Here is a 55,478-nt window from a genome sequence, read left to right as displayed (position 1 = left end):
CTGGATGCTGGTCATCGCGGCGCTGTTCACCTCGTTCTACTCGTGGCGTCTGATCTTCCTGACCTTCTATGGCGAGGCACGTGGCAACAAGCACACGCATGACCACGCGCATGAAAGCCCCAAGGTTATGCTGATCCCGCTGGGTGTTCTTGCCCTGGGGGCGGTGTTCTCGGGTATGCTGTGGTACTCGTCCTTCTTTGGCGACAACGTGAACAAGTTCTTTGGCATCCCCGGTGGCGATCACCATGCCGAAGCCTCGGAGCACGGTGATGATCACGCCAAGGCAGACGATCATGGCGACGACCACGCCAAGGCGGATGATCACGCACATGATGACCACGCGGCCAAGCATGACGATCCGGCGTACAAGCCGGTCATGGCCGCGCATCACGGTGAAGCTCCGCAGGGCGCGATCTTCATGCACCCCGACAACCATGTTCTGCATGACGCGCACTATGTCCCGAAATGGGTCAAGCTGAGCCCGTTCTTTGCGATGATCATCGGTTTCGTGGTGGCCTTCTGGTTCTACATCGTGAACCCGGCACTGCCGAAGCGTCTGGCCGAAGAGCAACGTCCTCTCTACCTGTTCCTGCTGAACAAATGGTACTTTGACGAGATCTATGACGCGATCTTCGTGCGTCCGGCGATGGCCCTTGGCCGCTTCTTCTGGAAGCGCGGCGACGGCAACGTCATTGACGGCTTCCTGAATGGCGTGGCGATGGGCATCGTGCCCTTCTTCACCCGCCTCGCTGGCCGAGCCCAATCCGGTTACATCTTTACCTATGCCTTTGCCATGGTGATCGGCATTGTTGTCCTGATCGCCCTGATGACGCTCAGCGGAGGAGCGCACTAATGAACGACAGCCTGCTCTCCCTTGTGACCTTTATTCCCGCGCTGGCGGCTGTGATCCTCGCAGTCTTCCTTCGTGGGGAAGAGGCAGCGGCGCAGCGCAACGCGAAATGGGTTGCGCTGGTGGCGACGGTGATCACCTTCCTGGTGTCGCTGTTCATCCTGGCAGAATTCGACGCCTCGAATACCGGCTTCCAGTTCGTCGAAGAACGCGAATGGCTTCTGGGCCTGAAGTACAAACTGGGTGTTGACGGCATCTCGGTTCTCTTCGTGATGCTGACAACCTTCATGATGCCGCTGGTGATCTGGGCATCCTGGGGCGTTGAAAAGCGCGTGAAGGAATACATGATTGCCTTCCTGCTGCTTGAAACCCTGATGCTCGGCGTGTTCATGGCGCTGGACCTGGTGCTGTTCTACCTGTTCTTCGAAGCAGGCCTGATCCCGATGTTCCTGATCATCGGCATCTGGGGCGGCGCCAACCGTATCTATGCGTCGTTCAAGTTCTTCCTCTACACCTTCCTCGGCTCGGTTCTGATGCTGGTGGCGATGGTGGCGATGTTCGCGGACGCGGGCACCACCGACATCCCGACCCTGATGAACCACCAGTTCGGCTCGGAAAGCTTCTCGGTGCTGGGTATCCACATCGTCGGCGGTATGCAGACGCTGCTGTTCCTGGCGTTCTTCGCATCCTTCGCGGTGAAAATGCCGATGTGGCCGGTGCACACCTGGCTGCCTGACGCACACGTTCAGGCGCCGACGGCTGGCTCGGTTGTTCTGGCGGCGATCCTGCTGAAGATGGGCGGCTATGGCTTCCTGCGCTTCAGCCTGCCGATGTTCCCGGTCGGCTCGGCCGTGATGACCGATCTGGTGCTGTGGATGTCGGCCATTGCTATCGTCTACACCTCGCTGGTGGCGATGGTTCAGGAAGACATGAAAAAGCTGATCGCCTATTCGTCGGTTGCGCATATGGGCTATGTGACCATGGGTATCTTCGCGGCGAACCAGCAGGGGATCGACGGTGCGATCTTCCAGATGCTGAGCCACGGTTTCATCTCTGGCGCGCTCTTCCTTTGCGTGGGCGTGATCTATGACCGTATGCACACCCGTGACATCGACGCCTATGGCGGTCTGGTGAACCGGATGCCGGCCTATGCGCTGATCTTCATGTTCTTCACCATGGCCAACGTCGGTCTTCCCGGCACCTCGGGCTTTGTGGGCGAATTCCTGACCCTGATGGGGATCTTCCAGGTCAACACTTGGGTGGCTCTGGTGGCAACCTCTGGCGTGATCTTCTCGGCGGCCTATGCCCTGTGGCTTTATCGCCGCGTGGTCTTTGGCGACCTGATCAAGGAAAGCCTGAAGGCGATTTCGGACATGACCGCCCGTGAGAAGTGGATCTTTGCGCCGCTGGTGGCGATGACCCTGATCCTCGGTGTCTACCCGTCGCTTGTTACCGACATCATTGGCCCCTCGGTCGAGGCGCTGATTTCCAACTACGAAACCGCTCTGGCAGGTGCCCCGATTTCGGGCACCCAGATGGCATCGCACTAAGGAGAGCTTGAGAAAATGATCCAGGCTGATCTGAATATTATCCTGCCGGAAATCATTCTGTCGATCTACGCGATGATTGCGCTGATTGCGGCGGTGTATACCGGCAAGGACAAGCTGGCGGGTATGCTGGTCTGGTTGACAGCGGGTGTCTTTGTCCTGGTTGCCGCATGGATCGGCATGTCGGGCGAGGGTGCCAACAGCGCCTTTGGCGGCATGTTCCAGGACGACGGCTTCTCGCGGTTTGCCAAGGTGACCATGCTTCTGGCCGGTGCCGCGGTGCTGGTGATGGGCCAAGACTACATGGCGCGTCGCGGCATGCTGCGCTTTGAGTATCCGCTGCTCGTGACCCTGTCGATCGTCGGCATGATGGTCATGGTCTCGGCGGGCGACCTGATGGCGCTTTACATGGGCCTCGAACTGCAATCCCTGGCCCTTTACGTCGTTGCGTCGATCCGTCGTGACAGCGTGAAATCGACCGAAGCCGGTATGAAGTACTTTGTTCTGGGCGCGCTTAGCTCGGGTCTGTTGCTGTTCGGCTCGTCGCTGGTCTACGGTTTTGCTGGCACCACGACTTTCGCGGGTATCATCAATGCGGCGGGAACCGGTCATGTTTCGCTTGGTCTGCTGATCGGTCTGACCTTTGTTGTGTCCGGTCTGGCATTCAAAGTGTCGGCGGTTCCATTCCACATGTGGACGCCGGACGTTTACGAAGGTGCGCCGACCCCGGTGACCGCGTTCTTCTCGACCGCGCCCAAAGTGGCGGCGATGGGTCTTTTTGCCCGCGTGCTGCATGACGCCTTTGGTGGTGTTGTCGGCGACTGGCAGCAAATCATTGCCCTGCTGTCGCTCCTGTCGATGTTCCTTGGTGCGGTGGCCGCGATCGGCCAGACCAACATCAAACGCCTGATGGCTTATTCGTCGATTGCGCATATGGGCTATGCCCTGATGGGTCTTGCGGCCGGTACGGCCTTTGGTGTGCAGGCGCTGCTGATCTACATGGCGATCTACGTGACCATGAACGTCGGCACCTTTGCCTTTATCCTGAGCATGGAAAAAGACGGCCAGCCGGTGACCGATATCAACGCTCTGAACATGTATTCGAAGCGCGAGCCGGGCAAGGCGCTGGCGGTTCTGGTTCTGATGTTCTCGCTGGCCGGTGTTCCGCCGCTGGTCGGGTTCTTCGGCAAGTTCTATGTGTTGCGCGCAGCCTATGACGCGGGCCTTGCATGGCTGGCGATCCTTGGTGTTGTCGCCTCGGTGATCGGTGCCTTCTATTACCTGCGTATCGTCTTCTACATGTACTTTGGTGAAGAGGGGGACAGCCTCGACAAGAACAAGTCGCCGGTGCTGTGGGCTCTGCTGATGGGCTCGGCAGCTGTGATCGGTCTGGCCTGGCTGCCGGGTCTGAACCTGCTTGGTCTTGAAACCATGGCACAGTCGGCGGCAACTGCGCTGCTGAACTAAGCATCCAACATCACCTGAAATTCGGAGCGCGCCCTTTCGGGCGCGTTTCTTTTTGGGTATGTGCCTTTGAACACGAGATTTCCAAGAGGTGCGGGCATGAGCGATTGGCCCACGGGATACAGCAAGCGGATACTGGACGAGGTGGATAGCACCAACGCCGAGGCCGGACGCATTGCGCCAACATTGACCCAGCCGGAATGGATTCTCGGACTGCGCCAGACCGCCGGACGTGGGCGGCGGGGACGTGCGTGGCGCGACCCACAGGGCAACTTTGCGGGGACACTCGTGATGCGGCCCGCCGAGCCACCAGACCGGATGGCCTTGCGGTCTTTCGTGGCCTCTCTGGCGCTTTACGATGCCTTTGTTGCCGCAACTGGGCGGACGGATGCCTTTACGCTCAAGTGGCCGAACGACGTTCTTTTGAACGGGCGCAAGGTGGCGGGTATTCTTCTTGAAAGCGCCGGGTTTGCCGGTGGCATGGTCAGCCACATCGCCATTGGCATTGGGATCAACCTCGCGCAGGCACCGGACGCCGAAACCCTTGAAAGCGGTTCGGTCGCGCCGGTCTCGCTGTTTTCGGAAACCGGCGTCAAGATCACGCCCGAAGCCTTTCTTGACCTCTTGGCACCGGCCTATGCGCGCTATGAAGAGCAGTTCCGCACCTACGGGTTCGAGCCGATCCGCACCGCATGGTTGGCCAAGGCGGCCAGGCTGGGAGAGGTGATCACCGCAAGGACGCAGCGTGATGAAACCGTTGGGACATTTGAAACAGTGGACACTGACGGCAATCTGGTGTTGAAGACCCCGAAAGGGTCTGTCGCCATTGCTGCGGCGGATGTATTTTTCTGACAGCCCAAAGGGGACACGTATGCTCCTGGCCATCGACTGCGGCAACACGAACACGGTTTTTTCGATCTGGGACGGTGAGAAGTTCCTGTGCACATTGCGGACCTCGACGCATCATGCGCGGACGGCGGACGCATACTTCACCTGGTTCTCGACCCTGATCAAACACTATGAAATTGATCTCGACATCACCGATGTGATCATTTCGTCGACCGTGCCGCGTGTGGTTTGGAACCTGCGGGTGTTTTCGGATCGGTTTTTCAACTGCCGTCCCCTTGTTGTCGGCAAGCCGGAGTGCTTGTTGCCCTGTGAGGCCCGCGTAGATGAAGGCACGATTGTTGGCCCGGACCGCCTTGTGAACACCGCCGGTGCATTTGATCGGTATGGTGGCGATTTGATCGTGGTCGACTTTGGCACGGCGACAACGTTTGACGTTGTTTCCGCGGATGGCGCCTATATCGGCGGGGTGATTGCGCCGGGTGTGAACCTGAGCCTCGAGGCACTGCACAATGCCGCAGCCGCCCTGCCGCACGTCGACATTGCCAAGCCGCAGGCCGTGATCGGCACCAATACCGTGGCCTGCATCCAATCCGGGGTGTTCTGGGGCTATGTCGGTCTCGTGCGCGAGATCTGTGAACGTATCAAGGCCGAACGCGAACGGCCCATGAAAATCATCGCGACAGGTGGCCTTGCGCCGCTCTTTCAACAGTCGGTCGACCTTTTCGACAGCTTCGAAGAAGACCTGACCATGCACGGCCTGACCGTGATCCACAATTACAACAAGGAACACACCGCGTGAGCAGCGAACGATTGATCTACCTGCCCCTTGGCGGGGCGGGTGAAATTGGCATGAATGCCTATGTCTATGGCTACGGAAAACCGGGCGAAGAGCGTCTGATCCTCGTCGATTTGGGGGTGACCTTTTCCGACATGGACACCAGCCCCGGCGTTGACCTGATCTTTCCGGACATGTCCTGGCTGATTGCCAACAAGGACCGTCTTGAGGCGATCTTCATCACCCACGGTCACGAAGACCACGTGGGTGCCGTTGGCCATTTCTGGGAGCAGCTTGGTGCGCCTGTCTATGCGCGGGCCTTTACCGCGGCGCTTGCCCGGCACAAGATGTCGGACCGCGGTGCGCCAGAGGCCGAGGTGCTGACGGTGTCGGCCTGGCCCGAAGTCACCAAGGTCGGCCCGTTCTCCGTCGGGTTCCTGCCCGTAAGCCATTCGATCCCCGAAAGTGCGGCGCTGGTTATCGACAGCCCCGCAGGGCGGGTGATCCATTCTGGCGACTTCAAGCTGGACACCAACCCGATTGTGGGCGAGCCGTTTGATGCTGAGTTGTGGACCGAGGTCAGCAAGGATGGCGTCAAGGCGCTGATCTGTGACTCGACCAACGTTTTCTCGCCGAATGCGGGCCGTTCGGAAAGCGAGCTGGGCCGTGAGATCGAAGCGCTTATCTCGGCGGCGCCCAATACGGTTGTGGCCACGACATTCGCGTCAAACGTGGCGCGGGTGAAAACGCTTGCCGAAGCCGGTGAGCGGGCGGGGCGTTCGATCTGCCTCATGGGGCGCGCGATGCGCCGCATGATCGAGACGGCGATTGAGACCGGTGTTCTGGACAGCTTTCCCAAGGTGGTCAGTCCTGAAGATGCGCGTGCGATCCCGCGTGAGAACCTGATGCTTCTGGTGACGGGGTCACAAGGCGAACGCCGTGCCGCTGCGGCGCAGCTGGCACGGGGCAAATACAACGGTATCCAGCTGAAGGACGGGGATACGTTCCTGTTCTCGTCGAAAACCATCCCGGGCAATGAACGCGGCGTGATCCGCATCATGAACCAGTTCTCGGAAATGGGGGTCGACGTGGTGGATGACTCGTCCGGCCGCTACCATGTGTCCGGCCACGCCAACCGCCCCGATCTTGAGGCACTGCAGGACATCGTGAACCCGCAGATGGTGATCCCGAACCATGGTGAACACCGCCACTTGCGCGAACATGTCAAACTGTCGAACAACCGTGGTCGTGCGTCCATCGTCGCGGTGAACGGTACGATGCTGGACCTCTCCGGCGATGAACCGCGCGTCGTCGACTATGTCGAGACAGGCCGGACCTATCTGGATGGCGCGGTGAAGATCGGCGCTCTGGACGGGATCGTCCGCGATCGTATCCGCATGGCGTTGAACGGGCACCTTGTTGTGAACGTGATCCTTGACGAAGACGATGAGCCGCTGGGTGAAGCATGGTGCGAAATCAAGGGCTTGCCAGAGCAGGGGCGCAGCTTTGCGCCGCTGATCGACGTTCTGGAAGAAGACCTGACCCAGTTCCTTGGCCGCGCCAGCGAAAAAACCCTGGCGAATGATGACAAGCTTGAGGAAGAGCTGCGTCGCATTGCTCGCAACACCTGTAACGATGAAATCGGACGCAAGCCCGAGGTCACCGTGATTGTCAGCCGTCTGAGCTGAACGCAGGTTCGCGACACGATTTCGTCGAAAACACGATAGATCGCGCAGGCGTCTGCGCGGTCGGATGGGGCATTGCAAGGGAGGAGATGCCGTGACCCATGTTGCAAGCGACTTGATTGATCTCGACCGCTATCCCATTGATCGGGACTGTGAGGCCCGCGATGCCCTGATCAAGAGCGTGCGGGCCGATCTGGCGCGGGACGGTTGCGCGGTGATCAAGGGGTTCCTGACCCCCGAAGGGGTCGAGGCCCTGCGCCGGGAGGCAGATCAGGTGGCCGACAAGGGCCATCGCAGTTTCAACCGCACCAACGCCTATTTCACGCAGGATGATTCCAGCCTGCCAGAGGATGATCCGAGACGGCAGTTCTTTGATCGCTCGAATACCTTCATTCCGGCGGACAATTTCCCGGCCGATGGGCCGCTCCGCTGTGTTCATGACAGCGCTGGGTTTGACGGGTTCATTCAGGATTGCCTGCAGGAAGAGAACTTCTTCCGCTATGCCGATCCGCTGGCGGATGTGATCGTGAATATGGCCGAAGAGGGTAATGGCTTTCCCTGGCATTTCGATACCAACAACTTCACCGTGACGCTGGCAATCCAGAATGCCGAGGAGGGCGGGGCCTTTGAATACGCGGCCGCGATACGGGAAGAAGGCGAGAACTTTGAGGAAGTGAGCCGTGTGCTGGCGGGGACGTCAGATCGGGTGACCGTGCTGGAACTGGAACCGGGTGATCTGCAGTTGTTTCGCGGCCGGTATTCGCTCCATCGGGTTGCCCCTCTCAAAGGGCCAACCCGCAGATATGTCGCGATTTTTTCCTATGTGGAAGAGCCGGACATGGTGGGCTCGCCGGAACGCACAAAGCAGCTTTATGGCCGTGTGTTGCCAATCCATCTTGAGCGCGCAGGGCTGCGCGCGGACAGCTATCTGGACTAAAAAAACGGACGCCCGAGGCGTCCGTTTTCAATTAGCTTGCGCGGCGTTCGTCGAAGCTCAGCGCGATGAAGCTGGGCATGTGATCGCCCATGCCGACCACGGGTTCGTCGCGGCCACGGCCACCACCGCGCGAGCGGTTGGAGCCGGAGCGCGACGACGATCTGTTCTCGTCCCGCTTGGTGCTCTTGGTTTCCTTGGCAGGTTTCGGTTCCTTGGGCGCTTCCGCCTTTTCCGCCCTTGGTTTGCGGGCAGGCGCCTCGACCTTGACCTCAACGCGGGTGATCTGCTTCTGGATCAGCGTTTCGACGGCATCGAAGGCCTTCTCGTCACGTGGCGAGCAGATGGTGAAGGCCTTGCCTTCGCGGCCCGCGCGACCGGTGCGGCCAATGCGGTGTACGTAGTCTTCGGCGTGGCCGGGAACATCAAAGTTGAACACGTGGCTCACGCTGGGAATGTCGAGGCCACGGGCCGCCACATCGGATGCCACGAGGAACTGCAATTCACCGCTGCGGAAGGAATCGAGGGTCTTCATGCGCTGCGACTGATCCAGATCACCGTGGATCGGGGCGGCGTTGAGGCCGTATTTCTTCATGGATTTCGCGCAGATATCCACGTCGGTCTTGCGGTTGCAGAAGATGATCGCGTTGGTGCAGGTTTCGCCCTCACGCTTGATCAACTCGCGCAGAACGCGGCGCTTTTCACTGCCTTCGCGATCGCGGCGCGAGGCTTTGAACATCACGACACCCTGTTCGATGGTTTCCGACGCTGTGGCCTGACGGGCCACTTCGATGCGGGCAGGCGCGGACAGGAAGGTGTTGGTGATGCGTTCGATCTCGGGGGCCATGGTGGCCGAGAAGAACAGGGTCTGACGGGTGAAAGGCGTCAGCGAGAAGATGCGCTCGATGTCGGGGATGAACCCCATGTCGAGCATACGGTCCGCTTCGTCCACCACCATGACCTGAACGCCGGTCAGCAGCAGCTTGCCGCGTTCGAAATGGTCGAGAAGGCGGCCGGGGGTGGCGATGAGCACGTCAACGCCACGGTCGATCAGCGCATCCTGTTCCTTGAAGGAGACACCGCCGATCAGCAGCGCCTTGGTCAGTTTCAGGTGCTTGGAATAGGTATCAAAGTTCTCGGCAACCTGTGCGGCCAGTTCCCGCGTCGGGCACAGAACGAGGCTGCGCGGCATACGGGCGCGGGCGCGGCCGCGGGCCAGAAGGGACAGCATGGGAAGCGTGAAGCTTGCGGTCTTGCCGGTGCCGGTCTGGGCGATACCCAGCACGTCCTTGCCCTCAAGCGCAGGAGGAATCGCTCCGGCCTGAATTGGGGTCGGGCTTTCGTATCCCGTTTCGCTGATCGCTTTCAGCACCTTCGGGTTGAGGTTCAGGTCAGAGAATTTTGTCATGCGTATCCGTGGTTTACGGACACGATTTGGCCCGTAGCGACTGATGTGGGTCGGACCCGGATGGTCCCGTGGTTGATCACATGTATGACCCACGCGCGCGTTGTAGCCCAAAGCCTGTCTCGGGTCAATCAGAGCGGGGGAAACGCTTTGTTTTCCGCCCGCTTAGCGCGTTTTCTGCCAGTCCGGGAAATGGGCCTCGCGCAGGGTATCGAGATCAAGCCGGAATTCCCGCAACAGGTTTCGCTCGCGCAGACCGGAAATCAGGGTGGGCCGCGCAAGGCAGATTTCGTCGAAAAAGGCGCGGATGGCCTCGTCCCCGCCAGTCTCGCGCAAAGTGGTAAACAACTGGTGGAGAGAGAGGCCGCCGAACTCTGACGGGCGCACGGGTTTGAGTTCGGCGCGGTAGGAGCCTTTCTCGTGGCGGTAGTCGAAGTGGCGCTGCCAGTCCTGCCAGCTTTTGACGTGGATGTGGCAGAGGTCGATCCCGTCGAGCGTGACGCGCGGGCCGACTTCGTCATTGCCGCGCATTCCGCGATGGATGCGGAATTGCAGGGGCTGCAGGCCGGTGCGCAGGAGGGTTTTGCCCAATGTGTGGCTGATGAAACCGCCGCGCACGTAGTGACCGAAATCGGGGTAGAGCGCGGCTTCCATCTTTTCGCGGGCGGCGGTGTCGGGCACCCAGGCCTTGGCATAGGTCGTTGACGGATCAAGATCGGCCATGCCCTCGCTGGCAAGTGCCTCGGCAGGCGCGACGCGAGCGGCTGCGATGCCGTTTTCGACGCGGCCAAGGAGCTGATCCAGAGGGTCGTCCGTCGGGCAGAGCAACTCGTCAACGTCAATGTGACCGAGCCAGTCCAGGCCGAATTCCGGTGCCATTTCATAGGCCTGTGTGGCGTTGTGGGTCTGACGGGGCTGGTGCTTTTCGGGTTTGCGCCCAACAGTCCCGCGCCAATATGCACCGTCGGTGCGGGTGACGGTGACCTGTGGATGGGCCTCAAGGGCGGCCTGCGCCTTGGGGTTCTGATTGTCGAGATAGATGAAGAGGTGATGCGCGCCCTGATCAAGGTGATAGGCGACAAAGTTCAGCACCTCCTTGGGGGGTGCCTTGATGGTCGAAACAAGGCCCCAGCGCGTCACGAGTTGTCCTTGAGCTTGAGATAGACTTCTTTCATGCGCTTGAGACGCCGGAAAATGCCGCCGTGATCGTGGTTGAGCTCTTCCATGAGATGGTTGGCGAGGGGCGCGATGCCGGGGTCGGTCATGGCCAGTTCCCAGACCGGCGCAAGGATATTGGCATCAAGCCCGCCCCAGCGCAGCGAGAACGGATCCATCAGGAGGGGCAGCTTGGCCTTGATCTTGCGGGCAAAACCATAGGGGGTCTGCGGGTCGAAACCGCTGTAGAGACGCTCGTATTCATAGAGCTTCATCATGCCGAACAACATGCGCATGGCCTGTCCGACCTGGCGCTGGACGTCGGTGTTGCCATGGTCGGCGAAGGTACTGACGGCCGAGACTTTCCAGCGGATATCAAGGGCTTCGATCAGGTGTTCATGCTCCTCGGCCCAGATGCGGAGGAACAGTGGCGCGGTCTGCTCGGGCGCGTCGGATTTGCGCAGGTTCGAGATCAGCAAGGCGTTGAGATAGGCGAGCTCGGTATTGCCGATGAACTCTTCGGCGATGGCGCGGCGCTTGGTGGCCCAGGACGAGCGTTTCTCGCCCTTTTGTTTCTTGGTGGCCGCCTCGGTAACGATTGTTGCCTTCAGCGGGGCCAGATCGACATCGAGGGGCGGCAGGGTTTCTGCGCCGAAATCAAAGGGCGCACGGCGGCTGTTGTGCCGCTCGGACAGCGTTGCCAAGCCGCCGGGATAGGTAACATTTTCACTGCTCATGCCGCATGATTGCACGGGGGGCGACCCCGTGCAATTGCGCTTTGACCTAGACCGCCATTTCCTTGGTCGCGGTCAGTTTGACATCGGGATAATCGCGCACGACGCGGTCGATGTCCCACTGGAGGCGGGTGAGGAACACCACGTCGCCATCATGGTCATAGCTGATGTGCTGTTTGTTCGAATTTACAAATTTATCAATGGCTTGCGTGTCTCCGCTTGCCCAGCGGGCCGAGGTGAACTGCGACTGTTCGAAGCGCACGGGCAGGCCGTATTCCATCTCGATCCGGCTGGCCAGAACCTCGAACTGAAGCGCGCCGACGACGCCGACGATAAAGCCGGAACCGATCATCGGTTTGAACACCTTGGCGGCGCCTTCCTCGGCGAATTGCATCAGCGCCTTTTCAAGGTGCTTGGCCTTCATCGGGTCGCCTGCGCGGATGCCTTGCAGGAGTTCCGGTGCGAAGGAGGGAATACCTGTAGCACGCAAAGCTTCGCCTTCGGTTAACGTATCGCCAATGCGCAGCTGGCCGTGGTTGGGAATGCCGATGATGTCGCCGGCCCAGGCCTCTTCGGCCAGTTCGCGATCGGAGGCGAGGAACAGCACGGGGCTCGAGATCGCCATCGGCTTCTTGGTCCGCACATGGGTCAGTTTCATGCCGCGTTTGAAGTGACCCGAGGCGAGACGGACAAAGGCAACGCGGTCGCGGTGCTTGGGGTCCATATTGGCCTGCACCTTGAAGACAAAGCCGGAAACCTTTGTTTCATCAGGAGAAATCTGGCGCGGTTCGGCGCTTTGCGGTTGCGGTTCGGGGCCGTAGTTGGCGATGCCATCCATCAGTTCCTTGACGCCGAACGAGTTGATGGCCGAGCCAAACCAGATTGGGGTCATGTGACCTTCGAGCACGGCTTGCGGATCGAGTTTCGGCAGGAGTTCGCGGGCCATCTCGACCTCTTCCTGCAATTGTTCAAGCAGGTGAGCGGGCACGTGTTCCGCCAGCTTGGGATCATCAAGCCCTTGAATTTGCACGGTTTCCGCGATGACGTTGCGGTCTGCGCGGTCCATCAGTTCAAGACGGTCGTTCAAAAGGTCGTAGCAGCCGACGAACTCGCGGCCGACGCCGATCGGCCAGGAGGCCGGGGTCACGTCGATGGCGAGGTTTTCCTGAATTTCATCAATGATCTCAAAGGTGTCGCGGCTCTCGCGGTCCATCTTGTTACAGAAGGTCAGGATCGGCAGGTCGCGCAGGCGGCAGACTTCGAACAGTTTCTGGGTCTGGCTTTCGACACCCTTCGCCCCGTCGATCACCATGACCGCAGCGTCAACCGCCGTGAGCGTGCGATAGGTGTCTTCCGAGAAGTCCGAGTGGCCGGGGGTGTCGACGAGGTTGAAACGGAACTCTTTGAAATCAAACGACATTGCCGATGCGGAGACCGAAATGCCGCGATCCTGTTCCATCTTCATGAAGTCCGAGCGCGTGCGGCGGGCTTCGCCCTTGGCGCGCACCTGGCCAGCCATCTGGATCGCGCCACCGTAGAGAAGGAACTTCTCGGTCAGCGTGGTTTTACCGGCATCCGGGTGCGAGATGATCGCAAAGGTGCGGCGGCGGCCAATTTCTGGCGGCAGATCGGGGCGGTTTGATGAAACGTCAAGCATGCGCACGCATATAGAAGGGCCGGGGCGGCGGCGCAATATGGCTGTCGGTGCCACGTCGGTATTACGTCGGTATTGCGGAGGTGCGCCTGTCGGCGCCCCGGCGTTCACCGGGATTGCCAAAAGGTTACTTGGTCGAGGCGCGGCGCAGCAGATCGACCGCGTCGGGGCGATCCAGCAGGTTTTCGTTCACTTCGAATTCCTGTTGCAGCACCGCGGGACGGTTGTCGCCGCGCGGCAGGTGCATCTGTCCCAGATCCTGCGGCAGCACCGGTTGCGTGCGTTTGTCGGCCTGCATGGTCTCGGCCGAGATGCCTTCGGCAAAGATGATCTGGTGACGGTCGAACAGAAGCTGGAAGTAATCGACGAAACCGCCCTCGTGGACGCGGACGGTTTCGCCGTTGACAAGGTGGCGCGCCCGGACGAGCAGTTCCGGGCGGCCTGCGCCGATGTGGTCATGGCGCTGATAGATGAAAAGACGGTGGTCGGGGCTGACCATCAGGTCGCCGGCATTGTTGAGGGTGCCGGCGGAAATCAGGATCGGCGCGAACTCACCGTGCGCACGCATGGTGTGAGTGCCAACCCAGCGTACCTCTTGCGGGCCGTCGTCGCGGGTGAGGACCTTGTCGCCGGGGCGGATGTCTTCGATCGGTTTCTGTTCGCCGGTGGCCATGGTGATGCGGGTGCCGCGGGTAAAGCTGACACAGGCCATCTGGGCCATGCGCTGGCGCGCGCCGGTGCGGTCGATGCCGACAAGGGAATACGGGGTCTTGGGCGACAGCGGGGCGAGAGGGGCCGCGTGGATCTGGGCCACGTTGCCGTCTTCGTCCACTTCGACCATGACGATGATCTCAATCGTCGCCCCGGTGGGGGGCATGACGGTCAGGACGCAATCGGCGTGCAGGGTCGCGCCGGGCGCGCCGCAGTTGCTTTCGCTGGCGATCTGGAAGCTGTTGTCGTCGGTCACGACAAAGGACAGGCTGCGCACGGGCGCGCCGGGGGTCAGCTCGTAAATGTCGTCGGGCACCAGTTCATCGGCAAAAGACAGCGCGTCGCCAAGGTTTGCCCCATTCGTGACGCAGAGGTCTTCTGCATCATGGACGGGCATTCTCTGGGCGGGCATGGCCGAGGTTTCACTGGGGCGAGACATTTGATTGTTTTCTCTTTTTGCTGCGCGACGTGCAAGTCATCGCGCAGAATTGTGGCGCTTTCGGGGATCAGGATCGGCAATTTGCTGGCGTCTTTTTGAAATTGCGGGTTACTTGGTGGGCAACAATGAGTTTGGGGAGAAGAATTCATGGATCTTGGAATCAGGGGAAAACGGGCGTTGGTCTGTGCATCGTCCAAGGGTCTTGGGCGCGGGTGTGCCGAGGCGCTGGCCGAAGCAGGCGTGGATCTGGTGATGAACGCGCGGGGAGCTGAGGCACTTGAGGCGACGGCCGCGGAGATTCGCGAGAAATACGGCGTGAATGTCGTGGCCGTGGCCGCGGACGTGACCTCGGCGGAAGGACAGGCAGCGGTTCTGGAGGCGGCGCAGGGCGTGGATATTCTTGTCAACAACGCCGGTGGCCCGCCGCCGGGCATGTGGACCGATTGGGAGCGTGAAGATTTCCTATCGGCGCTGGATGCCAACATGCTGACCCCGATTGCCTTTATGAAGGCGCTGGTGCCGGGCATGATCGAAAAGGGTTGGGGCCGCGTGGTGAACATCACTTCGCAGTCGGTCAAGGCACCGATTGCCGTGCTTGGCCTCTCGAATTCGGCGCGTGCGGGACTCACGGGTTATGTCGCGGGGACGTCGCGGCAGGTGGCGCAATACGGTGTGAACATCAACAACCTGCTGCCGGGCAGCCATGACACCGACCGGATTGCGGCGCTGGATGCGGGGGCTGCCAAGAACGCGGGCATTTCCGTGGAAGAGGCGCGGGCGACCCGGCAGTCGACCATTCCCGCCGGTCGGGATGGCACCATCAGTGAGTTCGGGGCCACCTGTGCCTTCATGTGTTCGCAACATGCGGGATTCATGGTGGGCCAGAACATCCTGTTGGATGGCGGTAACGTGAACGCCACGCTCTGATGGCGGAGGGGTTTTCTCTCAAGGACGAGCTGTTCAATGCGATGACATTGGGCGATCTGGCGGCAGAGTATTCTGCCGCCTTGTCTTTCTTTGACGGGGAGGCGTTTCACGCCGAGGTGGTTGCGGGCCTTGAGGGGCGCGAGCTGATGGAGCGGTTGGAGTGGATCGCGGATTGTGTCGAGGCGCGGTTGTCGTCCGCGTTTCCCGAGATGGCGGATCAGCTTGAGGCCGCGATGCCTGCGCCGCTGGATCCGGGTCTGCGAGACGACGATTTCGGGCGGTTCATTCACGCGGTGCCGGGAATCCTTGCGGTTCGCCATGGGCTTGAGGCGCATCGCGAGCGGGCGCTTGATCTGCTTTATGCCGCGACCCAGCGGTTTTCGATGGAGTTCTATATTCGTCCGTTCCTGAACCGCTGGCCGGAGGAGACGATGGCGCGGCTTGAGGCCTGGGCGGGGGATGCGAATTACCACGTGCGCCGCCTGGTGAGCGAGGGGACACGCCCCAAGCTGCCCTGGGCGAAGAAGATCGACCTGCAACCGGGAGAGGCGCTGCCGTTGCTGGACCGGCTGCACGGGGATGCGACGCGGTATGTCACGCGGTCGGTGGCGAACCACATGAACGACATCGCCAAGGTGGACGCGGAGGCCGTGTTGGCGCGGCTTGAAGCGTGGCGCGAGGCCGGGGGGCAGGACGGCAAGGAGCTAGACTGGATGACGCGCCATGCGCTGCGGACGCTGATCAAGGACGGGCATCCGGGGGCGCTGGCGCTGTTGGGGTATCGGCCGGATGCGGCGGTTGCGGTGGACCTGCGGCTGGCAGAGGGACCGGTGCGGATTGGCGAGGCGCTTGAATTCACCTGTACGGTCAATAGTGCAAAGTCCGAGCCCATTCTGGTGGATTACATCCTGCATTTTCACAGGCCAAACGGAAAGGCCGGGCGCAAGGTGTTCAAGCTCAAGCAGGGCAAGACACCGATGACGGTGACCAAGGTTCACAAGCTGAAGGGCAATGCCACGACGTTCCAGTTGCATGAAGGGCCGCACCGGATCGAGGTGCAGGTCAACGGGCGGGTTGTGACAGGGGCCGATTTCGACCTGATCTCCTGACGTTTCATCACGTTCGCGTGGGGGGTGGTAGGCGTGTGAATTTCCTGTTGTTAGAGCAGCTTGCAGGACAAAGGAACACGCACATGCAAGCCACCGCCATTATCGGGATATTTCTGTTCATCATCGTTGCCAGCCTCGTTGTGGCACCGCGCCGGGCGTCGGTTGCGGGGTTCTTTGGCGGCATGGGCGCGACGGGCGCGGCACCGGGGCTTTGGACATTGGTTCTGAGTCAGGTGACGACGTGGATTTTTGCCCGGTCGCTGATGAATTCGGCGATCCTTGGTTACTACTACGGGATTGCGGGCGTTCTGGCCTATGCGGCTTATTACGGATCGTTCCTGACCGGCGGCTATATCGTGGGCCGGATGCGCCAGCAGGGCGCGCGGTCGGTGCAGGACTGGCTGGTTGACCGGTTCGGCACGGTTGGCACCGGCTGTTATAACCTCGTGATCGCGCTGCGCCTGTTGTCCGAGGTCTTTGCCAACCTGATCGTCGTTGGTCTGATCTTTTCGGCGGCCCTGCCGGAAGTGGCATGGGCCAAGGATGGGGCGATCCTGATCGTGGGCGCGCTGGCGCTGGCCTATTCGGCGTGGGGCGGCTTGAGCGCGGCGCTGCGTACGGATGTGGTGCAGATGGTTCTGTTTCTCGGCGTCTTCGGTGTTGCGTTTCTTGCGCTGATCCTGAGCCCCGGCTTTGACATCGGTGCCGTTCTGACCGCCGAGGGGGTCTCAGGCGGGTACAACGGCTGGGTGCTGCTGCTGGTGGCGTTCCTGCAGGTGTTTTCCTATCCGGTGCATGATCCGGTGATGATGGATCGCGGGTTCCTTGCCGATGAGAAGACAACGAAGAAGAGCTTTCTGCACGCCTTCTGGATTTCGGCGCTGTGCATCATCGGGTTCGGGTTCTTCGGCATTCAGGCGGCGCTGGACAGTGCGGCCTATGAGGGGCAGTTGATCGGGACATGGGGGGCGACCCTGCCGGCGTGGGTCTTCGTGGCGCTGCTCGTGTCCCTGCTGGTGTCGGCCCTGTCGACGCTGGATTCGGCGCTGTCCTCTGCGGCGCGGCTGGTGGTGGAAGAGTTGCGCCTTGCGCCGCGCAGCCTGAATGGCGGGCGACTGGCGATGCTGGTCTTTGCGCTGGCGGGCGGTGTGCTGACGCTTTGGGGCAACCAGACCCTGTTTGACGCGGTCGCAGTCAGCGGCACGGCGTCGATGTTCCTGACGCCGGTTCTGGTCGCGGGGCTGATCGGCGCGCGCCATGTGGCGGTTTGGGCCTATGTGGTCAGCTTTGTTGCGGCGATGGCGGGCGCGGCGGCCTATTTCTTCCGTGGCACCGAGGCCATGGCGGCGATCCTGTATGACGGCCACAAGTACGAACAGCTTTTGCAGATCTGTATCGTGGTGCTTGCCGTGGGCTTTGCGGCGGTGCTGGCGGGTTCGCGCAGGGTTGCGAGCTAGGCGGGGGGCTGTTAAGGGTCAGAAAATTCCGATGGTTTTCATCGGGCATTGACCAAGAGGCAGACGTGACCGACCCGATCCAGAGCCCGCATCCCCGTCTGGAAATCCGCAACCTGAAGCGCCGGTTCGGTGATCGGCAGGTGGTGGATGGCGTGTCGTTGACCATTCAGCCGGGGCATGTGACCTGTCTTCTGGGGCCTTCGGGCTGTGGCAAGTCAACGACGCTTCGGATGATTGCCGGCGTCGACATGCAGGATTCCGGTGAGATCTATGTGGATGGTGAGTTGATCTGCGACACGGTTTTCCGGATTCCGCCGGAACGCCGCAAGATCGGGCTGATGTTTCAGGATTTCGCGCTTTTCCCGCACCTGAGCGTGGCGGACAACGTTGCTTTTGGTCTGAAGGGGCCGAAAGAGGAAAAGCGGGCGCGGGTTGAAGAGCTGCTGGCCAAGGTGAACCTTGGCTGGACCATCGACAAGTTTCCCCATGTGTTGTCTGGCGGCGAACAGCAGCGGATCGCCCTGGCGCGTGCCCTTGCGCCGCGTCCGCGTATCATGCTGATGGACGAGCCGTTTTCGGGGCTGGACAACCGTCTGCGCGATGGCATCCGTGACGAGACGCTGGCGGTTCTCAAGGAAGAGGATACCGCGGTTCTTCTGGTGACGCACGAGCCGGAAGAGGCGATGCGGATGGCGGATGAGATCGCGCTGATGCGGGATGGCAAGATCGTTCAGCAGGGTGCGCCCTATAACATCTACAACGCGCCGGTGGACAAGGCGGCAGTCGCTTTCTTCAGCGATGTCAACGTGATCCGTGGCGTGAGCAACGGTGCTCTGACCGAGACCCCCTTTGGCCAGTTCCTGACACCGGGGCTGGAAGATGGGGCGGCGGTCGAGATCGTGATCCGCCCACAGCATCTCAAGCTGGATTTCGACCGTCATGGCAAGGGGCCGATGCCCACCGCCACGGATGGGGTTGCGGCGCGGGGCGTGGTCAAGCGCGCGCGTTTCATGGGCAATGAGAGCCTTGTGGAATTCGTGATGGACCACGACGGATCGGAGTTGAAGGTGACGGTTCCGAACGTCTTCATGCCCAAGGCGGGCACGCCGCTTTGGCTGACCATTCGCCGTGACCGGTGTTTCGTCTTCCCGGCCTAGGCCGAGTAATCTTCCAGCCGTTTTCCGGGTTCGTCCACAAACAGGCCGGGCAGGACCGTGACCTGTTCGATCTGGTCGGCCCGCAGCGTGGCAAAGCCATCGGTGGTGTCGCACCAGACAAGGCAGGTCCAGACCCGCCCCCAGTAATCGAGTTTCAGGGGCCGCACGTCGCGCAGGCTCTGGTCCTGCATGGTGAGGCGCAGTTTCTGACGGTTCCGAATGGCGCTGCGCAGGGAGGTGAGGTGGCGGAAGCCATAGGCGGCATCGGCGAAGGGGTAGACGGCAAACCCGAAGGACGCCGGCGCGCCGTGGCGATCTTCGGGCAGCACGGCGTCGATCTTGGCCGAGAGGGTCTTGGCGGCCTCCTGTAACTCTCCATCCACGCCGTTGCCGACGGCGGCCAGACCAAGGTGCAGGGCCTCAAGCTCGGTCTCGGTAAGGTTCAGCGGGGGCAGGGTGATGGCGGCGCGGGCAGAATAGCCGATGCCGCGTTCGCCTTCGACCGGAACACCAGACGCGGCCAGCGTGTCCATATCGCGGTAGATGGTGCGGATCGACACCCCGAGATCGCGTGCCATGTCTTCGGCGCGGTGCAGTTTCCCGTCTTTCAGGATTTCGATCAGCGAATAGAGGCGGTCGGAGCGTTTCAAAGGAGTGATTCTCTGTCGGTTTTTTCCCATTACTGACAAAAATCTGACAACTGACAAGCTGTTGACAAAACTCGCGCCAGAATCCGCTCAAAAAGGGGGGATACGGGCGGATTTGGCGCTTTCCGTTCCCTTGGCGAAGTTTTATTTAGGGCAGGTAATTCCCGAGGCGGCGCGGGTCCGCCCCGATGTATAGGAGACATACCATGGGTATCGGAAATATCGGCCTTCCCGGCCTTCTCTTGATCGCAGTTGTTGTGCTGGTGCTTTTCGGGCGCGGCAAGATCTCGGGCCTGATGGGCGAAGTGGGCAAGGGTATCACCTCGTTCAAGAAGGGCATCAAGGAAGGTGAAGACCAGCTGGAGCAGGAAGCTGCTGATGCAGCCAAGGACGTGACCCCCGAAGAAGACAAAGACAAAGTCTGATAGGGGGGCTGAAGCGCCATGTTTGATCTCGGTATGGCCGAGCTCCTGGTGATCGGCGTTGTTGCGCTGATTGTTGTGGGGCCAAAGGATTTGCCGATCCTGTTCCGTCGTGTGGGCCAGTTTGTCGGCAAGGCCAAGGGCATGGCGCGCGAGTTTTCCAGCGCCATGAACCAGGCGGCTGACCAGGCGGGCGTGAAGGATGTGACTGACACGCTCAAGGGCGCGACACAGGGTATGAACAAGATCGCCAACCCGTTGCAGACGGCGGCGGATGCGGTCAAGGACACGGCCAAGTCGGCGGTCGACATCAATCCTGACAGCGAGACCGGAAAGCTTGCGGCCAAGCGGGCGGAAGACAACCGCAAGGTCAAGGAAGCGATGGAGAAGAAGGCGCAGGAGCGTCTTGAGACCGAGGCCAGGGAAGCCGAAGAGGCGGCCGCCAAGGCACGCGCCCGTGCCGAGGCCGCGCGCAAGAGCAGCGAAACGACAGAGGATGAGGCATGAGTAGCCAAGACGACATCGACGATACGTCCGCGCCGCTCATCGAGCACCTTGCGGAACTGCGTACGCGCCTGATCCGGTCGGTTCTGGCCCTGCTGGTCGGTGTCAGCATCTGCTTTATCCCGATCGGTGGCGATTTCATCGCCGTGCATATCCTGAACTTCCTCTTGGCCCCGATCGAGGCCTCGTTGCGGGCGCTGGGGGATCCTTCGCCGACGCTGCAATATACCTCGCCGCAGGAATACCTGTTCACTCTGTTCCGCATTTCGCTTGTCTTTGGCTTCGCGATGGCCTTTCCGGTCATTGCCTTCCAGATGTGGCGGTTCGTGGCACCGGGGCTTTATCGCAACGAGCGGGGGGCGTTCCTGCCCTTCATGATTGCCTCGCCTTTCATGTTCCTGCTGGGCGCGACCTTTGCGCATTTCGTCGTGACACCGCTGGCGATGGCCTTTTTTCTTGGCTTTGCCGATGTGAGTTCGATCTTTGCCAACCTGATGTCGGGGGCAACGCCGGAAGTGCCGGGCGAAGTGGTTGCCGTGCCTGAAACGCAGGAAGGTATCCGTGTCACCTTCTTTGGTAAGGTCAACGAAAGCCTTGATATCACGCTGAAATTCATCCTGGCCTTTGGCCTGTGTTTCCAGCTGCCGGTGCTTTTGACCCTGATGGGCAAGGCCGGTCTGGTGAGTGCGGATGGCCTGGGCAGCGTACGGAAATACGCGATGGTTGGCATCCTGGTGCTGGCCGCGCTGGTGACGCCGCCGGATGTGGTGACCCAGCTGATCCTGTTCACCGTGGTCTATGGTCTTTACGAGGTGTCGATCTTCCTCGTGCGTCGGGTCGAGAAGACCCGCAAGGCCAAGCTTCAGGCCGAGGGCGTGTGGTTCGAGGACGAGGAAGAAGAGTTCGACGATCCGCTGATGAAGGAATTCGACGAGGACGACAAGAAATAGGCCTTGTTGAGATGAGATGGAAAGACGCGCCGGAGACGGCGCGTTTTTTTCTGTGTGGAAGCGTTGGGGGCAGGAGCCTTGATGCTGTTTTCGGGGGAGGGGGCAGGTGCCTCCGGCGGGAGTATTTGGGGTGCATTGAAGCGAGGGGGCTTCGAGTGCGGAAGGGTGCGTCTCTGGCTTGCCGAGGCTGTCGGAACGTGGTTTGACAAGCGTCAGAGAACGATGGAGGCCAGAACATGGATGAGAGCGCGTTGACCCGCATTGCCGAGGCGTTGGAACGGATGTCGCCGGCACCGATGGCGGCCCCTGATTTTGCGGCTGCGGATGCCTTTGTCTGGCATGTTGCGCCGGACCGTCTTGAACCGGTGGCCAAGGTGAACCGCGTTGATCTGTCCCTGCTGGTCGGAGTGAACCGGTCGCGGGATACGCTTTTGGAGAATACCCTGCAATTCGCACGCGGTCTGCCGGCCAACAACGCCCTGTTGTGGGGCGCGCGCGGGATGGGGAAATCCTCGCTTGTGAAGGCGGTCCATGCCGAGGTGCTGCGCCAGGGGCTGGGGTTGAAGATCGTGGAATTGCAGCGGGAAGACCTGCCGAGTGTATCGCGCCTGTTGAACCTGTTGCGCGACAGTGGCGAGCGGTTCCTGTTGTTCTGTGACGACCTGTCGTTCAGCCATGACGACCAGCACTACAAGAGCCTCAAGGCGGTGCTGGATGGCGGGATCGAGGGACGGCCTGACAACGTGGTCTTTTATGCCACGTCGAACCGGCGCCACCTGATGCCGCGTGACATGATCGAGAACGAACGCTCTTCGGCGATCAACCCGTCGGAGGCCGTGGAAGAGAAGGTCTCGCTTTCGGACCGTTTCGGGCTGTGGCTGGGTTTCCATCCCTGTTCGCAGGATGAATATCTCGAGATGATCCGCGGCTATTGCGGGGAATATGGTGTCGAGATCGACGAGGAGACGCTCTGGGCGGAGGCCATCGAATGGCAGGCCACGCGCGGGTCGCGGTCGGGTCGGGTGGCCTGGCAGTATTTCATCGATCTTGCCGGTCGGCGTGGCGTGACGATCTGAGGCAGGTGTCCCGGACACTGTCCGGGACGGGCCGGGATCACTTGAGGTAGGGCATCGGATCGACCGAGTCGAAGCCTTTGCGAACCTCGAAATGCACGAAGTTGTCTTTCTTGGGCACGGCCGCGATGGTCTGGCCGCGTTTGACATTGGCGCCCTTGTCCACCTTCACGCCATCGACGTTGTAGTAGACCGTCATCAGGTTGCCATCGTGGCGCACGACGACGATGCGCACGTTGTCGGCATCCGTGGTGATGGCGGCGACCTTGCCGTCGCGGGCGGCCTTTACCGGGCTGCCGGCGGGGGCGGAGATGTCGATGCCGTTGTTCTTGCCCTTGGCGTAGGGGCGGATGATTTTGCCATCAACCGGATAGCCCATCTTGGAGGTCGATGTGTTCTGCGCCTTGCCGAGATCGGGGGCGGGCGGCGTCTTGACCGGGGCTTCGGCGGCCGGCAGGGGCTTGGTCGAACTGGGCGGGGTCGGTGTGGGCGTGCCCTGACCTGGGGCCGTGACCGTCGCCGCGGCGGCGGGCTTGGCAGCGGATTTCGCATTGGCGTCAACCGGCGGGATCAGCAGGATCTGACCTTCGCGGATGGTGAAATCGCTGTTGAGGCCGTTCCATTCTGCCAACGCGCGTGGCGTCACGTTGTAGAGGCGCGAGATGGTGAAGGCACTTTCGCCACGGCGGACCTTGTGTCGGATCGGCTCGAACCCGGTTTCACCCTTGGGCGCGTTCTTGGGGGCCGGTTGCAGCGGCTCGGTGCTGACCGGGGTGGACGGCGCGGTGCTGTCCAGCGCGTTACCGGCCAGCGCGGCGATGTCGACGCCCTCGGGGGCGGTAACCACACCGCGGCCACCGGTTTCGGGCGAGGGTTCGGCTACGCGGTAGGGCAGGGCCACGATCTCGCCCCGGCGCAATTCGTCTTCGGCGCGGATGCCGTTGTAGCGGGCCAGGTCCTCGACCGGCATATCGATGCGTTCGGCCACGTCGTTCAGGGTGTCGCCACGACGGGCCACGGCGACCTGGTAGTTCGGATAAGAGATGATGCCGCGGCGATCGGGGCGCGGGCGGTCGGCGGTGGCGGCCTTGGCGGCGGTCGTGGTGTCCAGCCCCGCACCGAGCCCGCCGCGCAGGTCGATGTCGAACCCGTCCTCGCAAGCGGCCACAAGGCCAAGCGCCAGACCGGCCATCATAAGCCGCGCGGGAATACGTTTCTGCGAAGGTGCCATCTCGATATCCTCAAATGCCGGCCACGTCTTGATTTCGCGGAAGGCGTTAATGCACTGGTACCAGGATCGGGCGTTTGCGCCTCTGTTATAGGTGCCTATGCCCCAGATCAGCTATCGGGGGCAAGGCCTTCGATCAGCGGAACAAAGCGCACGGGGCGCAGTTCTTCGTAATCAAAGCCGGTTTCGGTGCGATGCACACGAATGAGGCTCTGGACCGCGTCCGACTGACCGACGGGTACCACCATGATACCGCCGACCTTGAGCTGGGCCAAGAGGGGGCCGGGCGGGTCTTCGGCGGCGGCGGTGATGATGATGCGGTCAAAGGGGGCCTGATCGGGCAGGCCGAAGCTGCCGTCGCCGGACAGCGTGGTGATATTGGCGAGGTCCATCGCTTCGAACACCGCGCGGGCTTCGCGCACGAGGCGGCGGTGACGGTCGATGGTATAGACGCGGCGGGCAAGCTGGCTGAGGATGGCGGCCTGGTAGCCGGACCCGGTGCCCACTTCGAGCACCTTGTCGCGTGGCTGCACGTCAAGCGCCTGTGTCATCAGGCCAACCACCGAAGGTTGCGAGATGGTCTGGCCGCAGGCAATGGGCAGCGGTGTGTCGTCATAGGCGCGTTCGGAAAAGATGCCGCGCACGAAGGGGGCGCGGTCGATGGTTTCCATTGCCGTCAGAACACGCTGATCCGTGACGCCCTTGCTGCGTAGGGCGAACATGAATTGCATCTTGAGTTCTGCGGCGGCGTTGTCGGTCATTCGATGGCTTTCAGGGCGTCGAGCGCGTCATGGGCGGTGAGGTCGGCGCGCATCGGGGTGACCGAGATGTAGCCGTCGAGGTTGGCGGCGGCATCGGTTCCGGGTGCGGTCTGGATGCGCTGGTTGCCGCCCTTTGCCCAGAGGAAGCGGCGGCCGGTTGGCGAGGCCTGGGCTTCGACCGAGAAACAGGTGCCCTTGCGCAGGCCCTGGGTGGCGACGCGGGTGCCCTTGACGTTGGCGGCGAGGACCGGCGGGAAGTTCACGTTGTAGAACAGGCCATAGTCGCTTGGGTTGGGGGGCGTGGCGTCGAGGATCTTGCGGATCACCTCGGCACCGTATTTGGCAGAGGCTTCGAAGGGGTTTTCGATCTCGTAGTTTTCAGGCCCGAGGTATTGCGAGAGCGCCATCGCGGGCAGGCCCTGGAGGGCCGCTTCCATGGCGCCGCCGAGGGTGCCGGAATAGAGCGCGTTTTCCGCCGAGTTGTTGCCGCGGTTGACGCCCGAGAGGACAAGATCGGGCGGGTTGTCCTTCATCACGTCGTGAATGCCGGCCATGACGCAGTCGGCGGGGCTGCCTTCGGCGGCAAAGCGACGCTCGCCCATCTTGGCGATCATGGTCGGGTGGGTATAGCTGATGCAATGCGCCACGCCGGACTGTTCGAAGGCGGGGGCGACTGTCCAGACTTCGCCGTCGGGGCCGGCCAGTTCGGTGGCGATGTCGTGCATGACCTTGAGGCCCGGTGCGTTGATACCGTCGTCGTTGGTGATGAGAATGCGCATGGCTGCCCCCGGTGCTGACCTCAGTGGTTCGTTGCATTCTGTCTAGGGGGCCAGGCCGTGACGGGCAAGGGAAACGGCGCGTTTTGTGGCGGGTTTTAACCGGCGCTAAAGGCCGGTGCCGCATTGAGGGGGGAATGCGGGTGCGGCGGGCATGAAAAAGCCCCGGACCAGTTGCGCGATCCGGGGCCTGAATTGCGTCGTGTGACGGGCGATCAGAGGTCGAGGGTGGCCAGAAGGCGGGCGGCCTCGTCGCGCGGGTTGCTCAGGCTCTCGCGGTCTTCGCCGGGGAAGAAACGGGCGCGGGTGCCGGTGGGCATGCCGTTTGGCGACAGGATCGACACACGCGGGCCGGTGTTCACGGTTTCGGCCTGCCAGCTGCGGGCAAGCGCGATCTGCGCGGCCTTGGTGGCACCGTAGGAGCCGAAGAACTTTTGGCCGGCGCGGTCGTCTTCGAAAAAGACAGCGTGGCCGGTATCGCCAAGCAGCGGTGACAGGAAGGGGATCAGGCGTCCGGTGGCGGTCACGTTGATCGACACGGCCTTGTCGAGATCTTTCTGGTCGATGTGGTTGGTCGGGGTGAGCGGCGCACCGTGGACGGCGCTGTGGACCCAGAGGTCGACCTTGCCCCAGCGATCATGGATCGAGCGGCAGAGTTGGGCCATCGCATCGATATTGGTGATGTCCATCGGGGCCAGCGTGGCCTTGCCGCCCTTGGCCTGGATGTTGTCGTCCAGTTCCTCGAGCGCGCCGGTGGTGCGGGCCACGGCGACGATGTGGTATTCGGGGGCGAGGGCTTCGGCGAAGGCCGCGCCAAGGCCGCGGGAGGCGCCGGTGATCAGGGCTAGTTTCTCGGTCATGGGGAGGGTGTGCGCCCTTGTGCGGCAAAGGTCAAGGGGGCGAATTTGCCGATCTGCATCGCGTCGGTATCCCGTCGGTATTGCGGCGGTGGGAGCCTGCGGAGAGATGCGCCTCCGGCGGGAGTATTTGCGGTGCATTGAAGCCGGTCAGCCCGGCAGGTGCAGGCGCGTGGTCTTGTCGCCGCGCTGGAGGGTGACGCTGGTGCCATCGACGCCGACGAGGCGGCCCATCGGGGTCTTGTCGTCACGCCCTGCCGAGAGGGTGCGGCCCGAGGGCAGGAGGAACAGGGCGCGCAGGTTGGTTTCCGGGCCCATGATCCCGATCAGGGTCAGGCGGGCGCGGTTTTTCAGCACGCCTTTGTCGGTGGCCAGCGCGGCCACGTTGTCGGGGGTGTCGGTCATGTGAGTGGTGATCTGCCGTTGTTACTCTGGCCCCATATGGGGCAGGGGCGCGCAGTTAGAAGGCGTGCGTGCAAAGCGCAAGGGGCAGATGGCGGGAAATTGCCGCGATGCAGCAATTTTGGGCGGATTCGTGCTGAAATCCTAATGAAACAAGGGGGGCTGGCGCGTTGGAGCGTCAGTCGGCCATCAGGAACGGGCGAATATCGTCGCCGGAGGCGGCGTAGATGTCGAGCAGCTGATCAAAGGAGATGCCGTTTTCTTGGGCCTCGGCCAGGGGGCCGGAGAGGGCGATCAGCACGGGGCGCTGGCCAGCATCGCCTGGTTGCAGGGCGCAGGCGATCGGATCTTCGCTTTCGAAACCGGGCAGATCGTTCATCAGCCAGGCCTCTCCGCCTTCGAACCCGTCGGCGGCGCCGGTAGCCTCGTCGATATAGGCATAAAAGGTGTCGGGCGGAACGCTGGCCCAGGGGCCAAAGAAGAACACCTCGTCGCTGCCGCGGATCGGCAGGGGGAGGACGCATTTGAGGAAACGGTCCTCATCGATGCGGCAGAGATCGCTGGAGAGGCGATCTTCGCCGACCTGGAGGTCCGGGGCGCCCGCTTCGGCCAGATCGCCATGCGGCCAGCTGTCGGGGTGGTCGTAGCCGATGTCGAAGATGCCGTTGAACCGGCGTCCGCTTTGCGGGCAGACGCGGGTTTCATCGTGCAGACGCCGCCAGCGGGCGTCGAGGGCGAGAAGGTTCATCGCCCTGTTCCCCTAGCCGTGCGAGGCCGCGGCGGGCGCGTTCCAGGAAGCGCCGGGTTGCGGCATGTCCTTGATCTTCTTGCTGACGCGGCTGCTGCTTTCGAGGGCTTCGAGATAGTCGGGCGACACCGAGCCGGTGATGTAGTTGCCGTCGAAGCAGGAGCAGTCGAAGGTGTCGATCTCGGGGTTGCCTTCCTGTGCCGCCCAGATCAGATCGTCGAGGTTCTGGTAGAACAGGGCATCTGCGCCGAGTTCCTCGCGGATTTCCTCGATGGTCTGGCCGTTGGCGATCAGCTCGTGCTTGGTGGGCATGTCGATGCCGTAGACGTTGGGGTATTTCACCGGCGGCGAGGCGGAGGCGATATAGACCTTCTTGGCACCGGCTTCGCGGCACATCTGGACGATCTTCTTGATGGTGTTGCCGCGCACGATCGAGTCGTCGATCAGCAGGACATTGTGATCCTTGAACTCGAGCGGGATCGCGTTGAGCTTGCGGCGTACGGATTTCTGGCGCTCGGCCTGACCGGGCATGATGAAGGTGCGGCCGACATAGCGGTTTTTGACGAGGCCTTCACGGTAGGGGATGCCGGTGGCCTTGGCGACCTCGAGCGCAACCGGGCGGGCGCTGTCGGGAACCGGGATGATACGGTCGATCTGGAGGTCGGAGTCCTGGATCTGCTTGGCGAGGGCCTGACCCATGCGCATCTGGGTCTTGTAGACCGAGATCCCGTCGAGCAGCGAGTCGGGACGGGCGAGGTAGACATATTCGAAGATACAAGGCGTGAGCTTGCCTTCGACGGCCTGGAATTCGTGCTTGTTGCCGTCGAGGTCGATCAGGATCGCTTCGCCCGGTTTCAGGTCGCGTAGTTTTTCGAAGCCGTTGATGCCGAAGGCCACGTCTTCGGAGGCGAAGGCATAGTCATCGCCGTCACCGTCTGCGTCGCGTTTGGCGACAGAAAGCGGGCGGATGCCGTGCGGGTCGCGGAAGGCGAGCATGCCGACACCAGCGATCAGGCAGATCACCGAATAGGCGCCCTGAACCCGTTCCATGGTCATTTTCACGCCGGCAAAGATATTGCGGATCGGATCGGCGTTGCCGTTCACCTTGATGGCGTCGGCCACCTTGTCGGCGAGGACGTTCAGCAGGATTTCCGAGTCGGAGGTGGTGCGCAGGTGGCGGCTGTATTTTTCCGTGACCTTTTCGCGCTGTTCCTCGGTGTTGGTGATGTTGCCGTTGTGCACGAGGTAGATGCCGTAGGGCGCGTTCACGAAGAACGGCTGGGCCTCGGAGGCGCTGAGCGAGCCGGCGGTGGGGTAGCGGACATGGCCCATGCCGATATGGCCGCGCAGGGTTTCGGCGTCGGAGGGTTGGAAGACGTCTTTGACGAGGCCGTTTTCCTTGCGCTCGCGGAAGTTCTCGCCGGTGTAGGTCACGATGCCCGAGGCATCCTGACCCCGGTGCTGAAGCATCAGCAAGCCATCGTAGATTTCCGCAAAGACCTCATCGGTCCGGCTTGCAATGCCTAGAATCCCGCACATAGGTTGGCTCCAATTTCACGTTGGCTGTGTCTCAGACACGGGGCTTTGAAGGGAGAGGCCGAAGTCTTGTCGGCCACATGCTTCACGCTGAAGAGGGGGAGGGCCTTGTGTGCCGTCTTGGTGCCGGATGCGAAGGTGCGTTTCGTCGGATGTGCGACGACCCCTTCGGCAGGTGGCATAGGGCTGGACAAGGTGGGTGCTCCGAATCCGTGTGGCGTGTTTCGAGGCCCCTCTTAAGGGGTCGCGCGCAGTATGTCACGAAAGGATCACAATCAGAAGTGTCGCGGTGTTGTGCATATTCGACGCGGCCCCGGAAAGGGCCGCGTCCGTGATCACATCAGGTGGGATCAGTTCAGATTCATGCAGCTTGCATAGTAGGTGACTGTTGCGGGCCAGTCCGAGAAGATGCCTTCGATTCCCACTTCCTCATGCAGGGCGTGCAGCATGGTGAAGTAGTCGGCGTCGGTGTCGATGGTTTCCTTGACCGACTGGAAGTACCAGCCGCCGCCGTTGGTGAGCGGGCCGGAGCGTTCGAGGGTCCAGGTGACGATCTTGAGACCGGCATCCTTGGCTGCTTTGGTGTAGGGCGAGGCAACGATCTTGTCGCCTTCGGTGGTGACCAGCATCCACATCGGCGGGGCGATGTAGTTCACGCCCATATCCTTGAGCTCCTGCATGGAAGGCTCAAAGGTGGCGGGGTCCATGTGGTCGAAGGTTTCGACGTTGTAGCGACCGTCGAGGAAGACCGCCTGCTTGCCGAATTCGGGCTCGTTCTTGATCCAGTAGAGCACGTCGTCGAGGTTGAAGGACTGGGCAAAGACGTCGCTGGCAGGGATGCCGGCGGCCTTGTATTCGTCGATCAGCTTCTGGGCGTACATTTCCTGGGTGAAGCCATCAAAGGGCATTTCGACCGAAGGGGATTTCAGTTCCGGGGTGAACTTGGCACCCAGCGATTTGAACAGTTCGATCGACTCGGCGTGGGTCATCAGGGTGCCGTCTTCGACCGAGTAGAGATCGGTGCGCCAGTTGGCGGTGCCGTCCATGTAGGCCTCGACCGTGGTGGCCGATTTGTCGGCGGCGTCCATCTTGCCGCGCAGGGTGCGGAATTCGGCCAGGGTGATTTCCGAGGTCCGGCATTCCGCCTTGGCGTTCTGGTCGCCAGAGGCCGGTGCGAAAGGCGCGATGCAGGTGTCGGCCAGCGGGCTGGCGAGGATGTTGGTGGTGGTGTGCAGGTCGTTTTGGGCGTGGCGGCAGACCAGTTCCTTGTCCTTGGTAAAGGTCACGTCACATTCCAGGATGCCGGCACCCATGCGGGCCGCTGCACGGTTGGATTCAACGGTGTGCTCGGGGAACTGCAGGGGGGCTCCGCGGTGACCGATGGAAAAATCGGTGCGCTTCAGGGGGGTGGTGGCGCAGGCGGCGAGCTGTTGTTTCAGCTCACCTTCGGGCATGCGGTCCACGAGGTAGAGCGGGCGCGGGCCGACGTGGATGTCGCTGGCAGAAGCGAGGGTCGCCATGGCGGTGAAGGCCGTGGCAGTCAGGGCTGCAAATGTTGGTTTCATGAGGAACTCCATTGTCGATGGACAAGAGATCATCCTGAAAAGGCACAGGCAGATGACGCTTTTCTAACCAATCGGTAAAACCAATGCGGAGGTATTTTTTTACGTTGCGCAAAGAAAAAGGCCCGCGCGGGGCGCAGGCCTTGAAAGCGATGGGGCGGGTTTTATTGACCGCAGACGCCAACCAGCTCTTCGTATTGGGTTGTGATCCAGCCAAGGGCCTGCGCCGGATCGCGGTCTTCGATCTGGTCGGTCATGCGGCTGAAGACGGCGGCCGAGCGGCTGTCGTCGACCATGGGGATGGCCTGCGAGGTGGCAATGGTTTCGTAGACGAAGAAGGCGATGGCGACGAGAAGAATGCCGCGCAGCACACCGAAGAGGAAGCCGAGCCCCTGATCGATGCCACCAAGCGCCGAGCGTTGCACCAGCGAAGAAAACAGCGGGGTGAACAGCGAGACGATCACCAGCGACAGGGCGAAAACGATGGCGAAGGAGGCGATGATCGAGAGTTCGCAGCTGTCGGCGAGGTATTCGCCAACGACCGGGATTTCCTTGACCAGCGGTTCGACCTGCGGGGCGAACATGAAGGCGAGGATGGCGGCGGCGATCCAGCCGACGATGGCCATGCCTTCGCGGACGAGGCCGCGGCTGTATGCCAGCAGTGCCGAGATGATGATGACGCCTGCGACAACGCCGTCGATAACCGTGAAACCTTCCATACCTGTCCCGTCCCTGTTGCCGCCTGTCGCGGCTATCCTGCTCCGAACACGTCCCCGACAAAGCCTGCCAGATCGCCAACACGGTTGAGGCTCATGCCGTCAATTGCCGGTGATTTGCCGCCTTTCGGAGCGATTGCCGTTGTGAAACCAAGTTTTTGCGCTTCTTTCAACCTGTTTTCGGTCTGGCCGACGGCGCGGAGGGCACCTGAGAGGGAGATTTCGCCAAAAACCACCGTATCGGCGGGCAGGGCGCTATCTTCGCGGGCAGACAAAAGGGCGGCTGCAACTGCAAGGTCGGCGGCGGGTTCGTTGATCTTCATGCCGCCCGCGACGTTGAGATAGACGTCGAGACCGGTGAAAGGAATGCCGCAGCGGGCCTCGAGCACGGCGAGGATCATGGCGAGGCGGCCGCCGTCCCAGCCGACCACCGTGCGCCGGGGTTGCGAGTGTGGCGAGGGGGCGACCAGAGCCTGAAGTTCGATCAGTACGGGGCGGGTGCCTTCGATGCCGGCAAAGACGACCGAGCCGGGCGAGGGTTCGCCGCGGTCGGACAGGAACAGGGCGGAGGGGTTCAGCACCTCGCTGAGGCCACCGCCCGTCATTTCGAAGACGCCGATCTCATCTGCGGGGCCGAAGCGGTTCTTGACGGCGCGCAGGATGCGGAACTGGTGGCCGCGTTCGCCTTCGAAATAGAGCACCGTGTCGACCATGTGTTCGACAACGCGGGGGCCGGCGATCTGGCCTTCTTTGGTGACGTGACCCACGAGGATCACGGCCATGCCCTTGCGCTTGGCAAAGGAGGTCAGCTCGTGGGCGGCGGCACGGACTTGCGAGACCGATCCGGGGGCAGAGCCGACGTTGTCGGACCACATGGTCTGGATCGAGTCGATGATGGCCAGCTGGGGTTTTTCCGCCTCCAGCGTGGTGAGAATATCGCGCAGATTGGTTTCCGAGGCGAGCTGGACCGGGGCCTCGGTCAGGCCAAGGCGCTGGGCCCTCATACGCACCTGGGCCGAGGCCTCTTCGCCGGAAACATATATTGTTTTCAGACCACTACGGGCGAATTGTGATGCGGCCTGCAAGAGCAGCGTCGACTTGCCGATACCCGGATCACCGCCCACGAGGATGGCGCTTGCCGGCACCAGTCCGCCGCCGAGGACGCGGTCGAGTTCGCCAAGGCCGGAGTGGGTGCGGGGGGGCGGGGTTTCCTCGGTCCGCAGGTCGGTCAGCGGGATGGTGCGGCCCTTGGCGGTGCCAAGGGCGGTCGAGGAGGGGCCGGAGGAGAGCGGGGTCTCTTCCGAGATGGTGTTCCATTCGCCACAGGCCTCGCATCGGCCGGACCATTTAGAGGTGATACTGCCGCAAGCGGAACAGGAGAACTGGGTTTTTGATTTTGCCATGTTCTCGTTTTGCCCCCTTATCGGCGGCGCGTCAAATGGCTTATCGCGATAGAGGCGAGAATTGCGCCTGTAAAGACGTAAAGACCCCAGCCTGTCTGTACCGTGACATGGCCCGCGCCTTTGACGATGACCACGTAGAGCGCGATCAGGAAGACATCGGCCATCGCCAGTTTGCCAAGGATTTCAAGGGCCGGAACCACCTTGCGCCGCATCAGGCCGAAGTGGACCAGCGCGAGACCGATGGTTTTCATATAGGGCGCGAAGATGGCGAGGAAGGTGACCAGCAGGGCCAGCGCCGGATCGGTGTCCCACAGCGATTGCAGGCCGGAGATGATGGAGATTTCGCTGAGGCCGAAGATCGGCAGGAGTCCCGCGTGCAGCAGCGGGGCGAACCATGCGATGGGAAACAGGACCAGAAGGGCGAGGTTGGCAATGCGGAGCGTCATGTTGAAGAGCTAGGCCGTGGGGTGACAGCGCGCAAGGGGGAGGATTGCGTGCGTCGGTGTCATTTCCGGGGGAATCAGGGTTAACGCGTTGGAAGCACGGGATTTTGTGCTGCGGTATCACGTCGGTATTACGTCGGTATTGCGGAGGTGCGATCTGCCGGGGTTTGCGGGGTTACCGGGCCGTGCGGTGGCGGCGAGGTTAACGAAGTGTCGCGGTGGCATTGGCGGCGCCGGGCGGGATAGAGCCGTGAGGGCCGCGTTTGGGGCGCCTCCGGCGGGAGTATTTGGGGTGCATTGAAGCCTGTACCGGTCAGGGACCGGTTTAGCGTACCGCCTCGATCGGGCCTTCGGCGCTGCCGGAGATGAACTGGGTCAGGTAGGGATCGCCGGAATTGTCCATGTCGGCGACGGGGCCGGTCCATTGGATGACGCCGTCGTGCAGCATGGCGACCTTGTCGGCGATGGCGCGGACCGAGGACATGTCGTGGGTGATGGTCATGGCGGTGGCGCCCATCTCGACCACGATTTCGCGGATCAGGTCGTTGATGACGCCGGACATGATCGGATCAAGCCCGGTGGTGGGTTCGTCGAAGAAGATGATTTCCGGCTCGGCGGCGATGGCGCGGGCGAGGCCGACACGTTTCTGCATGCCGCCGGAGAGTTCGGAGGGGAAGAGATCGGCCACATCAGGCGTGAGGCCGACACGGCGCAGTTTCTCGATGGCGATGTCGCGGGCTTCGTCCTTGGGGCGTTTCAGCGAGCCGCGCAGCAGGCGGAAGGCGACGTTCTGCCAGACGGTGAGGCTGTCGAAGAGGGCACCGCCCTGGAACAGCATGCCAAAGCGGGCGAGGAAGGCATCGCGGTCGCCCTTGGTGGCGTCCTTGCCATCCACCGTGATGGTGCCCTGATCGGGGGACAGGAGGCCGAGGACGCATTTCAGGGTCACCGATTTGCCGGTGCCGGAGCCGCCGATGATGACCATGGATTCGCCCTTGGGGACGTGCAGGTTGACGCCGCGCAGAACCTTCTTGGGGCCAAAGGCCTTGTGGACGTTGTCGAAGGTGATCATTGCGAGACCTCGCAGGGTTGGGGCGGCTCTTGCGGTTGGGTCCAGGGGCGCTGGGTTGTCTGGTGACTTCTGCGGGCGGTGAGGGCCGTGGGGTCGGTTTGCGGATCGCCGGTGAATGTGACCACGTAGCAGGTGGCGTGGTGGTTGCGCATGCCCCTGGCGCTGTTGCTGATGCCGAAGTGTTTCTCGGCCCAGGTTTCCTTGTGGTGGGTTTCAAGGCTGCAGGAGGTTGTGGTGCAGAAGAAGCCGAAGTCCTGCAGGCGGGCGATGGCCTCGGGGCGGGAGCGGCCGGAGAGGTGTTTTGCGAAGGCCTTGTTGAGGGCGGTCTCGCGGCTCTCGTAGTCCTTGTAGAAGTTGTAGTGCACTAGCACGGGATCGAGGCCCGACGGGGGCGGGCCGCAGGCGGCGAGGGTGCCGAGGGCAAGGAGGGTGAGGCCGCGGTTCATGACACGAAAAAGATCGAGGTGAGCAGGAAGTTGGCGGCGAGGATCAGCACGGCGGCGGCCTGAACCGAGGCCTTGGTGGCTGCGCCCACGCCCTGAGCGCCGCGCCCGGAGTGCATGCCGAAGTAGCAGCCCATGGTGGCGGCGATGCCGCCGAAGACCGAGCCCTTGATCAGCGAGGAGATCACGTCGGAGCGTTGCAGGAAGTCGACGGTGTTGGTGATGTAGGTGGCCGGGTTGAAGCCCAGTTGCTGGGTGCCGACGACAAAGCCGCCGAAGATGCCGATGATGTCGCCGATGCCGACCAGCGCGGGCACCACGAGGAGGGCGGCCAGCACGCGGGGGGCGGCGAGGTATTTCATGGGGTGGGTCGACAGGGTGGTCAGCGCGTCGATCTGTTCGGTTACCTTCATGGTGGCGATCTCGGCGGCGATCGAAGAGGTCACGCGGGCGGCGACCATGAGGCCGACAAGTACAGGGCCAAGCTCGCGCACCATGCCGATGGCGACGATCTGGGGCACCACGGCTTCGGCCGAGAAGCGCGAGCCGCCGTCGTAGATTTGCAGTGCGAGGGCGGCGCCGGTGAAGATGGCGGTGAGGCCGACCACGGGCAGCGACAGCCAGCCGATGTTGAGAAGGGCGACGGCGAATTCGCGGCCATAAAAAGGCGGGCGGAGGATGTGGGTGAGTGCGGCAAGCGCAAAGAGCGCGACACGCCCGATTGTGGCAAAGACGCTGATGGTGGCGCGGCCGAGGGCCGCTAGGGGCGTCACGAGGATCATGACTTGTACCGCCGGTAATAACGTGCGCCCATCGAGGTGAGGATTTCATAGCCGATGGTGCCGGCCCAGTCGGCCAGGGTGTCGACCGACTGGTGCTGGCCGATCAGTTCCACGGAGGCGGGATCGCTGGTGGCGTCGGTGATGTCGACGCCGATCATGTCCATCGAGATCCGGCCGATGATCTTGCAGCGGGTTTCCCCGGCGTGGACCCAGGCTTCCCCGCCCATGCCGCGGATCAGGCCGTCAGCGTAGCCGGCGGCGATGGTGGCAACGCGAGAGGGGCGTTCGGCGGTCCAGGTGTTGGAATAGCCGACGGTTTCGCCGGGGGCGACCTCGCGCACTTGGATCACAGGGATGTCGAGGGTGACAACCGGGGTGGCTTCGACATAGGGCATGCCGCCATAGAGGCCGACGCCGGGGCGGGTGAGGTCGAAGTGGTAGTCGGGGCCAAGCAGAATCCCGCCGGTGGCCGCCAGCGAGCGGGGCACGTCGAGGCCGTCGGTCATTTCCCGGAACACCGCAAGCTGGTGCGGGTTCATCGGGTGTTCGGGATCGTCCGCACAGGCAAGGTGCGACATGATCAGTGTCGGGCCCTGTTCGATCGCGATGTCGCGGACGGCGGCCCATTCGTGGGGCTCCATCCCGAGGCGGTTCATGCCGGTATCAAGCTGGATGCCGAAGGGCGCGCCGGGCAGGGCCTCGAAGTGGCGCAGCATCTGGTCGAGCGAGTTCAGCATCGGGGTGAGTTGCAGATCGGAGATCATGTCGGTGTCACCGGCCATGTGACCCGAGAACACACAGATTTCCGGCCCCGGACCCAGCGCCTGGCGCAGGGCGGCGCCTTCTTCGGTGGCGGCGACAAAGAACTTGCGGGCGCCCGCATTGGCCAGAGCGCGGGCGACGCGGTCGGCGCCAAGGCCATAGCCGTCGGCCTTGACCACGGCTGCGGTCTCGCAGGCTGTCATTGCATCCAGTGCCCGCCAGTTGGAGGTCAGGGCGTTGAGGTCGATTGTCAGTGTCGCGGTAGCCATGCGGTCGTTTTTGACGGTGTTGGGGACAAGGTCAAGGGGAAAGCGGGCGCATGGGAGAAAGGGTGCCGATGACGCGACTTCCCTGCGTCAATGGCGGTGCCGGGGTGTCATGTCGTGGTTGGTTTATGGGCATCATATGCGGCTTCGAGTTCGCCGCGCAGGAAGGTATCAAAGCGGATCGGATCAAAGCGGGGTGTGCCGGTGCCGGGCAGGGGCGCGATGGTGGTGGCGACGTTGGGATCATAGAAGAACGGGCAGGAAAAGCGTTCGCGGCCAGAGCGGTTGATCACGCGGTGTGGTGTGGAGAGCAGGCGACCGTTGCTGAGGCGGTGCAGCATGTCGCCGACGTTGACCACGAAACTGCCGGGGATGCGTGGGGCATCGACCCAATCGCCGCCGGGGGTGCGGACCTGAAGACCGCCGACATCGTCCTGGGCAAGGATGGTGAGGCAGCCGAAATCGGTGTGCGGGGCCGAGCCATAGAGATCGTCTGGTGCGGCGGCTGGTGACGGCGGGTAGTGCAGGAGGCGCAGCCAGATGGTGGGGGTATCGAAGGCGGACATGATCGCGGTGTCGGTTACGCCCGCGGCCTTGAGGGCGACCTGCATGAGGGCATGGCCGAGATGGGAAAGCTGTTCGGCATAGGCGGTCAGCGTGTCGCGAAAGCCGTCGAGGTCTGGCCATTGGTTTGGGCCGGAGAGGTACAGGTCTGGATCGGCGGCGCTGTCTTCGCGCATCATCATGAAGCTGGCGGACTGGTTGGGTTTGGTCACATCGGCCAGTTGCGAGTTCACGTCGGTCGAGCTGTCGATGGGGATATAGCCGCGATGGGTGCGGTCTACCTTGATCGCAAGTTTCTGTGCCATCGGAAGGGCGTGGAAGCGGCGGGAAGCTTCGAAGACCGCGTCGACCAGTGCGGGGTCGATGCCGTGGTTGACGATATAGCCAAAGCCCGTTGTGCCATAGGCGGCGCGGAAGTCCGAAATGAGGGTGGTCTGGTCGCCCTCGTGCAGGGCGCTGGCGTCGATCACGGGGATTTCGGTGAATTCGGTCATGGGGCTCTCGTCAGGTTGGCGTGTCCAGCGCGGCGCGGGCCGTCGGGAGCAAGGTTTCGATATGGGCGCGGGCCGCGTCAAGAGAGATGGCGGGTGTGGCGGTGGTTGTGATCGGTTCTGAGAACAGGGTTGTGCGCCCCTTGGTCCACGTGGCGCAGGTGCGGGCGTTGTCGTCGGCAAATTCCGCAAGCATTGCGGCGCGCTCTTCGGGAGTGAGGCAATCGTTGCTGGCCAGTGTTTTACCAGAGGGATCGGCGATCAGGGCGCGGATCAGGTGGCGACGGACGGGTGGTGTCAGGTCGGAGAAGGTGCCAAGCGCCTGACAATAGGGCAGGGCGAGCGAGGCGTTGGTCTGTCCCGAACCAAGCGCCTCTGTCGGAGGGGTGTGCCAGCCGATATGGTGGGCGAAATCCGCCACCACGTTGCCTCCCGGAAATTCGCTGCGTTCGTAAGGCACGACGATCAGGTTTTCGCGGCCAAAGGCGGTGTCAAAGGCGTCGAGGATCGGGGCATAGGCGAGGCGGTCGCCCAGAAAGGCACGATAGGCGGCGACATCGCCCTTGAAACGCCCGCTCTTGAGGTGCTGTTTGTACATCGCCTCGAAGTATTCGTCTTGCCTGCGCAGGTAGACAATCACGCGGGTGCGGGCGCGTTGCGGGGCGGAAAGGAAGCGGGTGAAGACCTGCGCGACTTCGGGGCGCAGGAACATTTCGCAGGACAGGATATGGGTGTGGTCGGGGTTGGCCTTGAGTTCCTCGCGCAGGCGCAGGAAGGGCGGGCGCGGGCGGTTGGCGACAAAGGCCTGCCACATGCGGTTGTGCGAAATGTGGTTGCGCCCCGCGGTGGCAAAGCGCAGGCCGCTTTGGGCAAGGCTTTGGGGACAGGCGTCCAGGGCGGATTGAATGGCCGTGGAGCCTGTCTTTTGCGAGCCGATGTGCAGGATCAGCAGGGGGCGTGACATCAGAAGCCTTCGTCTGCGCCGTCCTGCTGCCAGGGTTTGACGAGGTTGCCGAAGCGGGTGAAGCGGCCCTCGAAGGAGAGTTCCACGGTGCCGATGGGGCCGTGACGCTGTTTGCCGAGGATGACTTCGGCCTTGGCGTGCAGGCGTTCCATGCGCTCCTGCCAGGCGGCCATTTCCTCGAGCCGGTCATCCGAGGGTTTTTCCCGTTCCACGTAGTATTCTTCGCGGAACACGAACATCACCACGTCTGCATCCTGTTCGATCGAGCCCGATTCACGCAGGTCTGACAGCTGCGGGCGTTTATCGTCGCGGCTTTCCACGGTCCGTGACAGCTGGGACAGGGCGATCACCGGGATGTTCAGTTCCTTGGCGATGGCCTTCATGCCCATCGAGATTTCGGCGATCTCCTGAACCCGGTTGTCGGCGGTACCGCGGCAGAGCTGGAGGTAGTCGATGATCAGCAGATCAAGGCCGTGGGTCCGCTTGAGGCGACGGGCACGGGCCGCCAGCTGCGCGATGGGCAGGGCGGGGGTGTCGTCGATGTAGAGCGGGCAGGCCTCGAGCGATTTGGCGGCATCGACGAAGCGGCGGAACTCGGCCTCGGTCATGTCACCTTTACGGATCTGTTCCGAGGGGATTTCGGCGGCCTCGGAGAGGATACGCGATGCCAGCTGTTCGGCGCTCATTTCGAGCGAGTAGAAGCCGACCACGCCGCCTTCGACCGCGCCTTCGGAGCCGTCGGGCTTGATGCCCTTCTTGTAGGCCTTGGCGACGTTGAAGGCGATGTTGGTGGCCAGCGAGGTTTTCCCCATCGAGGGACGACCGGCGAGGATCAGAAGGTCGGAGGGATGCAGGCCGCCGAGTTTCTTGTCAAGGTCGATCAGACCGGTGGAGATACCGGCGAGGCCGCCGTCACGCTGATAGGCGGCGTTGGCGGTGTTGACCGCTTCTGTCACCGCTTTCAGGAAGGAGACGAAGCCCCGCTCGGTCTGGCCCTGCTCGGACAGTTTGTAGAGCGCCTGCTCGGCCTGCACGATCTGTTCGCGCGGCTCGAGTTTGATATCGGCCTTGCGTGCCGAGGTCGAGATGTTGTCGCCCAGACCGATGAGTTCACGGCGGATCGCCATGTCATAGATCATCTGCGCATAGTCGCGGGCGGCGAAAGACGAGATGGCGGCCCCGGCCAGACGTGCGAGGTAGGCGGGGCCGCCCAGCTCCTTCAGACCCTCGTCATCTTCGAGAAAGGCCTTCAGCGTTACCGGCGAGGCCAGCGCGTTCTTGGCGATGCGGGCGGCCGCGATTTCATAGATCCGAGCGTGGACGGGATCGTAGAAATGGTCGGCCGTGATCACCGAAGCGACGCGGTCGAAGATGTCATTGTTGGTGAGGATCGCCCCCAGAAGCTGCTGCTCGGCCTCGATGGAATGCGGCATCGGATCGGCGTCTGTCGACTCGCCGGTCGGATTGATAGCTGCGATTTCGTTCATTTTTTACTCACTGTCCCTGAGGGAGAGTTCTACGGAAGTTTAACGGGATTTTCCACGTTGAAAGTCTTGTGGAAAACCGGTGCTGAACCTTGTGGATAGAATTGTGGATAGCACAGATTGCACCAGATTTCGAGTGTCTGGAGTGAGTTTCCACAATATCTGGCCGGCAGCCTGTGATTCTGCGGAGGAGTTCTCCACAGAATATTAACAGGCCGCGATCAGAAAATTTGCGCTAGGTGTGGCTGACCGAGGGTCAGCCTTTCTTGTTGGCTTCCTGCCATTCGCGGGGCGATTTCAGGAAGTTTTCAACTTCTGCAAGGGTTTCCTCGGAAAAGGCCTTTTGGGCGCGGGCCTCGGCGAGGACGTCCCACCAGGTGCAGAGATAGTGCAGATCAACGCCGTGATCGCCCAGTGTCTTCGTGGTTTCGGGGAAGATGTCGTAGTAGAAGATCACCGCGGTGTGACCACAGGTGGCACCGGTGTCGCGGATGGCGTCGACGAAGCTCAGCTTGGAGCCGCCGTCGGTGGTGAGGTCTTCGACCAGCAACACGCGTTCGCCTTCGCTCATGGCACCTTCGATGCGGGCGTTCTTGCCATAGCCTTTGGGTTTCTTGCGCACGTAGGTCATGGGCAGGGCCATACGTTCGGCTACCAATGCGGCAAATGGGATGCCCGCGGTTTCGCCACCGGCGATGTTGTCGAAGGCCTCGAAGCCCGCGTTGCGCATGACGGTGACAGTCAGGAAGTCCATCAGCGTGCTGCGGATGCGCGGGAAGGAGATCAGCTTGCGGCAGTCGATATAGGAGGGCGACGGCAGGCCGGAGGCCAGGGTGTAGGGCTCATCGGTGTTGAAGTTCACCGCGCCGATTTCCAGCAGCATACGCGCGGTCAGGCGGGCGATTTCTTCTTGCGAGGGATAGGAGGTGGGGATCATCTGTCTGTCCTTTGTGGGGGCAGAATTTTCGCGAAAATTCTGCCTTTGGGAAATTCTTATAAAAGAATTTCCTATGAGGTGACGCTCCAGTAGAGCGGGAAGCCGGGGTCGAAGACGGTGACGGTGTGCTCGCCCGCCTGCAGGGCCTTGGGGTAGGTCACTTCGGTGTCGCCCTTGGTCAGGGTGATGGTGTCCGTGTTGACCGGCAGGCCGTAGAAGGCGGGGCCGTGCAAGGAGGTGAAGCCTTCGAGCTTGTCCAGCGCGCCGGCCTGTTCGAAGGTCTGGGCAAGGATCGACAGGGCGTTGGGGGCGGTGAAACAGCCCGCGGCGCAGCATTCGGCCTCTTTGGCGTGGGTCGGGTGCGGGGCGCTGTCGGTGCCGAGGAAGAAACGTGTGTCGCCCGAGGTGGCCGCGGCCATGAGGGCTTCGCGGTGTTCGCGGCGTTTCAGGATCGGCAGGCAGTAGTAGTGCGGACGCATCCCGCCCACCAGCATGTCGTTGCGATCCAGGATCAGGTGCTGGACCGTGATCGTCGCGCCAAGGTCCTTATCGTTGGCCAGCACATAGTCTGCGCCGTTCTTGGTGGTGATGTGTTCCATCACGACGCGCAGGCCCGGTGTGGCCTTGCGGATCGGGTCGAGGACGCGGTCGATGAACACGGCTTCGCGGTCGAAAATGTCGATGTCGCGGTCGGTGACTTCGCCGTGAACACAGAGCGGGCAGCCGATCTCGGCCATCTTCTCGAGCACGGGGCGGACCTTGTCGAAGTTGGTGACACCCGAAGAGGAATTGGTGGTGGCCCCGGCCGGGTAGAGCTTGACCGAGGTGACAAGTCCGCTGGCGTGGGCGGCGGCGACGTCTTCGGGATCGGTGTCCTCGGTCAGGTAGAGCGTCATCAGCGGCTGGAAGGTCATGCCTTCGGGCAGCGCGGCCATGATGCGCTCGCGGTAGGCGGCGGCCTGTGCACCGGTCACGACGGGCGGAACCAGGTTCGGCATGACGATGGCACGGGCAAAATGGCGGGCGGTTTCCGGCAGGACGGTCTGCAGGATGGCGCTGTCGCGCAGGTGCAGGTGCCAGTCGTCGGGGCGGGCGATTGTCAGGGTGGTGCTCATGCTTTTGGGCCATACACAAAAGCGATGCGCCGCGCCAGTGGGGCGGTGCGAAAAAGCGCCGATTTTCGGGGGGGTGTTCTGTGCGTCAGCCCGCCAGTTTGCCGCGCGAGGCTGCGTTTTCCAGCAGTTCCAACTTGCGTCGGAAACGGGGGGCGTCAAGGCGTTGAACGACGTTGGCGCAGAGGTAGGCCTTGAGCAGCGGGCGCTTCTGTTTCTCGATGGCGAGAAGCAGGCGGTCGAGGTAGGGCACATGGGTGCGGCGCGCGCGGAACAGGCGGTGGGCGGCGCGGGCATCCAGTTCGCCCTTGCCGGCCTTGGCCAGCAGGCGGAACAGGATCTGCATCTCGAAGAAATCATCCTCGAGGCGGTCGCCCATGTTGGGCAGTGGCAAGAGCGTGGTGTTCTCGGCGCGGAACAGGGCGGCATGGATCGCGTCTTCGCGCTCCATCGGGTCATAGCAGATAAAGACCTTTTCGGCGGCCTCGGTCATGTCGGGAGCATAGCCGTAGCGGGTGGTGAAAGAGGTCTTGCGCATGTTGCGGAAGCGGGTGTCCCAGCCGGTCAGTTGCGGATCAAGGGTGGCCTGGGGTTGCAGGGCGACAACCGTGGCACCGGGGGCGCAGACCGAATAGGTGGCGGCGGCATAGGCACAGCCGGGGCCGGCACCGTAAAAGATCACGCGTTCGAATTCGTCGAAAAAGCCATCATCGACGAGGCGGTCGAAATAGGCAAAGACCGCCGGATCGCGGAACCAGCTTTGGCCTTCGGACAGGATGCACAGGTGCGACCAGCCCAGTTCGCGCACCAGTTCAAAGCCCAAGGGCTGGCCGGTGTCGGCGCGGTCTTGAATCGATTCGATGGTTTCAAAGGTCACGAGCAGCAGCGGCTTGTCTTCGACAAAGGTGCTGTGGTGATGCGCGCCAAGCGGCTGGTAGTAGCCGTGTTCCTCGGCAATTTCTTCCAGTTTTTCAATCCACTCTGCGGGTTTCAATCCCAGCATGGGGGTATCGAAACCGTTTGGTGCGTCTTGCATGCTCTTAACCCTTTCCCCCACGTCACTTGGCGAATACGCCGATGGGGATACCTTTTGATTTATCACTATTGGGACATTGCGGCGAAAATTGGAAATTTTGCCAGCAATGCAGGGGCTTCAGCGCCTTGACCGCGGGGGCGGGCATCGGGCAGCCTTTGAAGCGAGAGAGAGGGGGCAGGATGCAGGATTTCAATTCGATAGACGCGGTGCAGGCGGCACTTGGCGAAGAGGGCTATGTCTGCGGGCGGTCGCTTGCGACGGTGGTGTTCCTGTCGCTGCGCCTTGGGCGGCCCCTGTTCCTTGAGGGGGAGGCGGGCGTTGGCAAGACCGAGATTGCCAAGGCGATTGCGGCGGCGCTGGGCCGTCGTTTGATCCGGTTGCAGTGTTATGAGGGGCTGGATGCGTCAAGCGCGGTTTACGAGTGGAACTTTGCCGCGCAGATGGTGGCGATCCGCACGGCAGAGGCGAGCGGCAGCGCGGATCGCGAGGTGTTGAACGCGGAACTGTTCGGGCCGGACTACCTTGTGGAGCGGCCCCTGTTGCAGGCGATGCGGCCTGATCCGGCGGGCGCGCCAGTGTTGCTGATCGACGAGCTGGACCGCACGGACGAGCCGTTCGAGGCGTTTCTCTTGGAGGCGTTGAGCGATTTCCAGGTGACGATCCCGGAAATCGGCACGATTGCAGCGCCCGAACCGCCGATCGTGATCGTGACGTCGAACCGGACGCGCGAGGTGCATGACGCGCTGAAGCGGCGGTGTCTCTATCATTGGGTAGACTACCCCGATTTCGAGCGCGAGATCGCGATCCTTCAGGCGCGGGCACCGGAGGCGGCAGAGGCGTTGAGCCGCGAGATCGTGGCCTTTGTCCAGCAGTTGCGCACCGAAGACCTGTTCAAGAAACCCGGCGTGGCCGAGACGATAGACTGGGCCAAGTGCCTGTTGGCGCTGGATGTTCTGACGCTGAGTCCGGAGGTGATTGCCGATACGCTTGGTGCGGTGCTCAAGTATCAGGACGACATTGCCAAGCTACAGGGATCAGAGGCGGGGCGGCTTCTGGATCAGGCGCGGGCCAGCATGGAGGTGGCCTAGTGTGCGCGTTCTGCATGTGGTGCATGCGAGGCGTCTGGCATGGCTGAACATATCCCCCTCGAGTTGCCGGATGCGCCGAAGCTGAGCCACAACATCACCTATTTCGCGCGGGCCCTGCGCAAGGCGGGGCTGCCGATCGGTCCGGGGCGTGTGATTGATGCGATCCGCGCGGTGGAGGCGGCGGGGTTCACGCGGAAAGAGGATTTCTACTGGACGCTGCATGCCTGTTTCGTGTCCAAGCCCGAGCATCGTGCGGTCTTTGCGCAGGTGTTTCGCCTCTATTGGCGCGATCCGCGGTATCTCGAGCATATGATGGCGATGATGCTGCCTGCGGTGCGCGGGGTGCAGGAAGAGCGCACGGCACAATCCGCCGAGAAGCGGGCTGCCGAGGCGCTGTTGGACGGGGTGGAGCGCGATGCGCCGGATGTGGCGCAGGAAGAGGGTGGCAGCGAGATCGAGGTGGACGCTTCGTTGACGATGTCGGCCGAGGAACGCTTGCGGACGCTGGATTTCGAGCAGATGAGCACGGATGAGGTGGCGCGGGCCAAGCGGATGCTGGCGAGGCTGGCGCTGCCGGTCAAGCCGATCCCGTCGCGGCGGGGCAAGGCGGATGCGCTGGGCCGGCAGGCCGACTGGCGGCGCACGCTGCGGGCGGCAATGCGGCAGGGGGGCGACATCCGGGCGCTGGCGCGCAAGAGCCCGCGACCGCGCTGGCCGAACCTCGTGGTGATTTGCGATATTTCGGGTTCGATGAGCCAGTATAGTCGGATGGTTTTGCATTTTCTCCATGCCGTGGCCAATCAGAAGGGGGCGGGATGGGCCAAGGTGCACGGGTTTACCTTTGGCACGCGGCTGACCAATATCACCCGCCATCTGGCGACCCGCGACGTGGATGCCGCATTGCGGGCGGCGGGGTCGGAGGCGCAGGACTGGGAAGGTGGCACGCGGATCGGCGCATGTCTGCATGATTTCAACCGCGACTGGTCGCGGCGGGTGATGGGGCAGGGGGCTGTGGTGTTGCTGATCACCGACGGTCTGGATCGCGGGACGCCGGAGATGCTGGCCAAGGAGATGGAGCGGCTGCACCTGTCGTCGCGCCGCCTGATCTGGTTGAACCCCCTGCTGCGCTGGGAGGGTTTTGCGCCCAAGGCGCAGGGTATCCGCACGATGCTGCCGCATGTCGACAGTTTTCGGGCCGGGCATTCGATTTCGACGCTGGAAGAGCTGGCCGAGGCAATCTCGCGGCCCGATGATGTGGGCGAGAAGGCGCGGCTGTTGGCGGCGGTGGGGGAGTGACTGCCTAGGCAGGTGCAGCCCGGCGGGGCCGCCGGGCGATTTCTACTTTATTTGCATTGCCCTGACCCTAGAGCGGCAGGCGGTCATCCGGTGAAATGCCGAGCATCTGTTCGATTTCCAGCAGGGTTTCGGATTCCTCGGGCGCGCGGGTGCCATCGGCGAGGATCACACGCGCCATCGCCTGAAGCATCTCGAGCCGGTGCGGATAGTCGACGTTCTGGCGGATCAGCAGGGCGAAATCCGGCGTGCCGGGGGCCTGTGCCTCGAGCTTTTCGCAGGTGGCGCGCATCTTGGCGGCGGGGATCGGCTTGAGATCGAAGGTTTCGGCAAGGATGCGGTCGATCTCGCCGATTTCAAGCGCGTGGTAGTTGGCATCCGACCGCGCAAGCCGCACGAGGAGGGCACCAAGGGCGAGATGTTCATCCGGTTCCGGCAAGGGCGGTTCCGCAGGCTGGCCGCGCAGACGGTTGATCAGGCTTTCAAACATCAGTCTGGTATCCTTGTTGAATTATTGTTCTTCATATCAGAGCTTCTTCCCCCATCCGCTTCATCTAAAGCGGGACCGAATATTCAAGCAGATGCGCCGTTGCTTTCTTGCGCGTGATCTTGCCCTGGCCAAGCTGTTCCATCATCTCTGCATGTCCTAGCGAATTGAACGTTCAATCTGTGCCTAGGTTCTTAATACAAACTCCGTGATAGGTATCGGCAGAAAACGTAGTCGGACCTGCCTCTCTTGAATGGTAGGAAAACTTTGACTGATTTGGAGGGTTCTTTTCGTCTTCAGGGAAAACTGACAGCAATCCAGATGATCGATCCTCACCGATGAAAAGTATGTCTGCTTTCCCATATGAGTCAGTGTGCACATAGGCCGCTTGGTCGGTATCGAAAACCATTCTTCTTCCCGCAAGATTGCAGCCGCCGCCAGTGTCCCTGCATACTTGTGGGAAATAGCAATCATAGGTGTCCGCATATGCTGGCACCGACACACATATTCCCAAACAAACCAGCAAAAACCGTAACCCCATCAAAGAACTTTCTGTTTGTTGCGATCCATGTCACGTCGTGGGGCAGGTAGCGTTGAGGCCGCTCTTGATGGTTCGGTTTTTTTGCCCCCAAACATCAGCCTTCGTAGCCTTCGATGATGATCAGCTCTCCGGTGGAGACGGGATCGCGGTGCGCCTTGGCGGCCTGGTAGGCTTCGGAGTGGTAACAGTCCAGCGCGGCCTGATAGGAGGGGAATTCGATCACGACGTTGCGCGAGCGGGGTTCGCCTTCGACGGCCTCGAAGGTGCCGCCCCGCACGAGGAAGCGAGCGTCATAGGCGGCGAAGGCCGGGCCGTTGGCGGCGATGTAGTTCTTGTAGGTGTCAAGGTCTTGGACGTCGATGCGCCCGATCCAGTAGCCTTTGGCCATGTGTTGGTGTCCCCGTTGGTGTTGGTCTTGTTCAGAAAAGCATGCGTTCAATCTGGAAGAGGATGTCGTCCAAAGCAATCCCCCCCGGATCGGAATTGGTGATGAGAATGCCGCCGATGCGGGCGCGGGTGTCGGCTGTGCGGAAGCCGTAGCTGGTGATTGAGGGGCCGGGGTGCAGGGTGTGTTGGTCGAGGGCGTGGCCCATGCGGGTCATGAAGGTCACGGTCAGGGTGCCACGGGGCGCGGTGCCGAGCGGCTTGGCGTAGTCGGTGTGGACGCGGAAGCCGAGGGCGAACTGGTCGTGGTCGAACAGGATGGCGACGGCGCCTTCGCCCCGCCCCGAGATGGTGTCAAAGCTATGCGGGCCGAGGGGCAGGAGGGCGTTGGAGGCAAAGCCGCGGTGGTGCGCGACCGAGAGGTTCTGGCGGCGCGGGCCGGGGCGGATGGCAAGCGGGCGGTGGGCGGCGGTCTGGCCAAGGATGTCATGCGGGGTGCCGGTGGCGGCGGGGCGCTGGGTGATCGACTGGCCGGCAAAGTGTTCGCCCAGCCAGATGCCGGTAAAGCGCAGCGGGTGATCGAGGTTGAAGCCCGGTTCGGGGCGGGAGGGCAGGGTCTCGAAGGTCAATGTGGTCGAGAGTTCGCGGGCGAGCGTGTCGTAGGGTACGGGGGTGACCTCGGCCGTCAGGGGGGAGGTTAGGCAGGTGAGGAGGATGGCAAGCCAGCGCATGAGGGGAGCCTAGGGGGCGGATGTGCGGACTGCAATGGGGGGACTTGGGTGTCCGGATATGGTTCGAAGCGCCCGCCCAGGCAGGCACAGCCCTCTGTTAAGGGTGTTGAGGTTCTTGGGTCCTGAGCAGACTCAAGGCTGCCAGCCTGTCAAAGCGCAGGTTGTCGAGGGCGATGCCTTCGGGATCGGAATTGGTGATCAGAAGGCCGGCGATGTCAGGGCGATCGTCCTTGCGGGCAAAGCCGTAGGTGGCCTCGGACAGGGGGCCGAGGGTGTGGCTGTCGATGACCTGGCCGTCGCGGGCGAGGAAGGTGAGGGTGGCAAATCCCTGTTCGCCGCCGCGGATGTCGAGCGCGATGGCGCTTTGGTCCCAGTCGAAGATCACCGCGATGGCGCCTTCGCCCACGGCTTCGGTGCGGGGATAGCCGGCGGGGCCGTGGCCCTGCAGGACCGAGGTGCGCATCAGGCGCAGGATGCCCAGCGACTGGTTCGGCGCGCCGGGCAGGAGGGTGAGGGGCGCAAGGGCGGTGCCGTTCACCCGGTCGAACGTGCCATCGCGGCCAAGGTCCTGACCGGCAAAGCGTTCGCCGAACCGCGCGCCGTCCTGTTCGAGGATGCCGTTGATCAGGCGGCCCACCCCGAAGGAGGAAGGCAGATCGTCAAAGGTGATGCGGCGGGAAAGATCGAGCGTGTTGGGATCGGTTGGGCAGATAGGGGTCTCGCAGGCCCAGGCGGGCAGGGCCAGAAGGGAAACCAGTACGAAGGAAAACAGGCTGCGCATGGATCAAGTGTAGCGCAGGTTGCGATTTTCGCAAAACCGGGCGGAAAACTCTTCTGGGAGAGTTTTCGGGGGCAGGAATTTTCCAGAAAATTCTTGGGCCCTGCCGCGGAGGTTGTGGGTTTTTCGGCACAGCGGGGCAGCGGCAGGGACGTATGAAAAAAGCCTGCTCTGGAGAGAGCAGGCTATCTTTATGGGGCGCGATTGGTGTGGATCACACGAGTCGCGAATTGTCTTTCGCGGCGCGGACGAAATCCTTGAACAGCGGGTGCGGATCGAAGGGTTTCGATTTCAGTTCCGGGTGGAACTGGACACCGATGAACCACGGGTGATCCGCCCATTCGACGATCTCGGGCAGGCGGCCATCGGGCGACATGCCGGAGAATTTCAGGCCGCATTCCTCGAGTTTCTCACGGTAGGTGATGTCGACCTCGTAGCGGTGGCGGTGGCGTTCCTCGATGGCGACGGAGCCATAGACTTCGTGCACTTTCGAGCCGTCCGCGAGGGCCGCGTCATAGGCACCGAGGCGCATGGTGCCGCCCTTGTCGTCGGTGGCCTTGCGCTGGACCTTGGCGTTGCCCTGAACCCATTCCTTGAGGTGGTAGACCACCGGTTCAAAGCGTTTGCCGCCGGCCTCGTGGTCGAATTCCTCGGAGCCCGCGGTTTTGATGCCGGCCACGTTGCGGGCGGCTTCGATCACGGCCATCTGCATGCCGAGACAGATGCCAAGGTAGGGGATCTTGCGTTCGCGGGCGAATTGCGCCGCCTTGATCTTGCCCTCGGTGCCGCGTTCGCCAAAGCCGCCGGGCACGAGGATTGCGTCGTAGCCTTCGAGGTAGGGGGCGGCGTCGGTCTTGTCGAAGACCTCGGCGTCGACCCAGTTGACGTTGACCTTGACGCGGTTGTGCATGCCGCCATGCACCAGCGCTTCCTTGATCGATTTGTAGGCGTCTTCGAGCTGGGTGTACTTGCCGACGATGGCGACGTTGACTTCGCCGTCGGTGTTGTGGATGCGGTCGTTCACGTCTTCCCAGACAGAGAGGTCGGGGCGCGGGGCCGGGGCGATGCCGAAGGCATCCAGAACCGCCTGGTCGAGGCCTTCACGGTGGTAGGCCAGCGGGGCTTCGTAGATCGACTTGAGATCGTAGGCGGCGACAACGGCTTCTTTGCGCACGTTACAGAACAGGGCGATCTTGCCGCGTTCCTTTTCCGGGATCGGCTGTTCGGAGCGGCAGACCAGGATATCGGGGGCGATACCGATGGATTGCAGTTCCTTGACCGAGTGCTGGGTCGGTTTGGTTTTCAATTCGCCGGAGGCCGCGAGATAGGGCAGCAGGGTCAGGTGCATGAAGATGCACTGGCCGCGCGGCTTGTCGTGGCTGAACTGGCGGATGGCTTCGAAGAAGGGCAGGCCCTCGATGTCGCCGACGGTGCCGCCGATCTCGCAGAGCATGAAGTCGACTTCGTCATCGCCAATGTTGATGAAGTCTTTGATCTCGTTGGTGACGTGGGGCACGACCTGGATGGTTTTGCCCAGGTAGTCGCCACGGCGTTCTTTTTCGAGCACGTTCGAGTAGATGCGGCCCGAGGAGACCGAGTCGGTCATGCGGGCGGGGACGCCGGTGAACCGTTCGTAGTGGCCGAGGTCGAGGTCGGTCTCGGCGCCATCGTCGGTGACGAAGACTTCGCCGTGTTCGAAGGGCGACATGGTGCCCGGATCGACGTTCAGGTAAGGATCGAGTTTGCGCAGTCGCACGGTGTACCCGCGCGCCTGAAGCAACGCGCCAAGAGCTGCTGACGCGAGGCCCTTGCCCAGCGATGAAACAACCCCACCCGTGATGAAAATATACCGTGCCATTGGTCGGCGTCCCCCGTGATTTCCAGTATCTTCCAAGCGCCCGCGCAGACCGGAATCTGACGCAGCATCACGGGACTTAAGTATAACAAGATTCGCATCAACTTGGCAACAGGACCGCAAGATGCTGTTGCGGCCCCGAAGGAATTCTCAAGTTGTGGTGTAAAAGGGGGCAGGGCCCCCGAAAGATCAGTCGGCGCGCGGGACCAGCGGTTCGCTGGTGCCATCGGTCGTGGGCGGCAGGAGCGAGCCTGCGTCCGAATCCGTAGTGGTGTCCGCTGCCGGAACGCTGTCGCCGAGACGGTCCAGAACCGAGCCGCCGACAGATTTCTGTGCGGCGATGATGGTCAGTGCAATCGAGGTACAGATGAACGCCGCGGCGAGAATCCATGTCACCTTGCTGAGCGCGGTGGCCGCAGACCGGCCAGACACGGCACCTCCGCCGCCGCCACCCATGCCAAGACCGCCCCCTTCCGAGCGTTGCAGCAGCACGACACCGATCAGTGCCAGCGCGAGGAGGAGGTGGATGATAAGGACAACGTTTTCCATGAGGACCTGTCAAAGCGTTCGGTTGGTTCAGCGCGCTATGTATGCAAGTTTGCCGCGCGGGGCAAGCGGCTTTCGGGGGGAATGTGGGCCACGCTGTCGCGGGAAATCACACGGATTGCGGATCGCAGAGAAATCGCTTTCGAAAATGCGAGGTCTTTGCATGTGTCGAGACAGGCCGCGCACGATAGGTGTTTGCCTTAGCGGGGGCGTAAACATGCAGGGCCGGAGGCTCTGGCGGTCTAGCCCGGTGCGTTTGCCAGGGAGCATCTGATGGCGCTTTCGAAGGCCTTGGCGAGATCGGAGCCTTCGTTGGGAAAGGCCACCAGCTGTTTTCCGCGGTTGTCGTAAACCGAGATCGGTTTGCCCTGCGCGATGAAGGATTTCAGCTTGGAGATCTGGATGCGGCTGCCGCTTTGCAGGTCGTGGCTCATGCCCGAGATCATTGCGCCACCGTAGAGAGCGGCGGGGATCTTGATCTGTCGGGATCCGGACCTGAGCGACAGGCGGGCGCGGGCGAATTTGTAGTTCCAGCCGCCTTTGGCCACGTAGAAGGACCAGGCCCTGTCGTTCTTGGCTTCGAACTCGAGCGATGCGGTCTGGGCAAAGAGAACGGCGCTGCACAGGGTATAGCGGCCTTTCTTGCCGGTCTGCGGGATCAGGTAGGTGGCCGGTTTCTTGACCACGTACCAGTGGCCGAACCTTTCGACTTTCTTGCTGTTTCGTGTGGCGGGGTCTGCGCTGGTGGCGGTTGCGATCAGGCCAAAGCCGATCAAGACAAGGGCCAGAAAAGGTAGTTTCGCAAGGGTTTTCATCGGACGTCTCCTTTCGGGAAAAGAGGTGTGCTGTGATGGGCAACAAGCCTAGGCGACCTGACATGCGGGGCCATGATCTCGGTCAAAGTGGTGAAAGGGCGCGGTTTGACGGATTGGGACGGTGCGCTTCACCGCTTGCCATGAGCGGTTTTTCTCTGCCAGTGTCGGGCCATGCCACATGACCATTCTGACCACGATCACCCGCACGCATTGTTGCCGCCTGAGCCTGCGCTCAGGGTCAAGGCGCTGGAGACCATCTTGACCGAGAAGGGGCTGATCGATCCGGCGGCGCTGGACGAGATTATCGACACCTACCAGAACAGGATCGGGCCGCAGAACGGCGCGCGGGTGGTGGCGAAGATGTGGAGCGACCCGGCGTTTCGCGCAGCGATGCTGAGTGATCCGATGCCGCTGTTGGAAGAGATGGGGTTTTACGGGCGGCAGGGCGAGCACATGGTGATCGTCGAGAATACACCAGACGTGCATAACGTGGTCGTCTGTACCCTGTGCAGCTGTTACCCTTGGCCGCTGCTGGGCATACCGCCTGGGTGGTATAAGTCGGATGCTTACCGGTCGCGGGTGGTGCGCGAGCCGCGCAAGGTCTTGGCGGAGTTCGGGCTGGAACTGCCGGAGGGCACATCCGTGCGGGTCTGGGATTCGACGGCCGAGATCCGGTATCTGGTGGTGCCCGAGCGGCCCGCGGGCACGGACGGTATGGGCGAAGAGGAACTGGTGGCGCTTGTCACGCGGGATTCGATGATCGGCACCGGTCTGGCGCAGGAGCCGGGCGCATGAGCCGGGTGCATGACATGGGCGGGCGGTTCGGTGACGGGGCAGTGACCCCCGGTGATGATGAGACCTTTGCCGAGGACTGGCACGCGCGGGCGCTGGCGGTGACGCTGGCGGCGGGGGCCTTGGGGCAGTGGAACATCGACAGTTCGCGCCACGCGCGGGAGTTGCTGGCGCCGAAGGATTACAGCCGGTTTTCCTATTACGAGAAGTGGATGGCGGCGCTGGCCGATCTGCTGGTGGAGCGCGGCGTGGTGAGCCGTGAAGAGCTTGCCGCGGGGCATGGTGCGGGGCGTTCGGAGCTGGCCGGACGGGCCTTGCATGTCGACAAGGTGGCAGGCGTTCTGTCGGGGGGCAGCCCCTATCTGCGCGACGATGCAGAGGCGGCGCGGTTCAAGGTGGGCGACAGGGTGACAACCCGCAGGCCCGCCCGCAATGCGCTGGTTGACGGAGGGCACACGCGATTGCCGTCATACGCGGCGGGCGCGACGGGGACGATTGTTCTGTGCCACGGGGGGCATGTGTTTCCCGATTCCAACGGGCATTACCTTGGCGAGGCGGCCCAGCCGCTTTACGCGGTGGCCTTTGCCGCGCGTGACCTTTGGGGCGAGGGTGCCGAGGGGGACGAGGTGGTTCTGGACCTCTGGCAAAGTTATCTGGAGCCCGCATGAGCCAGCCTGATCCCGTTTTCGAGGCCCCGTGGCATGCGCAGGTTTTTGCGCTGACGGTGCATTTGCATGAGCGCGGGTTGTTCACATGGCCGGACTGGGCCACGGGTTTTGGCGCGACGCTGGCGCGGCACGGGCTGGAGCGCGAGCTGAACGGTGGGGATGATTACTTCAACGCCTGGCTGGAGACGCTGGAAACGGTCCTGCGCGAGGCGGGGAAGGCGGATGCGGTGCAGGTGGAGGCCGTCAGGGCGGCGTGGGAAGAGGCCTATCTTTCAACGCCGCACGGGCAGCCGGTCAGGCTGGCGGATTAATCCTCGACATCATCCATGTCGTACTGGCCCGACAGCATCCGGCGCACGATCGACCAGCCAAGGCCAATGCCCAGAACAGCGGAGAGCGCGAAGATGCCGATCCATGTGTTCATGTTGGGATTGTCGAGCGAAAGCATGTTCCAGTCGTAGAGCACCCAGACCATTGCGCCGACAACCGACAGCACCAGAAGCATGCCAAAGCCGCCGATCGAGCGCAGGGTGGCCCGCAGGTAGATGATGTAGCCAATCACCAGAAGCAGCCCGAGCAGCACCGAGAGCGGTGTCTCCTCGAGGTAGTTGTCCATCGTCCAGCGAATGTAGTTCCACTGGGTAGGGTTGTAGGTGAGGGCCAGCAAGATGAATGCAAAGACCCAGCGCAACAACAAGCCCATGCGCCTTCCGCTCCTTTTTTACCCATGGTTTGCGCAAAAAAGCCGGGTCTGTCCAGATGTTGGCGAGAATTTCCCTAGGTTTCTGCGCGTTAAAGGGTCACGGGGCGGTCGATTGCCTTTCCCCAGGCCATAATGCGGTAGCTGCGGTGGTCCGGATGGAAGTAGGGATCGTGGCGCACGAGATCTTCGACATCGCCCCGTTCGGTGGCCTCGACCACCCAGAGGCCGCCACAGAAGGGCGCGTCGGGATCAGTTCTGAGACCGCCGCCGACGAGAATGCGGTCGGAATAGAGGTCAAGATAGGCCAGATGCGCCGCGCCATGGCGTTTGCGATGGGCCAGCATTTCCTTGGTGTCTTCGAACAGAACGATCCAGCGCATGAGTCTTTCCTTCTCCCTTGGTTGGCGGCAGAGTTTCGCGCCCGTGGCGGTAGGGAAAGGGCCAGTTTGGCATGGGCGATACCCCCAATTGCGCCGAAAAGCCGCGATCTGCGGCACATTTGCGGTTTCGCGCCGCAGACAAGATGGCTAAAAGGGCGCGGGTTTGACCTCTTGAAAAGGACCGAAAATGGCAAACGTCGTCGTCGTGGGCGCCCAGTGGGGCGATGAAGGCAAAGGCAAGATCGTTGACTGGCTCAGCGAACGCGCGGATGTGATTGCGCGCTTCCAGGGTGGCCACAATGCAGGCCACACCCTCGTGATTGACGGCAAGGTCTATAAGCTGCACGCGCTGCCCTCGGGTGTTGTGCGTGGCGGCAAGCTGTCGGTGATCGGCAACGGTGTTGTGCTGGACCCCTGGCACCTTGTGAACGAGATCGAAACCGTGCGTGCGCAGGGTGTCGATATTTCGCCGGAAACCCTGATGATCGCCGAGAACACTCCGCTGATCCTGCCGATCCACGGTGAGCTGGATCGGGCGCGCGAGGAAGCGGCCAGCAAGGGCACCAAGATCGGCACCACCGGGCGCGGTATTGGTCCGTGCTACGAGGACAAGGTGGGCCGCCGTGCGATCCGCGTTGCCGACCTGGCGGATGAAGCCACGCTGGAAGCGCGTGTAGACCGTGCGTTGCAGCACCATGACCCGCTGCGCAAGGGTCTGGGCATTGAAGCGGTTGACCGTGATGCCCTGCTGGCGCAACTCAAGGAAATTGCACCGAAAATCCTGCCCTATGCGGCGCCGGTCTGGAAGGTGCTGAACGAGAAACGCAAGGCGGGCAAGCGCATCCTGTTCGAAGGGGCACAGGGCGCACTTCTGGACATCGACTTTGGCACCTATCCCTTCGTGACCTCGTCGAACGTGATTGCCGGCCAGTCGGCGACGGGTGTTGGCATCGGTCCGAACTCGATCGATTTCGTGCTGGGCATCGTCAAGGCCTATACCACCCGCGTGGGCGAGGGGCCGTTCCCGACCGAGCTGCTGAAAGAAGATGGTACGCCGGATGCCGATGGCGAGCGTCTGGGCACCCGTGGCCACGAGTTCGGCACCACCACCGGCCGTCAGCGCCGCTGTGGCTGGTTCGATGCGGCCCTGCTGCGCCAGACCTGTGCGACCTCGGGTGTGACCGGTATCGCGCTGACCAAGCTGGACGTGCTGGATGGTTTCGAGACCCTGAAAATCTGTGTCGGCTATGAGCTGGATGGCGAGCGTCTGGACTATCTGCCGACCGCGGCGGACCAGCAGGCACGCTGCACCCCGATCTACGAAGAGATGCCGGGCTGGAGCGAGTCGACCGAAGGCGCGCGCAGCTGGGCGGAACTGCCGGCCAATGCCATCAAGTACGTGCGTCGCGTCGAAGAGTTGATCGATTGCCCGGTTGCGCTACTTTCCACTTCGCCGGAGCGGGATGACACGATCCTCGTGACCGATCCGTTTGCGGACTAAGAGGTAGACCAACCATGGCAATGAGCTACAAGTCACGTCGGCGCTGGGCGCTGTGGATCCTGTTGGTGGGCATTCCGCTTTACCTTGGCGTGGCCTGGGGTGTTCTGAGCCGCCTGGGGCTTT

Annotated in this window: 58 protein-coding genes (2 of these 58 only partly in view); 22 read left to right on the top strand and 36 right to left on the bottom strand. The window is 62.3% G+C overall.

What is annotated here, in order from left to right; genetic code table 11:
* The 7 genes from nuoL to ABWV42_RS02300 all read left to right on the top strand — a co-directional run.
* On the top strand, positions 1–853 hold the final stretch of the coding sequence (gene nuoL, locus ABWV42_RS02330; RefSeq protein WP_353338727.1) for an NADH-quinone oxidoreductase subunit L. The gene continues 1,289 nt to the left of window position 1, outside the view; only the last 853 of its 2,142 coding nucleotides appear in the window; its start codon lies beyond the left edge, outside the window; its stop codon occupies positions 851–853.
* Positions 853–2,400 (top strand): NADH-quinone oxidoreductase subunit M, encoded by a 1,548-nt coding sequence (locus tag ABWV42_RS02325; RefSeq protein ID WP_353338726.1) that lies wholly within the window; start codon positions 853–855, stop codon positions 2,398–2,400. Before nuoL ends, ABWV42_RS02325 begins: the two co-directional genes overlap by 1 nt.
* Before the next feature lie 15 nt (positions 2,401–2,415).
* The gene (nuoN, locus tag ABWV42_RS02320) at positions 2,416–3,864 is read left to right on the top strand and encodes an NADH-quinone oxidoreductase subunit NuoN (protein ID WP_353338725.1); all 1,449 of its coding nucleotides are present in this window, start codon (positions 2,416–2,418) and stop codon (positions 3,862–3,864) included.
* Positions 3,865–3,960: 96 nt separating this feature from the next.
* Entirely contained in the window at positions 3,961–4,713 is a 753-nt protein-coding gene (locus tag ABWV42_RS02315; RefSeq protein WP_353338723.1) for a biotin--[acetyl-CoA-carboxylase] ligase, read from the top strand.
* A gap of 19 nt (positions 4,714–4,732) precedes the next feature.
* Positions 4,733–5,509, top strand: coding sequence for a type III pantothenate kinase (locus ABWV42_RS02310; protein WP_255105381.1), 777 nt, complete (start codon positions 4,733–4,735; stop codon positions 5,507–5,509).
* On the top strand, positions 5,506–7,173 hold the full coding sequence (locus ABWV42_RS02305; RefSeq protein ID WP_353338721.1) for a ribonuclease J: 1,668 nt from the start codon (positions 5,506–5,508) through the stop codon (positions 7,171–7,173). Before ABWV42_RS02310 ends, ABWV42_RS02305 begins: the two co-directional genes overlap by 4 nt.
* 91 nt (positions 7,174–7,264) lie before the next feature.
* A complete protein-coding gene (locus tag ABWV42_RS02300; RefSeq protein ID WP_353338720.1) occupies positions 7,265–8,107 on the top strand; it encodes a HalD/BesD family halogenase in 843 nt (280 codons plus the stop codon).
* Positions 8,108–8,138: 31 nt separating this feature from the next.
* Here the strand turns inward: ABWV42_RS02300 and ABWV42_RS02295 are convergent, their stop codons facing one another.
* From ABWV42_RS02295 to ABWV42_RS02275, 5 genes are all read right to left on the bottom strand, one after another.
* A complete protein-coding gene (locus ABWV42_RS02295; protein ID WP_353338719.1) occupies positions 8,139–9,512 on the bottom strand; it encodes a DEAD/DEAH box helicase in 1,374 nt (457 codons plus the stop codon).
* 162 nt (positions 9,513–9,674) lie between these two features.
* Positions 9,675–10,649, bottom strand: a complete 975-nt coding sequence (locus tag ABWV42_RS02290; protein WP_353338718.1) for a glycosyltransferase family 2 protein — start codon at positions 10,647–10,649, stop codon at positions 9,675–9,677.
* Positions 10,646–11,401, bottom strand: coding sequence for a hypothetical protein (locus ABWV42_RS02285; protein WP_353338717.1), 756 nt, complete (start codon positions 11,399–11,401; stop codon positions 10,646–10,648). Before ABWV42_RS02285 ends, ABWV42_RS02290 begins: the two co-directional genes overlap by 4 nt.
* 46 nt (positions 11,402–11,447) lie before the next feature.
* On the bottom strand, positions 11,448–13,055 hold the full coding sequence (locus ABWV42_RS02280) for a peptide chain release factor 3 (RefSeq protein WP_255105396.1): 1,608 nt from the start codon (positions 13,053–13,055) through the stop codon (positions 11,448–11,450).
* Between the two features lie 124 nt (positions 13,056–13,179).
* Complete coding sequence (locus ABWV42_RS02275; RefSeq protein WP_353338716.1) at positions 13,180–14,202, bottom strand: Hint domain-containing protein; 1,023 nt, start codon at positions 14,200–14,202, stop codon at positions 13,180–13,182.
* A 147-nt stretch (positions 14,203–14,349) separates the two neighbouring features.
* On the opposite strand from ABWV42_RS02275, the gene ABWV42_RS02270 reads away from it, so the two are divergent.
* From ABWV42_RS02270 to ABWV42_RS02255, 4 genes are all read left to right on the top strand, one after another.
* Positions 14,350–15,129 carry an SDR family oxidoreductase gene (locus tag ABWV42_RS02270; protein WP_353338715.1) on the top strand — a complete coding sequence of 260 codons (780 nt, stop codon included), beginning with the start codon at positions 14,350–14,352 and terminating at the stop codon, positions 15,127–15,129.
* Positions 15,129–16,238, top strand: coding sequence for a YhaZ family DNA alkylation repair protein (locus tag ABWV42_RS02265; RefSeq protein ID WP_353338714.1), 1,110 nt, complete (start codon positions 15,129–15,131; stop codon positions 16,236–16,238). Before ABWV42_RS02270 ends, ABWV42_RS02265 begins: the two co-directional genes overlap by 1 nt.
* A gap of 83 nt (positions 16,239–16,321) precedes the next feature.
* Positions 16,322–17,695 carry a sodium:proline symporter gene (locus ABWV42_RS02260; protein ID WP_353338713.1) on the top strand — a complete coding sequence of 458 codons (1,374 nt, stop codon included), beginning with the start codon at positions 16,322–16,324 and terminating at the stop codon, positions 17,693–17,695.
* 65 nt (positions 17,696–17,760) lie between these two features.
* Positions 17,761–18,852: an ABC transporter ATP-binding protein gene (locus tag ABWV42_RS02255; protein ID WP_255105410.1), complete on the top strand. Its 1,092-nt coding sequence runs from the start codon at positions 17,761–17,763 to the stop codon at positions 18,850–18,852.
* Here the strand turns inward: ABWV42_RS02255 and ABWV42_RS02250 are convergent.
* Positions 18,849–19,502: a helix-turn-helix transcriptional regulator gene (locus tag ABWV42_RS02250; RefSeq protein ID WP_353338712.1), complete on the bottom strand. Its 654-nt coding sequence runs from the start codon at positions 19,500–19,502 to the stop codon at positions 18,849–18,851. The two genes, ABWV42_RS02255 and ABWV42_RS02250, sit on opposite strands and share 4 nt — an antisense overlap.
* A gap of 203 nt (positions 19,503–19,705) precedes the next feature.
* Here ABWV42_RS02250 and ABWV42_RS02245 point away from each other — a divergent pair, with 203 nt between their 5' ends.
* The 4 genes from ABWV42_RS02245 (at position 19,706) to ABWV42_RS02230 (ending at position 22,451) form a co-directional block, all read left to right on the top strand.
* Positions 19,706–19,924, top strand: a complete 219-nt coding sequence (locus tag ABWV42_RS02245; RefSeq protein WP_255105417.1) for a twin-arginine translocase TatA/TatE family subunit — start codon at positions 19,706–19,708, stop codon at positions 19,922–19,924.
* Between the two features lie 18 nt (positions 19,925–19,942).
* Positions 19,943–20,428: a Sec-independent protein translocase protein TatB gene (gene tatB, locus ABWV42_RS02240; RefSeq protein WP_353338711.1), complete on the top strand. Its 486-nt coding sequence runs from the start codon at positions 19,943–19,945 to the stop codon at positions 20,426–20,428.
* Positions 20,425–21,375, top strand: coding sequence for a twin-arginine translocase subunit TatC (gene tatC / locus ABWV42_RS02235; RefSeq protein WP_255105423.1), 951 nt, complete (start codon positions 20,425–20,427; stop codon positions 21,373–21,375). Before tatB ends, tatC begins: the two co-directional genes overlap by 4 nt.
* A gap of 236 nt (positions 21,376–21,611) precedes the next feature.
* On the top strand, positions 21,612–22,451 hold the full coding sequence (locus ABWV42_RS02230) for an ATP-binding protein (protein ID WP_353338710.1): 840 nt from the start codon (positions 21,612–21,614) through the stop codon (positions 22,449–22,451).
* 37 nt (positions 22,452–22,488) lie between these two features.
* Here the strand turns inward: ABWV42_RS02230 and ABWV42_RS02225 are convergent, their stop codons facing one another.
* The 21 genes from ABWV42_RS02225 to ABWV42_RS02125 form a co-directional block, all read right to left on the bottom strand.
* Complete coding sequence (locus ABWV42_RS02225) at positions 22,489–23,679, bottom strand: peptidoglycan DD-metalloendopeptidase family protein (protein WP_255105428.1); 1,191 nt, start codon at positions 23,677–23,679, stop codon at positions 22,489–22,491.
* A gap of 107 nt (positions 23,680–23,786) precedes the next feature.
* The gene (locus ABWV42_RS02220) at positions 23,787–24,437 is read right to left on the bottom strand and encodes a protein-L-isoaspartate(D-aspartate) O-methyltransferase (protein ID WP_353338709.1); all 651 of its coding nucleotides are present in this window, start codon (positions 24,435–24,437) and stop codon (positions 23,787–23,789) included.
* The gene (surE, locus tag ABWV42_RS02215) at positions 24,434–25,216 is read right to left on the bottom strand and encodes a 5'/3'-nucleotidase SurE (protein ID WP_353338708.1); all 783 of its coding nucleotides are present in this window, start codon (positions 25,214–25,216) and stop codon (positions 24,434–24,436) included. Before surE ends, ABWV42_RS02220 begins: the two co-directional genes overlap by 4 nt.
* Positions 25,217–25,428: 212 nt before the next feature.
* The gene (locus ABWV42_RS02210) at positions 25,429–26,073 is read right to left on the bottom strand and encodes an SDR family NAD(P)-dependent oxidoreductase (protein ID WP_353338707.1); all 645 of its coding nucleotides are present in this window, start codon (positions 26,071–26,073) and stop codon (positions 25,429–25,431) included.
* A 147-nt stretch (positions 26,074–26,220) separates the two neighbouring features.
* Positions 26,221–26,475 (bottom strand): hypothetical protein, encoded by a 255-nt coding sequence (locus ABWV42_RS02205; protein ID WP_255105437.1) that lies wholly within the window; start codon positions 26,473–26,475, stop codon positions 26,221–26,223.
* 175 nt (positions 26,476–26,650) lie between these two features.
* Positions 26,651–27,220 carry a DUF2199 domain-containing protein gene (locus ABWV42_RS02200; protein WP_353338706.1) on the bottom strand — a complete coding sequence of 190 codons (570 nt, stop codon included), beginning with the start codon at positions 27,218–27,220 and terminating at the stop codon, positions 26,651–26,653.
* Positions 27,221–27,232: 12 nt separating this feature from the next.
* Positions 27,233–28,759 (bottom strand): amidophosphoribosyltransferase, encoded by a 1,527-nt coding sequence (purF, locus tag ABWV42_RS02195; protein WP_353338705.1) that lies wholly within the window; start codon positions 28,757–28,759, stop codon positions 27,233–27,235.
* Positions 28,760–29,106: 347 nt separating this feature from the next.
* The gene (locus ABWV42_RS02190) at positions 29,107–30,321 is read right to left on the bottom strand and encodes a glycerophosphodiester phosphodiesterase family protein (RefSeq protein ID WP_502930933.1); all 1,215 of its coding nucleotides are present in this window, start codon (positions 30,319–30,321) and stop codon (positions 29,107–29,109) included.
* A 161-nt stretch (positions 30,322–30,482) separates the two neighbouring features.
* Entirely contained in the window at positions 30,483–31,037 is a 555-nt protein-coding gene (locus tag ABWV42_RS02185; protein ID WP_255105446.1) for a CvpA family protein, read from the bottom strand.
* Between the two features lie 32 nt (positions 31,038–31,069).
* On the bottom strand, positions 31,070–32,437 hold the full coding sequence (radA, locus tag ABWV42_RS02180) for a DNA repair protein RadA (RefSeq protein WP_353338704.1): 1,368 nt from the start codon (positions 32,435–32,437) through the stop codon (positions 31,070–31,072).
* Positions 32,438–32,454: 17 nt separating this feature from the next.
* Positions 32,455–32,883, bottom strand: coding sequence for a paraquat-inducible protein A (locus tag ABWV42_RS02175; RefSeq protein ID WP_353338703.1), 429 nt, complete (start codon positions 32,881–32,883; stop codon positions 32,455–32,457).
* Positions 32,884–33,205: 322 nt separating this feature from the next.
* A complete protein-coding gene (locus ABWV42_RS02170; protein ID WP_255105452.1) occupies positions 33,206–33,952 on the bottom strand; it encodes an ABC transporter ATP-binding protein in 747 nt (248 codons plus the stop codon).
* The gene (locus ABWV42_RS02165) at positions 33,949–34,398 is read right to left on the bottom strand and encodes a hypothetical protein (RefSeq protein WP_353338702.1); all 450 of its coding nucleotides are present in this window, start codon (positions 34,396–34,398) and stop codon (positions 33,949–33,951) included. Before ABWV42_RS02165 ends, ABWV42_RS02170 begins: the two co-directional genes overlap by 4 nt.
* On the bottom strand, positions 34,395–35,177 hold the full coding sequence (locus ABWV42_RS02160; protein WP_255105456.1) for an MlaE family ABC transporter permease: 783 nt from the start codon (positions 35,175–35,177) through the stop codon (positions 34,395–34,397). Before ABWV42_RS02160 ends, ABWV42_RS02165 begins: the two co-directional genes overlap by 4 nt.
* Positions 35,174–36,208 carry an alanine racemase gene (gene alr / locus ABWV42_RS02155; protein WP_353338701.1) on the bottom strand — a complete coding sequence of 345 codons (1,035 nt, stop codon included), beginning with the start codon at positions 36,206–36,208 and terminating at the stop codon, positions 35,174–35,176. The genes ABWV42_RS02160 and alr overlap by 4 nt, the downstream gene beginning before the upstream one ends.
* Before the next feature lie 107 nt (positions 36,209–36,315).
* Entirely contained in the window at positions 36,316–37,263 is a 948-nt protein-coding gene (locus ABWV42_RS02150) for an isopenicillin N synthase family dioxygenase (protein ID WP_353338700.1), read from the bottom strand.
* Positions 37,264–37,273: 10 nt separating this feature from the next.
* Positions 37,274–38,224: a hypothetical protein gene (locus ABWV42_RS02145; protein WP_353338699.1), complete on the bottom strand. Its 951-nt coding sequence runs from the start codon at positions 38,222–38,224 to the stop codon at positions 37,274–37,276.
* Positions 38,224–39,711: a replicative DNA helicase gene (locus tag ABWV42_RS02140; RefSeq protein WP_255105464.1), complete on the bottom strand. Its 1,488-nt coding sequence runs from the start codon at positions 39,709–39,711 to the stop codon at positions 38,224–38,226. Before ABWV42_RS02140 ends, ABWV42_RS02145 begins: the two co-directional genes overlap by 1 nt.
* A gap of 253 nt (positions 39,712–39,964) precedes the next feature.
* The gene (locus tag ABWV42_RS02135) at positions 39,965–40,645 is read right to left on the bottom strand and encodes an orotate phosphoribosyltransferase (protein WP_255105465.1); all 681 of its coding nucleotides are present in this window, start codon (positions 40,643–40,645) and stop codon (positions 39,965–39,967) included.
* A 71-nt stretch (positions 40,646–40,716) separates the two neighbouring features.
* Complete coding sequence (gene pyrC, locus ABWV42_RS02130; protein WP_353338698.1) at positions 40,717–41,760, bottom strand: dihydroorotase; 1,044 nt, start codon at positions 41,758–41,760, stop codon at positions 40,717–40,719.
* An 85-nt stretch (positions 41,761–41,845) separates the two neighbouring features.
* Entirely contained in the window at positions 41,846–42,793 is a 948-nt protein-coding gene (locus ABWV42_RS02125) for a phosphoadenosine phosphosulfate reductase (protein WP_353338697.1), read from the bottom strand.
* A 179-nt stretch (positions 42,794–42,972) separates the two neighbouring features.
* On the opposite strand from ABWV42_RS02125, the gene ABWV42_RS02120 reads away from it, so the two are divergent.
* Together ABWV42_RS02120 and ABWV42_RS02115 are read left to right on the top strand one after the other, a co-directional pair.
* Complete coding sequence (locus tag ABWV42_RS02120) at positions 42,973–43,881, top strand: AAA family ATPase (RefSeq protein WP_255105473.1); 909 nt, start codon at positions 42,973–42,975, stop codon at positions 43,879–43,881.
* Positions 43,882–43,920: 39 nt separating this feature from the next.
* On the top strand, positions 43,921–45,177 hold the full coding sequence (locus tag ABWV42_RS02115) for a vWA domain-containing protein (protein ID WP_353338696.1): 1,257 nt from the start codon (positions 43,921–43,923) through the stop codon (positions 45,175–45,177).
* 67 nt (positions 45,178–45,244) lie between these two features.
* Here ABWV42_RS02115 and ABWV42_RS02110 read toward each other — a convergent pair whose 3' ends face one another.
* The 7 genes from ABWV42_RS02110 to ABWV42_RS02080 form a co-directional block, all read right to left on the bottom strand.
* Complete coding sequence (locus tag ABWV42_RS02110) at positions 45,245–45,664, bottom strand: tellurite resistance TerB family protein (RefSeq protein ID WP_255105476.1); 420 nt, start codon at positions 45,662–45,664, stop codon at positions 45,245–45,247.
* A 632-nt stretch (positions 45,665–46,296) separates the two neighbouring features.
* The gene (locus ABWV42_RS02105; protein WP_353338695.1) at positions 46,297–46,590 is read right to left on the bottom strand and encodes a DUF1330 domain-containing protein; all 294 of its coding nucleotides are present in this window, start codon (positions 46,588–46,590) and stop codon (positions 46,297–46,299) included.
* Between the two features lie 31 nt (positions 46,591–46,621).
* Positions 46,622–47,317, bottom strand: coding sequence for a hypothetical protein (locus ABWV42_RS02100; protein ID WP_353338694.1), 696 nt, complete (start codon positions 47,315–47,317; stop codon positions 46,622–46,624).
* 97 nt (positions 47,318–47,414) lie between these two features.
* Entirely contained in the window at positions 47,415–48,098 is a 684-nt protein-coding gene (locus ABWV42_RS02095) for a hypothetical protein (RefSeq protein ID WP_353338693.1), read from the bottom strand.
* A 211-nt stretch (positions 48,099–48,309) separates the two neighbouring features.
* Positions 48,310–49,953: a CTP synthase gene (pyrG, locus tag ABWV42_RS02090; RefSeq protein ID WP_255105482.1), complete on the bottom strand. Its 1,644-nt coding sequence runs from the start codon at positions 49,951–49,953 to the stop codon at positions 48,310–48,312.
* 186 nt (positions 49,954–50,139) lie between these two features.
* Entirely contained in the window at positions 50,140–50,499 is a 360-nt protein-coding gene (gene secG / locus ABWV42_RS02085; protein ID WP_353338692.1) for a preprotein translocase subunit SecG, read from the bottom strand.
* A gap of 239 nt (positions 50,500–50,738) precedes the next feature.
* Positions 50,739–51,311 (bottom strand): hypothetical protein, encoded by a 573-nt coding sequence (locus ABWV42_RS02080; protein ID WP_353338691.1) that lies wholly within the window; start codon positions 51,309–51,311, stop codon positions 50,739–50,741.
* A 171-nt stretch (positions 51,312–51,482) separates the two neighbouring features.
* Here ABWV42_RS02080 and nthA point away from each other — a divergent pair, with 171 nt between their 5' ends.
* The 3 genes from nthA to ABWV42_RS02065 are packed head-to-tail and all read left to right on the top strand — an operon-like array spanning position 51,483 to position 53,082.
* Positions 51,483–52,106 (top strand): nitrile hydratase subunit alpha, encoded by a 624-nt coding sequence (gene nthA, locus ABWV42_RS02075; RefSeq protein WP_353338690.1) that lies wholly within the window; start codon positions 51,483–51,485, stop codon positions 52,104–52,106.
* Entirely contained in the window at positions 52,103–52,771 is a 669-nt protein-coding gene (nthB, locus tag ABWV42_RS02070) for a nitrile hydratase subunit beta (protein WP_353338689.1), read from the top strand. Before nthA ends, nthB begins: the two co-directional genes overlap by 4 nt.
* Entirely contained in the window at positions 52,768–53,082 is a 315-nt protein-coding gene (locus ABWV42_RS02065) for a nitrile hydratase accessory protein (RefSeq protein WP_353338688.1), read from the top strand. Before nthB ends, ABWV42_RS02065 begins: the two co-directional genes overlap by 4 nt.
* On the opposite strand, the gene ABWV42_RS02060 is transcribed toward ABWV42_RS02065, so the two are convergent.
* The gene (locus ABWV42_RS02060; protein WP_353338687.1) at positions 53,079–53,474 is read right to left on the bottom strand and encodes a DUF6524 family protein; all 396 of its coding nucleotides are present in this window, start codon (positions 53,472–53,474) and stop codon (positions 53,079–53,081) included. The two genes, ABWV42_RS02065 and ABWV42_RS02060, sit on opposite strands and share 4 nt — an antisense overlap.
* Positions 53,475–53,563: 89 nt before the next feature.
* Positions 53,564–53,854 carry a YciI family protein gene (locus ABWV42_RS02055; protein ID WP_353338686.1) on the bottom strand — a complete coding sequence of 97 codons (291 nt, stop codon included), beginning with the start codon at positions 53,852–53,854 and terminating at the stop codon, positions 53,564–53,566.
* 187 nt (positions 53,855–54,041) lie between these two features.
* Between ABWV42_RS02055 and ABWV42_RS02050 the strand changes: the two genes are divergently transcribed.
* Complete coding sequence (locus tag ABWV42_RS02050) at positions 54,042–55,355, top strand: adenylosuccinate synthase (RefSeq protein WP_255105505.1); 1,314 nt, start codon at positions 54,042–54,044, stop codon at positions 55,353–55,355.
* 20 nt (positions 55,356–55,375) lie between these two features.
* Positions 55,376–55,478: the 5' end (the start) of a DUF2842 domain-containing protein gene (locus tag ABWV42_RS02045; RefSeq protein ID WP_353338684.1), read on the top strand. 134 nt of this gene lie beyond the right edge of the window; 103 of the gene's 237 nt are visible here — the first part of the coding sequence; it begins with the start codon at positions 55,376–55,378; the stop codon falls past the right edge of the window.

Origin of the sequence: Pelagimonas sp. KU-00592-HH, from assembly GCF_040369695.1 — a bacterium.
Classification (GTDB): Bacteria; Pseudomonadota; Alphaproteobacteria; order Rhodobacterales; family Rhodobacteraceae; genus Shimia.
The sequence above is the reverse complement of the archived record's forward strand: the minus strand, read 5'-3'. Positions and strand labels throughout refer to the sequence as shown.

Coding starts and splice junctions, on each gene's coding strand:
- ABWV42_RS02175 (WP_353338703.1), bottom strand. CDS start 32,883: ATGACGCTCCGCATTGCCAACCTCGCCCTTCTGGTCCTGTTTCCCATC.
- ABWV42_RS02150 (WP_353338700.1), bottom strand. CDS start 37,263: ATGACCGAATTCACCGAAATCCCCGTGATCGACGCCAGCGCCCTGCAC.
- ABWV42_RS02095 (WP_353338693.1), bottom strand. CDS start 48,098: ATGCGCAGCCTGTTTTCCTTCGTACTGGTTTCCCTTCTGGCCCTGCCC.
- ABWV42_RS02285 (WP_353338717.1), bottom strand. CDS start 11,401: ATGAGCAGTGAAAATGTTACCTATCCCGGCGGCTTGGCAACGCTGTCC.
- tatB (WP_353338711.1), top strand. CDS start 19,943: ATGTTTGATCTCGGTATGGCCGAGCTCCTGGTGATCGGCGTTGTTGCG.
- ABWV42_RS02140 (WP_255105464.1), bottom strand. CDS start 39,711: ATGAACGAAATCGCAGCTATCAATCCGACCGGCGAGTCGACAGACGCC.
- ABWV42_RS02165 (WP_353338702.1), bottom strand. CDS start 34,398: ATGAACCGCGGCCTCACCCTCCTTGCCCTCGGCACCCTCGCCGCCTGC.
- ABWV42_RS02110 (WP_255105476.1), bottom strand. CDS start 45,664: ATGTTTGAAAGCCTGATCAACCGTCTGCGCGGCCAGCCTGCGGAACCG.
- ABWV42_RS02055 (WP_353338686.1), bottom strand. CDS start 53,854: ATGCGCTGGATCGTTCTGTTCGAAGACACCAAGGAAATGCTGGCCCAT.
- ABWV42_RS02135 (WP_255105465.1), bottom strand. CDS start 40,645: ATGATCCCCACCTCCTATCCCTCGCAAGAAGAAATCGCCCGCCTGACC.
- ABWV42_RS02280 (WP_255105396.1), bottom strand. CDS start 13,055: ATGCTTGACGTTTCATCAAACCGCCCCGATCTGCCGCCAGAAATTGGC.
- ABWV42_RS02145 (WP_353338699.1), bottom strand. CDS start 38,224: ATGTCACGCCCCCTGCTGATCCTGCACATCGGCTCGCAAAAGACAGGC.
- ABWV42_RS02260 (WP_353338713.1), top strand. CDS start 16,322: ATGCAAGCCACCGCCATTATCGGGATATTTCTGTTCATCATCGTTGCC.
- ABWV42_RS02225 (WP_255105428.1), bottom strand. CDS start 23,679: ATGGCACCTTCGCAGAAACGTATTCCCGCGCGGCTTATGATGGCCGGT.
- ABWV42_RS02170 (WP_255105452.1), bottom strand. CDS start 33,952: ATGATCACCTTCGACAACGTCCACAAGGCCTTTGGCCCCAAGAAGGTT.
- ABWV42_RS02160 (WP_255105456.1), bottom strand. CDS start 35,177: ATGATCCTCGTGACGCCCCTAGCGGCCCTCGGCCGCGCCACCATCAGC.
- ABWV42_RS02275 (WP_353338716.1), bottom strand. CDS start 14,202: ATGTCTCGCCCCAGTGAAACCTCGGCCATGCCCGCCCAGAGAATGCCC.
- pyrG (WP_255105482.1), bottom strand. CDS start 49,953: ATGGCACGGTATATTTTCATCACGGGTGGGGTTGTTTCATCGCTGGGC.
- nthA (WP_353338690.1), top strand. CDS start 51,483: ATGCCACATGACCATTCTGACCACGATCACCCGCACGCATTGTTGCCG.
- ABWV42_RS02185 (WP_255105446.1), bottom strand. CDS start 31,037: ATGGAAGGTTTCACGGTTATCGACGGCGTTGTCGCAGGCGTCATCATC.
- ABWV42_RS02115 (WP_353338696.1), top strand. CDS start 43,921: ATGGCTGAACATATCCCCCTCGAGTTGCCGGATGCGCCGAAGCTGAGC.
- ABWV42_RS02315 (WP_353338723.1), top strand. CDS start 3,961: ATGAGCGATTGGCCCACGGGATACAGCAAGCGGATACTGGACGAGGTG.
- ABWV42_RS02325 (WP_353338726.1), top strand. CDS start 853: ATGAACGACAGCCTGCTCTCCCTTGTGACCTTTATTCCCGCGCTGGCG.
- alr (WP_353338701.1), bottom strand. CDS start 36,208: ATGGCTACCGCGACACTGACAATCGACCTCAACGCCCTGACCTCCAAC.
- ABWV42_RS02265 (WP_353338714.1), top strand. CDS start 15,129: ATGGCGGAGGGGTTTTCTCTCAAGGACGAGCTGTTCAATGCGATGACA.
- secG (WP_353338692.1), bottom strand. CDS start 50,499: ATGGAAAACGTTGTCCTTATCATCCACCTCCTCCTCGCGCTGGCACTG.
- ABWV42_RS02105 (WP_353338695.1), bottom strand. CDS start 46,590: ATGGCCAAAGGCTACTGGATCGGGCGCATCGACGTCCAAGACCTTGAC.
- ABWV42_RS02295 (WP_353338719.1), bottom strand. CDS start 9,512: ATGACAAAATTCTCTGACCTGAACCTCAACCCGAAGGTGCTGAAAGCG.
- ABWV42_RS02060 (WP_353338687.1), bottom strand. CDS start 53,474: ATGGGCTTGTTGTTGCGCTGGGTCTTTGCATTCATCTTGCTGGCCCTC.
- ABWV42_RS02120 (WP_255105473.1), top strand. CDS start 42,973: ATGCAGGATTTCAATTCGATAGACGCGGTGCAGGCGGCACTTGGCGAA.
- ABWV42_RS02270 (WP_353338715.1), top strand. CDS start 14,350: ATGGATCTTGGAATCAGGGGAAAACGGGCGTTGGTCTGTGCATCGTCC.
- purF (WP_353338705.1), bottom strand. CDS start 28,759: ATGTGCGGGATTCTAGGCATTGCAAGCCGGACCGATGAGGTCTTTGCG.
- nuoN (WP_353338725.1), top strand. CDS start 2,416: ATGATCCAGGCTGATCTGAATATTATCCTGCCGGAAATCATTCTGTCG.
- ABWV42_RS02200 (WP_353338706.1), bottom strand. CDS start 27,220: ATGAACCTTCTCGCCCTCGACGCCCGCTGGCGGCGTCTGCACGATGAA.
- tatC (WP_255105423.1), top strand. CDS start 20,425: ATGAGTAGCCAAGACGACATCGACGATACGTCCGCGCCGCTCATCGAG.
- ABWV42_RS02050 (WP_255105505.1), top strand. CDS start 54,042: ATGGCAAACGTCGTCGTCGTGGGCGCCCAGTGGGGCGATGAAGGCAAA.
- ABWV42_RS02190 (WP_502930933.1), bottom strand. CDS start 30,321: ATGAAACCAACATTTGCAGCCCTGACTGCCACGGCCTTCACCGCCATG.
- ABWV42_RS02220 (WP_353338709.1), bottom strand. CDS start 24,437: ATGACCGACAACGCCGCCGCAGAACTCAAGATGCAATTCATGTTCGCC.
- ABWV42_RS02125 (WP_353338697.1), bottom strand. CDS start 42,793: ATGCAAGACGCACCAAACGGTTTCGATACCCCCATGCTGGGATTGAAA.
- ABWV42_RS02065 (WP_353338688.1), top strand. CDS start 52,768: ATGAGCCAGCCTGATCCCGTTTTCGAGGCCCCGTGGCATGCGCAGGTT.
- ABWV42_RS02310 (WP_255105381.1), top strand. CDS start 4,733: ATGCTCCTGGCCATCGACTGCGGCAACACGAACACGGTTTTTTCGATC.
- nthB (WP_353338689.1), top strand. CDS start 52,103: ATGAGCCGGGTGCATGACATGGGCGGGCGGTTCGGTGACGGGGCAGTG.
- radA (WP_353338704.1), bottom strand. CDS start 32,437: ATGGCAAAATCAAAAACCCAGTTCTCCTGTTCCGCTTGCGGCAGTATC.
- surE (WP_353338708.1), bottom strand. CDS start 25,216: ATGCGCATTCTCATCACCAACGACGACGGTATCAACGCACCGGGCCTC.
- ABWV42_RS02205 (WP_255105437.1), bottom strand. CDS start 26,475: ATGACCGACACCCCCGACAACGTGGCCGCGCTGGCCACCGACAAAGGC.
- ABWV42_RS02210 (WP_353338707.1), bottom strand. CDS start 26,073: ATGACCGAGAAACTAGCCCTGATCACCGGCGCCTCCCGCGGCCTTGGC.
- ABWV42_RS02100 (WP_353338694.1), bottom strand. CDS start 47,317: ATGCGCTGGCTTGCCATCCTCCTCACCTGCCTAACCTCCCCCCTGACG.
- ABWV42_RS02230 (WP_353338710.1), top strand. CDS start 21,612: ATGGATGAGAGCGCGTTGACCCGCATTGCCGAGGCGTTGGAACGGATG.
- ABWV42_RS02245 (WP_255105417.1), top strand. CDS start 19,706: ATGGGTATCGGAAATATCGGCCTTCCCGGCCTTCTCTTGATCGCAGTT.
- pyrC (WP_353338698.1), bottom strand. CDS start 41,760: ATGAGCACCACCCTGACAATCGCCCGCCCCGACGACTGGCACCTGCAC.
- ABWV42_RS02080 (WP_353338691.1), bottom strand. CDS start 51,311: ATGAAAACCCTTGCGAAACTACCTTTTCTGGCCCTTGTCTTGATCGGC.